This window comes from Actinoplanes awajinensis subsp. mycoplanecinus (assembly GCF_001509495.1).
GTDB classification, from domain to species: Bacteria; Actinomycetota; Actinomycetes; order Mycobacteriales; family Micromonosporaceae; genus Actinoplanes; species Actinoplanes palleronii.
This window is the reverse complement of record NZ_LLZH01000282.1, coordinates 1-56737: the sequence shown is the minus strand read 5'-3', so window position 1 is coordinate 56737 and position 56737 is coordinate 1. Positions and strand designations below refer to the sequence as shown.

General features: G+C 71.5%; 51 protein-coding genes, 1 tRNA gene and 1 pseudogene (1 of these 53 cut by a window edge). 27 read left to right on the top strand and 26 right to left on the bottom strand.

All coding sequences use genetic code 11. From position 1 onward, the window contains the following. From ADL15_RS29890 to ADL15_RS29880, 3 genes and pseudogenes are all read right to left on the bottom strand, one after another. Positions 1–791, bottom strand: the 5' portion of a protein-coding gene (locus tag ADL15_RS29890; protein ID WP_067698145.1) for a TldD/PmbA family protein. 637 nt of this gene lie to the left of the window's left edge; 791 of the gene's 1428 nt are visible here — the first part of the coding sequence; it begins with the start codon at positions 789–791; its stop codon lies beyond the left edge, outside the window. A gap of 42 nt (positions 792–833) precedes the next feature. Beyond that, the gene (locus ADL15_RS29885) at positions 834–1388 is read right to left on the bottom strand and encodes a Uma2 family endonuclease (RefSeq protein WP_067698143.1); all 555 of its coding nucleotides are present in this window, start codon (positions 1386–1388) and stop codon (positions 834–836) included. 65 nt (positions 1389–1453) lie between these two features. Continuing rightward, positions 1454–3212 (bottom strand): annotated as a pseudogene (locus tag ADL15_RS29880) (prolyl oligopeptidase family serine peptidase). A 180-nt stretch (positions 3213–3392) separates the two neighbouring features. On the opposite strand from ADL15_RS29880, the gene mshB reads away from it, so the two are divergent. The 3 genes from mshB (at position 3393) to ADL15_RS29865 (ending at position 5370) form a co-directional block, all read left to right on the top strand. Further along, on the top strand, positions 3393–4289 hold the full coding sequence (mshB, locus tag ADL15_RS29875) for an N-acetyl-1-D-myo-inositol-2-amino-2-deoxy-alpha-D-glucopyranoside deacetylase (RefSeq protein ID WP_198171073.1): 897 nt from the start codon (positions 3393–3395) through the stop codon (positions 4287–4289). Further along, on the top strand, positions 4286–4771 hold the full coding sequence (locus tag ADL15_RS29870) for a hypothetical protein (RefSeq protein WP_067698139.1): 486 nt from the start codon (positions 4286–4288) through the stop codon (positions 4769–4771). The genes mshB and ADL15_RS29870 overlap by 4 nt, the downstream gene beginning before the upstream one ends. A 131-nt stretch (positions 4772–4902) precedes the next feature. After that, complete coding sequence (locus ADL15_RS29865; RefSeq protein ID WP_067698137.1) at positions 4903–5370, top strand: hypothetical protein; 468 nt, start codon at positions 4903–4905, stop codon at positions 5368–5370. Here the strand turns inward: ADL15_RS29865 and ADL15_RS29860 are convergent. Beyond that, entirely contained in the window at positions 5367–6329 is a 963-nt protein-coding gene (locus ADL15_RS29860) for a GNAT family N-acetyltransferase (protein WP_067698135.1), read from the bottom strand. The genes ADL15_RS29865 and ADL15_RS29860 overlap by 4 nt on opposite strands. An 82-nt stretch (positions 6330–6411) precedes the next feature. Between ADL15_RS29860 and fdxA the strand changes: the two genes are divergently transcribed. Genes fdxA through ADL15_RS29840 form a run of 4 tightly spaced genes read left to right on the top strand, consistent with a single transcriptional unit; the run spans position 6412 to position 9830 of the window. Beyond that, positions 6412–6738: a ferredoxin gene (fdxA, locus tag ADL15_RS55735; protein ID WP_067698133.1), complete on the top strand. Its 327-nt coding sequence runs from the start codon at positions 6412–6414 to the stop codon at positions 6736–6738. Beyond that, complete coding sequence (gene dapC / locus ADL15_RS29850) at positions 6735–7832, top strand: succinyldiaminopimelate transaminase (protein WP_067698189.1); 1098 nt, start codon at positions 6735–6737, stop codon at positions 7830–7832. Before fdxA ends, dapC begins: the two co-directional genes overlap by 4 nt. Positions 7833–7875: 43 nt before the next feature. Next, positions 7876–8532: an SIMPL domain-containing protein gene (locus ADL15_RS29845; RefSeq protein WP_394326959.1), complete on the top strand. Its 657-nt coding sequence runs from the start codon at positions 7876–7878 to the stop codon at positions 8530–8532. 50 nt (positions 8533–8582) lie between these two features. After that, positions 8583–9830, top strand: a complete 1248-nt coding sequence (locus ADL15_RS29840; protein ID WP_067698130.1) for a DUF4407 domain-containing protein — start codon at positions 8583–8585, stop codon at positions 9828–9830. Positions 9831–10138: 308 nt separating this feature from the next. Here ADL15_RS29840 and ADL15_RS29835 read toward each other — a convergent pair whose 3' ends face one another. From ADL15_RS29835 to ADL15_RS29800, 8 genes are all read right to left on the bottom strand, one after another. Then, the gene (locus tag ADL15_RS29835; RefSeq protein WP_067698128.1) at positions 10139–11140 is read right to left on the bottom strand and encodes an SDR family oxidoreductase; all 1002 of its coding nucleotides are present in this window, start codon (positions 11138–11140) and stop codon (positions 10139–10141) included. A 36-nt stretch (positions 11141–11176) separates the two neighbouring features. Then, positions 11177–11794 (bottom strand): hypothetical protein, encoded by a 618-nt coding sequence (locus ADL15_RS29830; RefSeq protein WP_157441687.1) that lies wholly within the window; start codon positions 11792–11794, stop codon positions 11177–11179. A gap of 382 nt (positions 11795–12176) precedes the next feature. Further along, complete coding sequence (locus tag ADL15_RS29825; RefSeq protein ID WP_157441686.1) at positions 12177–12887, bottom strand: hypothetical protein; 711 nt, start codon at positions 12885–12887, stop codon at positions 12177–12179. After that, positions 12884–13360 carry a hypothetical protein gene (locus ADL15_RS29820; RefSeq protein ID WP_067698124.1) on the bottom strand — a complete coding sequence of 159 codons (477 nt, stop codon included), beginning with the start codon at positions 13358–13360 and terminating at the stop codon, positions 12884–12886. Before ADL15_RS29820 ends, ADL15_RS29825 begins: the two co-directional genes overlap by 4 nt. Before the next feature lie 62 nt (positions 13361–13422). Next, complete coding sequence (locus tag ADL15_RS29815; RefSeq protein ID WP_067698122.1) at positions 13423–13908, bottom strand: hypothetical protein; 486 nt, start codon at positions 13906–13908, stop codon at positions 13423–13425. Positions 13909–14390: 482 nt separating this feature from the next. Further along, positions 14391–15140, bottom strand: a complete 750-nt coding sequence (locus ADL15_RS29810) for a class I SAM-dependent methyltransferase (protein ID WP_083971907.1) — start codon at positions 15138–15140, stop codon at positions 14391–14393. A 137-nt stretch (positions 15141–15277) separates the two neighbouring features. Then, the gene (locus ADL15_RS29805; protein WP_067698120.1) at positions 15278–16327 is read right to left on the bottom strand and encodes a DNA polymerase III subunit beta family protein; all 1050 of its coding nucleotides are present in this window, start codon (positions 16325–16327) and stop codon (positions 15278–15280) included. Positions 16328–16395: 68 nt separating this feature from the next. Further along, positions 16396–16998, bottom strand: coding sequence for a LysE/ArgO family amino acid transporter (locus ADL15_RS29800; RefSeq protein WP_067698118.1), 603 nt, complete (start codon positions 16996–16998; stop codon positions 16396–16398). Positions 16999–17071: 73 nt separating this feature from the next. Between ADL15_RS29800 and ADL15_RS29795 the strand changes: the two genes are divergently transcribed. Next, the gene (locus ADL15_RS29795; protein ID WP_067698116.1) at positions 17072–17896 is read left to right on the top strand and encodes a LysR family transcriptional regulator ArgP; all 825 of its coding nucleotides are present in this window, start codon (positions 17072–17074) and stop codon (positions 17894–17896) included. Between the two features lie 80 nt (positions 17897–17976). Here ADL15_RS29795 and dapD read toward each other — a convergent pair whose 3' ends face one another. Next, positions 17977–18921 carry a 2,3,4,5-tetrahydropyridine-2,6-dicarboxylate N-succinyltransferase gene (dapD, locus tag ADL15_RS29790; RefSeq protein ID WP_198171072.1) on the bottom strand — a complete coding sequence of 315 codons (945 nt, stop codon included), beginning with the start codon at positions 18919–18921 and terminating at the stop codon, positions 17977–17979. A gap of 76 nt (positions 18922–18997) precedes the next feature. On the opposite strand from dapD, the gene dapE reads away from it, so the two are divergent. Then, complete coding sequence (dapE, locus tag ADL15_RS29785) at positions 18998–20068, top strand: succinyl-diaminopimelate desuccinylase (RefSeq protein WP_067698114.1); 1071 nt, start codon at positions 18998–19000, stop codon at positions 20066–20068. A 110-nt stretch (positions 20069–20178) separates the two neighbouring features. On the opposite strand, the gene ADL15_RS29780 is transcribed toward dapE, so the two are convergent. Continuing rightward, positions 20179–20385, bottom strand: a complete 207-nt coding sequence (locus tag ADL15_RS29780; protein ID WP_067698112.1) for a hypothetical protein — start codon at positions 20383–20385, stop codon at positions 20179–20181. Between the two features lie 198 nt (positions 20386–20583). On the opposite strand from ADL15_RS29780, the gene ADL15_RS29775 reads away from it, so the two are divergent. From ADL15_RS29775 to ADL15_RS29760, 4 genes are all read left to right on the top strand, one after another. Next, a complete protein-coding gene (locus ADL15_RS29775; protein WP_067698110.1) occupies positions 20584–21351 on the top strand; it encodes an LOG family protein in 768 nt (255 codons plus the stop codon). A gap of 52 nt (positions 21352–21403) precedes the next feature. Further along, complete coding sequence (locus ADL15_RS29770; protein ID WP_067698108.1) at positions 21404–21952, top strand: LOG family protein; 549 nt, start codon at positions 21404–21406, stop codon at positions 21950–21952. A gap of 420 nt (positions 21953–22372) precedes the next feature. Continuing rightward, the gene (locus ADL15_RS29765) at positions 22373–26230 is read left to right on the top strand and encodes an ATP-dependent helicase (protein WP_067698106.1); all 3858 of its coding nucleotides are present in this window, start codon (positions 22373–22375) and stop codon (positions 26228–26230) included. Continuing rightward, complete coding sequence (locus tag ADL15_RS29760; RefSeq protein WP_067698104.1) at positions 26227–29811, top strand: UvrD-helicase domain-containing protein; 3585 nt, start codon at positions 26227–26229, stop codon at positions 29809–29811. The genes ADL15_RS29765 and ADL15_RS29760 overlap by 4 nt, the downstream gene beginning before the upstream one ends. On the opposite strand, the gene ADL15_RS29755 is transcribed toward ADL15_RS29760, so the two are convergent. Continuing rightward, the gene (locus tag ADL15_RS29755; protein ID WP_067698102.1) at positions 29808–30212 is read right to left on the bottom strand and encodes a pilus assembly protein CpaE; all 405 of its coding nucleotides are present in this window, start codon (positions 30210–30212) and stop codon (positions 29808–29810) included. The two genes, ADL15_RS29760 and ADL15_RS29755, sit on opposite strands and share 4 nt — an antisense overlap. A gap of 222 nt (positions 30213–30434) precedes the next feature. Here ADL15_RS29755 and cspE point away from each other — a divergent pair, with 222 nt between their 5' ends. Continuing rightward, positions 30435–30638, top strand: a complete 204-nt coding sequence (cspE, locus tag ADL15_RS29750; RefSeq protein WP_014447450.1) for a transcription antiterminator/RNA stability regulator CspE — start codon at positions 30435–30437, stop codon at positions 30636–30638. A gap of 152 nt (positions 30639–30790) precedes the next feature. Here cspE and ADL15_RS29745 read toward each other — a convergent pair whose 3' ends face one another. Next, a complete protein-coding gene (locus tag ADL15_RS29745) occupies positions 30791–31372 on the bottom strand; it encodes an O-methyltransferase (RefSeq protein WP_083971906.1) in 582 nt (193 codons plus the stop codon). 104 nt (positions 31373–31476) lie between these two features. Further along, positions 31477–32193 carry a lysophospholipid acyltransferase family protein gene (locus ADL15_RS29740; RefSeq protein ID WP_067698100.1) on the bottom strand — a complete coding sequence of 239 codons (717 nt, stop codon included), beginning with the start codon at positions 32191–32193 and terminating at the stop codon, positions 31477–31479. A gap of 117 nt (positions 32194–32310) precedes the next feature. Between ADL15_RS29740 and ADL15_RS29735 the strand changes: the two genes are divergently transcribed. Continuing rightward, positions 32311–33198, top strand: coding sequence for a hypothetical protein (locus ADL15_RS29735; RefSeq protein ID WP_067698098.1), 888 nt, complete (start codon positions 32311–32313; stop codon positions 33196–33198). Here the strand turns inward: ADL15_RS29735 and ADL15_RS29730 are convergent. From ADL15_RS29730 to ADL15_RS29715, 4 genes are read right to left on the bottom strand one after another with little or no spacing between them, the layout of a single operon-like run. Further along, positions 33195–34109 carry an ABC transporter permease gene (locus tag ADL15_RS29730; RefSeq protein WP_067698096.1) on the bottom strand — a complete coding sequence of 305 codons (915 nt, stop codon included), beginning with the start codon at positions 34107–34109 and terminating at the stop codon, positions 33195–33197. The two genes, ADL15_RS29735 and ADL15_RS29730, sit on opposite strands and share 4 nt — an antisense overlap. Further along, a complete protein-coding gene (locus tag ADL15_RS29725) occupies positions 34099–34875 on the bottom strand; it encodes an ABC transporter ATP-binding protein (protein WP_067698094.1) in 777 nt (258 codons plus the stop codon). The genes ADL15_RS29730 and ADL15_RS29725 overlap by 11 nt, the downstream gene beginning before the upstream one ends. 27 nt (positions 34876–34902) lie before the next feature. After that, a complete protein-coding gene (locus tag ADL15_RS29720; protein WP_067698092.1) occupies positions 34903–35982 on the bottom strand; it encodes an ABC transporter substrate-binding protein in 1080 nt (359 codons plus the stop codon). Positions 35983–35993: 11 nt separating this feature from the next. Continuing rightward, positions 35994–36407: an RrF2 family transcriptional regulator gene (locus tag ADL15_RS29715; RefSeq protein WP_067698090.1), complete on the bottom strand. Its 414-nt coding sequence runs from the start codon at positions 36405–36407 to the stop codon at positions 35994–35996. A gap of 179 nt (positions 36408–36586) precedes the next feature. Between ADL15_RS29715 and ADL15_RS29710 the strand changes: the two genes are divergently transcribed. The 4 genes from ADL15_RS29710 to ADL15_RS29695 all read left to right on the top strand — a co-directional run bounded on the left by ADL15_RS29710 (position 36587) and on the right by ADL15_RS29695 (position 41184). After that, complete coding sequence (locus ADL15_RS29710; RefSeq protein ID WP_067698088.1) at positions 36587–37894, top strand: M16 family metallopeptidase; 1308 nt, start codon at positions 36587–36589, stop codon at positions 37892–37894. Then, positions 37891–39210 (top strand): M16 family metallopeptidase, encoded by a 1320-nt coding sequence (locus tag ADL15_RS29705; protein ID WP_067698086.1) that lies wholly within the window; start codon positions 37891–37893, stop codon positions 39208–39210. The genes ADL15_RS29710 and ADL15_RS29705 overlap by 4 nt, the downstream gene beginning before the upstream one ends. 68 nt (positions 39211–39278) lie before the next feature. After that, entirely contained in the window at positions 39279–40196 is a 918-nt protein-coding gene (gene nudC / locus ADL15_RS29700) for an NAD(+) diphosphatase (protein ID WP_067698180.1), read from the top strand. 106 nt (positions 40197–40302) lie between these two features. After that, entirely contained in the window at positions 40303–41184 is an 882-nt protein-coding gene (locus ADL15_RS29695) for a phytanoyl-CoA dioxygenase family protein (protein WP_067698084.1), read from the top strand. A 54-nt stretch (positions 41185–41238) separates the two neighbouring features. Here ADL15_RS29695 and ADL15_RS29690 read toward each other — a convergent pair whose 3' ends face one another. Then, positions 41239–41481, bottom strand: coding sequence for a mycoredoxin (locus tag ADL15_RS29690; RefSeq protein WP_067698082.1), 243 nt, complete (start codon positions 41479–41481; stop codon positions 41239–41241). Between the two features lie 83 nt (positions 41482–41564). On the opposite strand from ADL15_RS29690, the gene ADL15_RS29685 reads away from it, so the two are divergent. From ADL15_RS29685 to ADL15_RS29675, 3 genes are all read left to right on the top strand, one after another. Further along, positions 41565–43724, top strand: coding sequence for an ATP-dependent DNA helicase UvrD2 (locus ADL15_RS29685; RefSeq protein WP_067698080.1), 2160 nt, complete (start codon positions 41565–41567; stop codon positions 43722–43724). A 121-nt stretch (positions 43725–43845) separates the two neighbouring features. After that, positions 43846–44172, top strand: coding sequence for a hypothetical protein (locus ADL15_RS29680; RefSeq protein ID WP_157441685.1), 327 nt, complete (start codon positions 43846–43848; stop codon positions 44170–44172). Positions 44173–44317: 145 nt separating this feature from the next. Then, positions 44318–44680, top strand: a complete 363-nt coding sequence (locus ADL15_RS29675) for a WhiB family transcriptional regulator (protein ID WP_067698076.1) — start codon at positions 44318–44320, stop codon at positions 44678–44680. A 305-nt stretch (positions 44681–44985) separates the two neighbouring features. On the opposite strand, the gene ADL15_RS29670 is transcribed toward ADL15_RS29675, so the two are convergent. The 3 genes from ADL15_RS29670 to ADL15_RS54510 form a co-directional block, all read right to left on the bottom strand. Continuing rightward, positions 44986–46332 (bottom strand): ABC1 kinase family protein, encoded by a 1347-nt coding sequence (locus tag ADL15_RS29670; RefSeq protein ID WP_067698075.1) that lies wholly within the window; start codon positions 46330–46332, stop codon positions 44986–44988. Positions 46333–46410: 78 nt separating this feature from the next. Further along, positions 46411–47538, bottom strand: coding sequence for a hypothetical protein (locus tag ADL15_RS29665; RefSeq protein WP_067698073.1), 1128 nt, complete (start codon positions 47536–47538; stop codon positions 46411–46413). 204 nt (positions 47539–47742) lie between these two features. Beyond that, the gene (locus tag ADL15_RS54510) at positions 47743–47907 is read right to left on the bottom strand and encodes a DUF5679 domain-containing protein (protein WP_198171071.1); all 165 of its coding nucleotides are present in this window, start codon (positions 47905–47907) and stop codon (positions 47743–47745) included. Between the two features lie 509 nt (positions 47908–48416). Between ADL15_RS54510 and ADL15_RS29660 the strand changes: the two genes are divergently transcribed. Together ADL15_RS29660 and ADL15_RS29655 are read left to right on the top strand one after the other, a co-directional pair. After that, entirely contained in the window at positions 48417–48950 is a 534-nt protein-coding gene (locus ADL15_RS29660) for a M48 metallopeptidase family protein (protein ID WP_067698071.1), read from the top strand. Positions 48951–49016: 66 nt separating this feature from the next. After that, positions 49017–49613 carry a hypothetical protein gene (locus tag ADL15_RS29655; RefSeq protein WP_067698069.1) on the top strand — a complete coding sequence of 199 codons (597 nt, stop codon included), beginning with the start codon at positions 49017–49019 and terminating at the stop codon, positions 49611–49613. A 126-nt stretch (positions 49614–49739) separates the two neighbouring features. Here the strand turns inward: ADL15_RS29655 and ADL15_RS29650 are convergent, their stop codons facing one another. Further along, entirely contained in the window at positions 49740–51011 is a 1272-nt protein-coding gene (locus tag ADL15_RS29650; RefSeq protein WP_067698067.1) for a zinc-dependent metalloprotease, read from the bottom strand. Between the two features lie 90 nt (positions 51012–51101). On the opposite strand from ADL15_RS29650, the gene ADL15_RS29645 reads away from it, so the two are divergent. From ADL15_RS29645 to ADL15_RS29635, 3 genes are all read left to right on the top strand, one after another. After that, positions 51102–52130, top strand: coding sequence for a YlbL family protein (locus ADL15_RS29645; RefSeq protein WP_067698065.1), 1029 nt, complete (start codon positions 51102–51104; stop codon positions 52128–52130). 122 nt (positions 52131–52252) lie between these two features. Then, positions 52253–55222: a UPF0182 family membrane protein gene (locus tag ADL15_RS29640; RefSeq protein ID WP_067698063.1), complete on the top strand. Its 2970-nt coding sequence runs from the start codon at positions 52253–52255 to the stop codon at positions 55220–55222. Positions 55223–55296: 74 nt separating this feature from the next. After that, a tRNA-Met gene (locus ADL15_RS29635) sits at positions 55297–55370 on the top strand. The last annotated feature ends 1367 nt before the right edge of the window (positions 55371–56737 follow it).

Genomic DNA, 56737 nt, shown 5'->3' with positions numbered 1-56737 from the left:
GCCTCCCAGCCGAGGATCCGGTCCAGCTCGATGGCGTGCCCGACCGACTCGTGGATCTGCAGGGCGAGCTGCGAGCCGCCGAGGATCAGCGAGGTCTCGCCGGCCGGGCAGAGCGGCGCGGTGAGCAGCGCCCGCGCCTGTTCAGCCATCTGCGCCGCGTTGCCGACCAGGTCGAGCTCGTCGACCAGCTCCCAGCCGCGGGTGCCGTACTGCCCGGGCAGTGAGCGGCGCTGGACCTCGCCCTCGCCGATCGCGGTGGCGGTCACCCCGCCGCCGCACTCCCGGATGTGCTGGTCGATGCGGTGGCCCTCGCTGGAGACGAACCACTTGTGGGTGTCCCAGACCGCGTAGTGCGCCTGTGCCAGGTCGGCGCCCGCCTCCTTGGCCACCGTGGTCGCCCGGACCAGCAGGTCACCCTTGTCGGAGAGCGGCACCGACAGCGGGTCGACCTTGCAGTCGCTGGCCCAGCTCGCCACCACCGGCGCGGACGGCACCAGCTCGACCGGGGGACCGGCCACCTGGGCGCTGGCCGCGGCGATCTGCGCGGCGCGGCGCCCGGCCGCGCGCGCGGAGGGTTCGGACAGATCCGGGACGGCGTAGAAGCCCCAACTCGAACCGACCAGGGCGCGCACGCCCAGGCCGGCACTCTCGTCGGAGCCGAGATCCTCGACGGCGCCGTTGCGTGCCGTCATCGACTCGGTGCGGCAGACCATGACGCGGGCGTCCGCATAGCGGGCCCCGGCGTCGAGCGCGGCCTGCACCGCCGCGCCCGCCTCATCGAAGTGGCTCATGCTCCTGACCCTAGGCGGACCGGGCGACAATTTTCATCCACCTCACCCAGGCGGCAGCAACTCCGCCGGGTCGATCGTCACGGCCACCGGGTCGGTCAGCCGCAGCAACTCGCCGGGTTCGGCACTCGCGTACTCGGTGTACCGGCCGCCGGCGAGGGTGTGCAGCCACAGCGTGCCGGTGTCCGGTTCGGCCAGCAGGTACCAGGGGATACCGGCCGCCGCGTAGTAGTGGGCCTTGAGGACCCGGTCGATCGTGGCGCTCGCCGGCGAGAGGACCTCGCCGACCAGGCGCACCGCCGCCGAGTCGACGACGAGCTCGCCGAAGTCGAGCCCGGTCGTGACGACCAGGTCGGGGACGGTGATGCGACCGGGCCGGAGCCGGACGTTGACCGCGCCGAGCACGTGGTGACCGGCCTGCCCCGCGCCGCGGTGCAGCGCGAGTTTCAGCTCGCCGGTCACGTGCTGGTGCAGGACGCCGGGCGCCACTGTCACGTGCAGGCCGCCGTCGAAGAGCTCGACGCGCTCGGGCGTCTCGCCGAGGGCCAGGAACTCGGACTCGGTCAGGGGACGGGCGGCGGGGAAGAGGGCGGATGTCATGGCACCTCCGGGCAGTCGGAAGCCGGCTCACCCGCATTCTAGTCCCGTGACAGCCTGTCCGGTGACTACCTTTCGGGCGATCCGGCGTCCCGCAGGAAGGCCAGCTCCTCGTCGAGCGACGCGGCCGCCACCGAGGACAGTCCCGGCAGCTCCGCGCCGACCAGCAGCACCGGCCCGTGCCCGGAGGACTCCGCCACCGCCTCGCCCAGCCGGTGGTTGCGGTACACGTGCGCCGAGTCCGCCGGGTCGCCGAGATACCGCTCGGCCGTCGCCCGGGGCAGGTCGGCCCAGTCCAGCACCGGTTCCCGGGCCACCGCACACCGGAAGATCTCCGGCCGGCGCAGCACCGCGAGCGCGGCCAGCCAGCCGCCCAGCCGCCGCCCGCACCGCGACCCGGGTCAGGTCCAGGTCGGGGTGTTTGCCGGTGAGCGCCCGCAGCGCGTCCACCAGGTCGGTCAGGGTGAGGTCGGCGAGCCGCCGGTGCACCGCCTTCTCGAAGCTCGGCGCGACGCCGGGCGTGCCCCGGGAATCCACGCTGACCACGGCGAACCCGGCGTCGGCCCACCACTGCCGCTCCTGCCAGGCGGCCGGGTCGGCCCGCACCTGCTGATGCCCCGGCCCGTCGCCGAGCGCGACCAGGACCGGCAGGCCGCCGCCGACGAACCCGGACGGATAGAGCACGGCGGCCGGCAACCGCCGGTCGGTGACCCGTTCCAGCACCGGCGCCGGCGCGTACGGCAGCGCCGCCGCCACCGACCGCAGCGTCCCGGCCGGCCGGTCCCCGCGCCACACCCGCGCCCCGGCGACCAGCACGTCCCCGCCGGTGGCGAGCTCGTCGGCGGCCCCGGCCAGCCGGGTCACCTCGGGCCCGCCCCCGCCCAGCGAGGTACGCACCCGGAAGATCTCGCGCAGTGCCGGATCACCGAGGCTGCCCTCCACGATCAGGTCGGGTGCCCCGGCCGCGCCGCCCGGGCGGGGCAGCGTGCCGGCCACCCGGCGTACGTAGAGGCCGGGCGGGGTGAGCAGGCTGCCGTCGGCGAACAGGCACCGCGCGTCGAACCCGTCGTGTGCCAGCTCCCCGCCGACCAGCACCCGCCCGTCCGGCAGGTGCCGCGGCGTCCCCGGGATCGGTTCCACCCAGCGGGCGTCGGCGAGCTCCGCGTGCACCTGGCTCTCCCCGGTGCGCGGGTCGACCGAGAGCACCAGGCCGTGCTGCTGCATCCGGCGCAGCACGGTGATCAGCGGCCCGCCGCCGTCCCAGCGCACCTGGGCCAGGTGCGGGTACGTCTCCCGGTCCCAGTGCACGTCCACCCAGCCGTCGGTCAGGTCGAGCAGGTGCAGGCTGGTCGCCGCGGCGCTCCGGACGGCCAGCACCTGGCCGCCGTCCGGGGCCCACCACCAGCCCCGGGTCCGGCCGAAGCCGCCCGCGGTGGCGCCGGGCACGCCCCAGGCGATGCTGCCGCCGCGCTCGCGCCAGGCGTATCCGGGCTCGCCGGCCAGCAGCCGGTCGCCGTCCGGGCCGCTGACCCGCAGGGTCGCCGACCCGCCGGCGTCGGTGACGTATCCGATCCGGACACCCAGCGGGTCGGGCCGTGGGTCGGACACCGGCCCGGCGGTCGCGATCGCGGTGACCGCGCCGGTGGTCAGGTCGGCGCGGAACAGCTCGCCGCCGCGGGTGAAGGCCGCGGTCCGGGCGTCCCGGTCCATCGCGTACGCCTCGATCGGCCCCGGCGCGACGAGCCGTTCGGCGCCGTCGCCGGCCAGGTCGAGCAGCCAGAGGCCGGCCTCCGGGTCGGCCGGGCCGGACGAGCGCAGGAAGGTCACCCGCGCTCCGTCGGCGCCGACCTTGACGGCGTGCGGGGCGCCGTGGCGGAAGCCGCCGGTGCGCCCGGCGAGTCCGGGGTAGTCCACGACCTCAGCATCGCTGATCAAGGTGTGCCCTCGCGGGGTAAACCGTGGGCTCGTCGGGCGAACCGGTCGGTGGTCGCGCGTACAGTATCGGCCGTGACGCTCGACCGGACCGCTTCCGATTCGCTGCCCGCCCGCCGCCTGCTGCTGGTGCACGCCCACCCCGACGACGAGGTCATCGGGACCGGCGCGACCATGGCGCACTACGTCTCGACCGGCGCCCACGTGACGCTGGTGACCTGCACCCTCGGCGAGGAGGGCGAGATCCACGTCCCGGCGCTGTCGCAGCTCGCCGCGGCCGAGGCCGACCAGCTCGGGGGGTACCGCCTCGTCGAGTGGGAGCGCGCCTGTGCCGCGCTGGGCGTCACCGATCACCGCATGCTCGGCGGCCCGGGGCGCTACCGCGACTCCGGCATGATGGGCCTGCCCACCAACCAGCACCCGCGCGCCTTCTGGGGCGCCGACCTGGACGAGGCCGCCGCGCACCTGGTCGAGATCATGCGCGAGCTGCGCCCGCAGGTGATGATCACCTATGACGCGAACGGCTTCTACGGTCACCCGGACCACATTCAGGCGCACCGGGTCGCGATGCGCGCCGCCGAGCTGGCCGGCCCGGACGCCCCGGAGAAGATCTACTGGACCGCGATGCCGCTGAGCGTGCTGCGCGACGGCATGGAGGCGTTCAAGGAGTCGGAGAACAACCCGTTCGCCGACGTGGAGAGCGTCGACGAGATGCCGTTCGGCACGCCGGACGACGAGATCGCGGCCCGCATGGACGGCACCGACCACCACGCGAAGAAGACCGCGGCGATGCGCGCGCACGCCAGCCAGATCCCGGACAACTCCTGGCTCTACGGCATGGCCGGCGACTTCGGCGGCGAGTTCATGGGCGTGGAGTACTACACGCTGGTCAAGGGCGAGCGCGGCCCGGGCGAGGGCCCGCACAAGTGGGAGACCGACCTGTTCGCCGGTCTGGACCTGGACGGGTCATGACCGTGTCGGAGGCGCCCGGGCAGCAGGTCGAGGCCACCCCCGCCGCCGGCCGGCCGGTCTGGGACGTCGCGCTGCGCACCGCCGGCGTGCTGATCAGCGTGGTCGCCACGCTGGTCACCACGCTGCTCGAGGTCGAGCTGAGCGTGCTGCGGGTGGGCGGCGTGACCGGGCTGTTCCACGGTGACGCCGCGATCTGGACCGGCGGCGGCGCGCTGACCGGCCTGGCCGTCCCGCTCACCGTCGGCGCCAACCTGGGGCTGGCCTGGCTGGCGGTCACCACGATCGGGCGCAGCTGGGGGATCGGCGTGCCGTGGGCACTCTGGACCCTGCTGATGCTGGGCGCGGCCGGCACCCGGACCGCCGAGGGCGACTATCTGCTCGGCGGCGACAACTGGGTGGCGCTGGTGATGATCCTGGCCGGCAGCCTGTCGTTCGCGTTCTACGCGTACAAAATGATCATGAAGCCGATCAGGCAGGGCTGATTTCTCAGACGACTCTCAGCCCGCCTCTAGGAACTCCCGCGCACCATCCGCGAAGATGACCGGGAGATCGAGCGCCGCGGGTTCGTCCGGCGCTACGATCCCGGCCACGATTCGTTCCCCGGGAGGACTTGATGACGCAGCAGCGCTGGTTCCGGATCACGGTGCTGGCGGTCGCCCTGTTCGTGATCAACGCGGTGACCAGACTGGTCGTCCGCATCGGATTCGACAGTACGGACACCGCTCAGAGCCGTGGTTCCATCGTCATGTTCGGTCTGGTCGCGGTCTTGCTGGGCACCCTGACCTTCGTCTGGTCGCAGAGCCGGCGGTCCGCCGACTGGCTGCCCGACGTCGGCGGCGGCGCGCTCGGCGGGATGCTGCTGACCGTCCTGCTGGGACCGTTCATCAGCGGCAGCGAGCCGTTCGCGAACGGCGGCGGCGACTTCTTCGCGCAGATCTGGCTCTACGCCGCGTGCGCCGTCGCCGGCTCGGCGATCGGGTACGGGATCGCGGTCATGCTGGGCCGCGACTTCCGCTCCCGTTCGCTGCAGGCCTACAGCCGGGCCCGGACCGCGCGGCCCCGCCGGGTCGTCCGCCGCTAGCTGATCGGGGCTTCCCGGGTCAGGTAGGTGTGGTGGGTGCTGAAGCCCATCCGGCCGTAGAGCGCGACCGCCGCCGTGTTCCGCTCCTCCACCTGGAGGTAGGCGCGCGACGACCCGTGCTGTGCGGCCCACTGCGCCAGCCCGCGGACCACGTGCCGGCCCAGGCCGCGCCGGCGCGCGGCCGGTGCGGTCTGCAGCAGCGCCACGCCCAGCCAGCGGTCCGGTCCGGTGATCGCGCCGCGGGCGACCGCGAGCAGGTCACCGTCCGCGTCCCGGACGTGCGCGAAGACCTTTTCCGGTACGCCGTTGAGGATCCGGATCGCGGAGGCCGGCAGGGTGCCCTTGTGCTCGGCGACCATCGCGTACCAGTCGTCGCCGGGGGAGTCGGCCAGGTCGACGGGTGGCAGGTCGGTGCGGGCCGGCGCGGCCAGGATCGGGGCCAGCGGGCTGGTCTGCACCAGGGTGAGCGGCCGGGCCGACCAGCCGCGCGCGTCGAGTGTCGCGTTGACCGGCGCGGCCAGCGGCATCGGCGCGTTGATCAGCGGGCGCTGGCCGTGGTCGTGGTACCAGCGTTCGACAGCGTCGATCGCCGCGTCGAGGGGCCGGTCCGGGTCGCCGACCGCGAGCGCCGAGTTCGCCCGGCCGGTCCAGTTGTCCGCGGCGCGCAGCAGCCAGTTGCCCAGCTTGGCGCGGACCGGCGCGGGCCAGGCCTGGTCGGCGGCGAGCTCGAGGGCGATCACCGCGGCGGCGTGCGGGCGGCTGGCCGGCGGGACCCGCTTGGCCCGGTGCACCTCGCGCAGCGGCACCCGCAGGGTTCCCTTGTCGGTCGCTATGGTGAGATCGGTCTCCGTGAGGTCGACGAGCTCGCCCAGCGCATCCGTGAAGAGCGGTCGATCATTGGATACGCCTACAATTCGCCGTACCACCACACGGTGTCCCACATCCTGCTGTCGGAGCACGCATTACCTCCCTCGGCGGGAATACTAGGCTCTGCATTTGTCGTCGGCGGTCCCCGCGGCGTGGCTTTGAAGGGAAAGACCCGTGACCTACATCATCGCTGAGCCCTGCCTCGATGTTCTCGACAAGGCGTGCATCGAAGAGTGCCCGGTCGACTGCATTTACGAGGGCAACCGGATGCTCTACATCCACCCCGATGAGTGCGTCGACTGCGGGGCCTGTGAGCCGGTCTGCCCGGTCGAGGCGATCTTCTACGAGGACGACGTCCCGGAGCAGTGGAAGGACTACACGAACGCGAACTACGAGTTCTTCGAGGACCTCGGCTCGCCCGGTGGCGCCTCCAAGGTCGGCAAGATCGACAAGGACACGCCGTTCATCCTGGCCCAGCCGCCGCGCGGGGACGCACACTGAGCGCTCTGTCGTCGGCCCTGCCGGATTTCCCCTGGGACCTGCTGGAGCCGGCCAAGACTCTCGCCGCGTCCCACCCGGACGGCATCGTCGACCTCTCGGTCGGCACGCCGGTCGACTCGGTCCCCGCGGTCATCCGGCAGGCCCTCGTCGAGGCGGTCGACTCGCCGGGCTATCCGCTGACCGCGGGCACGCCGAAGCTGCGTGCCGCCATCGCGGGCTGGCTGGCCCGGTCCTGTCACGCCTCCGGTGAGCTGGGCGTGCTGCCCACCATCGGTTCCAAGGAACTTGTCGCCTGGCTGCCGACGCTGCTCGGCGTCGGCCCCGGCGACGCGGTGGTGATCCCGCAGGTCTGCTACCCGACGTACGAGGTCGGTGTCCGCCTGGCCGGCGCCGAGGTGATCCGTTCCGACGCGCTCACCGCGGCCGGCCCGGCCCGGGTCAAGCTGGTCTGGATCAACTCGCCGTCCAACCCGACCGGCCGGGTGCTGCCCGCCGAGCACCTGCGCAAGGTGGTCGCCTGGGCCCGCGAGCGCGGCGCCGTGGTGGCCAGCGACGAGTGCTACCTGTCGCTGGGCTGGGAGTCCGAGCCGGTGTCGGTGCTCTCCGACGAGGTGACCGGCGGCGACTACACCAGCGTGCTGGCCGTCCACTCGCTCTCCAAGCGGTCCAACCTGGCCGGTTACCGGGCCGGTTTCGTCGGTGGCGATCCGGCCCTGATCGCCGAGCTGCTCGCGGTGCGCAAGCACGCCGGCATGATCCCGCCGGCCCCGGTGCAGGCGGCCATGGTCGCCGCGCTGGGCGACGAGGAGCACGTGGTCGTGCAGCGCGCGCGGTATGCGGCTCGCCGCGAGACCCTGCGTGCCGCGCTGACCGAGGCCGGTTTCGCGATCAGCCACTCGGAGGCCGGGCTGTACCTCTGGGCGACCCGGGGCGAGGACTGCTGGCAGACCGTCGACCGGCTGGCCAAACGCGGGATCCTGGCCGCGCCGGGCGCGTTCTACGGCCCGGCCGCCGCGCAGCACGTCCGGATCGCGCTGACCGCCACCGACGAGCGGGTGGCCGCGGCCGCCGACCGTCTCGCCGAACCGTTCTGACCCGCCGTCTCTGATCCGCCGTCGTGGGAGAACAGGAGTGCTCGTGGACCAGCCGGTCGTCGTCGTCCGTGGTGAGGCCGTTCACGAGGTGCCGCCGGACGAGGCCACCTTCCAGGTGACGGTGTCCGCGGCCGACCGTGACCGGCCGCTGGTGGTCCGCCGGTTGACCGAGCGCTCGGCCGGCATCGACACGCTGCTGGACTCCTACGACCAGGCCGGTCTGCGCCGGGAGACCTCCGGGATGAACGTCTATCCCGAGTTCCGGCGCGGCGAGAAGGTGACCCGGTACCACGGCCAGATCAGCACCACGGTGACGGTGACCGATTTTGCCATCCTCGGTGAGCTGATGACCCGGCTCGCCGGTGACGGCCTGGTGTCGCTGTCCGGCCCGTGGTGGCGGTTGCGGCCGGGCAGCCCGGCCGGTGCCGCGGTGCGCCGCGCGGCGATCGGCGACGCGCTGAGCCGGGCCCGTGACTACGCCGCCGCGGTCGGCGCCCGGCTGGACCGGCTCGTCGAGATCTCCGACACCGACGGTGGCGGCGGCGCGGTCTATGCCGCCCGGTCCATGCAGGTCACGAACCTCTCCGGCGGCGCGGCGGACGGCGCCGAGCCGGCTCTGGACGTGACCCCGCAGCTGCAGACGCTCTCGGCACAGGTTCTGCTCCGGGCACTGATCACGAACCCGGAGAGCCTGGGCTGATCTGAGCGTTCCGGGTCCGCGCGGCGGCCGGGTCCACCAGACTCGACCGCATGCGCACGGGCCTCGGGCACCTGCTCCTGCGGGTGGCGAACGTGAATCCGCGCAGCGTGGCGACGCACTCGGATCGCGTGTTGTACCGCTCGATCGGCGTCTTCATCCTGCTCTACTTCGGCTACGCCACGATCGGTGGCGCCGCCTTCATCGACGCCAGCAGCGGCTACCGGCATCCCTGGTACCAGTGGCTGTTCGGCCCGCTGGTCGCGATCGGCGTGGTCGCCTACGACCGGGCCGTGGTCGGCCGGGTCCAGATCAACTACGACCGGCTCGACTCGACCGATCCGGATCAGTTGCTGCGCCCGCCGACCCTGGGCCTCTATCTGGGCCGGATCGGACTGGCGCTGCTCTTCGCGCTGGTGGTCACGGAGCCGCTGATGCTGGCCCGGTACCGCGGTGAGCTCGACGCCCGGCTCGCCGTCACGCACAGCTCCGACCTCAGCCGGCTGGACGCGAGCGGGGCGGTGGCCGGCTATCAGGCCCGGCTCGCCGAGCTGCGGCGGCAGACGACCGGCGACGACGCGGCGGTGCGTGCGCTGAGTGACCGGGCGGCCGGAAAACGCCGCGATGCTCGCACGCTGTATCGGCAGGCGCTGGCCGACTCGGCCGGTTCCGGCGTCACGCACAGTCCCGGTTGCCCGCGCGGCGGCTACTGCTACGACCTGGTGCGCCGCTCCCGGTCCCTGGACGTGCAGGCCACCGCGCTCGACCGGCAGGCCGCCGAGCTGCAGCGCGACCAGCGGCCGGAGCGGGTCGCCCGGGCCGCCGAGCAGTCCAGGCTGTCGGCTCTGGCGGCGACCGAGCGGGCCGGCAACGCCGCCGCGGTGCGCGGGGATTCCGGTTTCGGCGCGCGGACCGCCGCGATGTGGCACCTGGTCACCGCGGACTTCTGGGGCGTCGGCATCCACTATCTGGGCATCGCGTTGCTGCTGATGGCCCTGGACTGCGCCGCGATCGGGCTCAAGTTCGTCTCCCGGGGCAACGCCTACGAGCGCAACGAGGCACGGTCGGCGCGACTGCGCGAGCACGAGGCCGCGTTGATCCACGAGCGTGAGGTCCACGACGCCCGCACGTATGGCGACGTGACCGCCAAGGTCGTCGCCGACGGTATCGAGGCAGCGAGTCACGACGTCCAGCTGGCGTTTGCCGCTACCGAGCGTGCTCGCGCGGTGTTACACACCGCAGTGGTCTCGGACCCGGCGGAGATCGAGCGCCGCTACTGGGACGACCGCATCAACGCCTGATCGCCTTCCCAAGATCAAGATCAAATTCCAGATGTCGTGCGTCCGCCGGGGTTCAGATCGTCGCTCCCGCCGGGACCCCTGCGGGCTCCGCAGGCCGCTGGCGCGTCCCGAACGCGAAGCCCTCCGGGGCGACGTCCGTGGGTGGTAGCGGTCAACCCCAACCCATGCGGCGGGCCGGAAGTCGCGACGGCGGCGGGTGACTGGCTGGCTCTCAGGGGTGCCTCCGCCACGCGGAGGCACCCCTGAGAGTGAGCCGGAGCCGGGACCGCGCCGCGGGGTCGTGCACAGGTGGCGGGGTGTCGCTGAGCTCAGCGCCGGTTGAACGCCCACGCGGCACCGGCCGCGAGCAGGCCGCCGCCGACCGCGGCCAGGAAGCCGTGGTGCTGCGACGCCCACAGCTGGAGACTCCGGTCGGTGGCCTTGTCGTCGAACGCGCCGTGCGCGCCGGCGTCCGGCTGACCCGCCCCGTCGGCCGGCTCCCACAGGTTGGCCGGCTGGCTCGCCGGCCGGGTCTCGTCGGTCTGCTGCCCCTTGAACCCGGTCAGGGCCAGGTACCGGTCCAGCACCCCGGGTGCCACCGCGTTCGCGGCCAGGGTCAGCGCGGTCGACCCGCCGACCCAGTACTCGCGGCGTTTCGGGTGGTCGGCGGCGTACTCGACGGCGCGGGCGGCCACCTCGGGCTGGTAGATCGGCGCCACCGGCTGGGCCTTCTTCGGCAGCTTGGACAGCACCCAGCCGAACTGCGGGGTGTTCACCGCCGGCATCTGCACCATCGTCACGTGCACGTTGCTCTTCTCGTGCAGCAGCTCGACCCGCAGCGACTCGGTGAAGCCCTGGATCGCGTGCTTGGCCCCGCAGTACGCGCTCTGCAGCGGGATCCCCCGATAGGCCAGCGCCGACCCGACCTGCACGATCGTGCCGGAGTCCCGGGTGCGCATCCGGGACAGCGCGGCCTTGGTGCCGAAGACGTACCCCAGGTAGCTGACCTCGGTGGTGCGGACGAACTCCGGCATCTCGATCTCGACGAACGGGGCGAAGACGCTGCTGAACGCGTTGTTGACCCAGAGCCCGATCGGGCCGAGCTCCTTCTCCACCCGTTCCGCCGCGGCGTCCACCGCCTCGTGGTCGGCCATGTCCACCTCGATCGGCAGCGCGGTGCCACCGGCCCGGCGTACGTCCTCAGCCGCCCCGGCCAGGCCGTCCTCGCCGCGAGCCAGCAGGGCCACCGTGTCGCCCCGGGCCGCCAGACGGCGGGCGACCGCCCGGCCGATGCCGCCACTCGCGCCGGTCACTACCGAAATCCTGGTCATGACCGGAGTGTGACCCGGATCCGGGCGGCGGAAACCTCAGCGCTGCACGCCCTGCGCCCGCAGCGGCACGGTGAACGTCGCGCCCACGCACGCCGCCGGCACCCCGCGCGGCATGGTCAGGGCGCCGTCCACGGTGAACGCACCCACCGTGTTGCCGGCGACCTCCCAGGAGACCGGGTACGCGGGCCGGCGCAACCGCAGGTCCGGATCGACGCACCCGGCCTCGCGGTGCTCCGGGTCGGCCAGCACGGTGCCGGGCCCCATCCGGATCGTGGTGATCCGGATCGGCAGCTTCTTCTCGTTGGAGACCGTCACCAGCAGGTCGCCGGTGCCACCCGGCCGCAGCGTCCGGTTCAGGTCGTTGCGCCCGCGCAGCACCAGGTCGAGCGCCACCGCACCGGGCGCGGCGGCCGGCTGCGGCTCGGTGATCCGCCAGTACGCCCAGGCAGCTCCGGCGTTGGCGAGCATCGCGGCGAGCGCGGCCACCCCCAGGATGGTCCGGGACCGCCGGTCGAACCGGCTCTTGCGGGGACTGCGGACGTCCCAGGTCGGCTCTTCGTGATCCGCGGTGCTCAGTTCGATCCGTACGTCCTCGTCCCGTCCTCGTCCCGGCCCGGCGTCCTTGCCCGCCTTCGACAGGACGTCACGCCGCATCACGAGTGCACCCCCGGGGCGGTGGCCGCGGGCGGATCGCTCAGATGTGGCATGCGGCTCGTTCCTCCTCGGACGCCGGAACAGGCTGAGCTGGCGTTCATACAACGTTCCCTGATAGAGATGTCCGATGTGATCGGTTTTCCGTCCGCCGTAGTAGACGCATAAATCGGAACGATCTACCCACACGGTTTACCCCGGGCGAGGGATCGCTCTGCCTCAAGGGTCCCTACCGAACCGTCCACGTTGCTGCTGGACACGCCCATAACCTGCAGGGATGCACCCCTAGCGAGCGCCGGTCGCGCACTCAAATCCGGATTCGTCGAGGCGACGGGGTCGAGCCCCGGTGGAAACCACCGAGGGCTCGAACGGGTGGAGCACGCGCCTACGGCGCGACCGGGCTCGTCGGTCCCTCCGGTGAGGCCGAGACCGACGGGTCGGGCTCCAGGTCCGGCTCATCCTCGACGGGTGTGCTGCTCTGCGGCGGGGCTGGGACGTTCTCCGGTTCGCGGGCGGGCGAGGTCCGGACGTCCGGGACCGGCGCCGTCGAGGTGTCCCCGGCTTCGGGTGTCGGTGCGGAGACCGACGGGGAGGCCGGCGGCACCGCCGGCGCGGCGATCACCGCCGGATCGGCGGGCGCCGCTGGTGCAGCCGGTGCGGCGGGGAAGGCCAGCCGCGGGCTGAGCTTGCTCTGTTCGCCGGTCCACTCCCGGTACTGCGGCGTGATGGTCCAGCGCCACTTCCCGCCGGCCATCTCACCGGTGCCGAACGTGACCGACTCGGTGGTGCTGCCACCGGCGGCCACCGCGCGCGTGACATCCGGTTGCGGCGGCTCGGCCACGCTGTGCGCGACGACCAGGTAGTGGTCCATCCGGACGCCCGGAGCGATCTCCTGGGCGCTCCAGCTGACCACGGCCTGGCCGCTCTGCTTGGTGACGCTGGGTTCGACGCCGCGCGGCATCTTGACGACCTTCGCGGTGAACCGGGTCGGCGCGCTGGTCACGGTCCAGCCGCCGGCGTAGGCGTAGACCGTCCCGGCCACGCCGAGCGACAGCGCCACCGCGCCGACCAGCAACAACCTTCCGGTACGCCTCACCGCGGCACCCGCTGGCCGACCCCGGAGATCGCGATGGTGAACCGCGCGCCGGCGCACTTGCGGGTCGCCCCGATCGGCATGCTGACCGGGATGGCGCCGCCGAGCTCGGTGCGCCCGGACGCCGCCACGGTGACCGGCAGTTGCCCGCTGTACGAGCGGACCTGCAGGTTTGCCGCGGTGGCCGAGCAGCCACGCCGATCAGTGTCGGACACCTTGGCGGTCAACCGGTGCACGGTGATCCGGTACCCGAGCGGGTTGACCACGCTGATCTTCATCTGCTTGACCGCGCCCGGGACGAGCCCGCGCACCGGCTTGCCCTTCAGCTCGAAGTAGAGCGGACCGCCCCGGTGGTGGCTGTCGCCGACCAGCACGATGGTCTCGTCGGGAGTGTCCGGCGAGCCAACGGCAACGATCAGCGCGGCGGCGGCCAGAGTTGCCGCCGAGGCTGCCGCGATCCACCAGCGCTTCGACATGGGAAGTCCTCGAGGTCGAATGGGAAACGGGAGCGACCTCAGCCGCTCCCATCCGAAGGCGATCAGGCGCCGGCGCTCACACCGGGGACCGAGTAGCTGATCTTGATCGTCTTGCTGGCGCATGCTTCCGGGAGGCTGCCGATCTTCACCGTCGCCGCCACGGTGGTGTCGGTGTTCGCCTCGAGCTTCGGCGATCCCGGGAAGCTGGTCTCAAACATGCCCGCGTCGTCCAGGGCGGCAGCGCAGGTGGTCGCGTTGGCGTCAGCGGGCGTGACCACTGCACCGGTGATACTGATCGCGCCGGTGAGGATGACCGCGAACTCGTTCGGGTTACTGAACTTGGTACTGAAGTTGATATTCGCGTCCGGGAAGATGTTCGAAGCGAACGTCGACGTTGCCGTCACCGGCTTGATCGTTGCGGCGGAGGCGTTCGCCGTGCCCGTGCCGGGGATGGTCCAGCCGGTAGCGGCCCAGGCGGCACCCCCGCCGATGACGACAACAGCGACGCCGGCGACAACAGCGGTGGAACGCTTGGAGAGCTTGCGCATGGAAAGTTCCTCCTGGAACGGTCTTATCGAGCGCTTCCCCGAAGCCGCGGAGCGACGGAATTGGGAGCGCGTCGTTTATCGGGTGTGGCCGGAGCCCGAAGGCTTCCCGGCGCTGCGACAAAGATGGCTGACCCGCCCCACCGGGACGATAGGTATTCCAGCCCCCTGAGTCGGAATGATCCGCCCGCGTCACCAGACTGTTCCGCGTAACCCATAAGTGCGCATCAAGCACCATAAATCGACCGCACGGCACGCCCGAATGATCGCTTCCAGCCGGTCTGACCTGCGTCGATACGTGAAGACAGACCTCGGCCGCTTTCTCAAGCACGAGTCCGGTTCACGGGGTCGCTGCAGGCCGCCGGAGCACCGGAAACATGAGTCCGGGGACGTATTCAGCGTCTTCTCAGGAATGTTTTTCCGGCCCGCGGACCCGAACGGGGTAGTGCATTTCGGCAGCCGTTCCCCTGAAAGAGGCTTCCGGTCTATGCCTCTGTCGGCCGCACGGCCTGGAGCAGGAAGCGATGCGCCCGCACGGTGAACTCCCCGCGAGCCCGGATGATGGCGGTGAGCCGCGCCAGCTCCCGTTCGTACCGTTGCGGGGTGAAGTCGCGGACCTGCCACGGCACCGTCCGCAGGTGGTGCACCACGGCCCGGATGTCGCGGAAGGCGAGCGCCGGATGCTCCTCGCGCACGTCGGTCACGTGCAGACCGGCGGCGGTCAGGGCGGCCGCCGCGACCTCGGCGTCCCACCGGCGCGGGTGCGGGGGCGGTGCGCCGAGCGCGTCGTTCAGCTCGGCCAGGTCGTCGCTGCCGACCTGCTGGGTGAGCAGCACCCCGCCGGGCCGGAGCAGCCGGGCGATGTCGGCGGCCGGCAGGCGGCCGTGCCGGCTGAGCACCACGTCGTACTCGTTCTCGCCGGCCGGGAGCTCGGTGAGCACCTCGACGCCGAACGGGGCGAGCCGCTCCCGGGCGATCGGGGTGTTGCGGGCCCAGCTCTCCACCGCGACGGTGTGCGGCGGCAGCGGGACGAACTCGGCGAGCAGCTCGCCACCGCCGGTGTCCAGGTCGAGCACGCTGGTCGCGAAGCGCAGCAGCGGCCGGGCGATCTCCGGGTACGACCAGGACGGCTCGGACGCCACGGCCAGCCCGTCCAGCCAGGCGAATTCCCACCCGGTCATGGACGCGCCGGCCGCCGCGGTGTTGAGATCGTCATCCGGCCGGCTGCTGCGCACACGCCGACGGTAGCCAGACCGTGCGCTCAAAGTCGCGGTGGTCTCACCGGAGAGGGAAGTCGTGGCTGAACCGTGTTCAATCCGCGACTCGGCGCACGCCGGTGCGGCCGGCCGCCAAGGGCCCGGAGAAGCGTCAGTCAGGCCCGGACCGGCATCAGCAGGGAGAAACGGGAGTCGTCCCCGGCGATCCGGATGGTCAGCGGCTGGACCGGCCCGTCCAGGTCGAGCTGCAGCTGACCGGGCCCGCCCGCGTCCACCGCCTGGAGCAGGAACTCCCGGTTCACCGCGACGTGCGTGCCGGCGTCGGCCGCCCACTCGTCCTCGGCGGCCAGCCGCAGGCCACCGTCCGGGTCGAGAGCGAGGATCGCGACCGGGTAGACCGCGCCGTCGTGCTCGCGCCGCACCTCGGGCGCGCCGGTGAGCATCCGCCGCACCTGGTCGGGAGTGACCGTGACCCGGCGGGTGCCGTCACCGGACGGGCCGATCAGCCGTCGGTAGTCGGGGAACTCCACGTCGAGCGGCTCGGCGCGGAGCTCGTGGCCGGCGCTCTCCGTCCGTACCAAATCGGGGGTGACATCGAGGGTCAGCGGACCGGAACCGATCAGGCGGAGCTCGTCGACGAAGGCCAGCGGCAGGTACTGCCGGGCCGGCGGGCCCTCGACGGTCGCAGGCGCTGCGGCCACCGCGAGCCGGTAGCGGTCCGTGGCGACCAGGGTCAGCACGCCGTCGCCGGTCTCGAACAGCACCCCGCCGGGGAACGGCGCGCCGGCGATCGGATCGGTGGCGGCGAAGCGGACCGCGGCCAGCGCGGCGGTCAGATCAGTTCCGGACAGGGTCACGCGGGTCATCAGGTTCTCCTCCAGATCGAGCAGGGTGTGCAGGCGGAGGAGCTCGCGGCGGGCGTCGACGATTCCGGCTTCCAGCCGGTCGCGGTGGGCGTCGATCCTTTTCCGTACGAGGCCGGGGCGCCCCAGGTCGCGCACCGCCTCGGCGATCTCGGCCACCGGCATGCCGACCCGGCGCAGCCCGGCGATCAAGCGGGCCGCCCGGATCTGCTCGGCGGTGTACCGCCGGTATCCGGTCACCGGGTCGACCGCGGCCGGGACCAGCACGCCCGCGCCGTCATACCAGCGCAGCGCGCTGACCGTCAGACCACTGGCCCGGGCCGCCTCGCCGATGTTCCGCATCTCGCTCCTCACAGGTGTAGACCCTGAAGCCTCGACCTGGTGGAGGGTCAAGCCCGAAGCGGCTGTGGTTACGCCGGGATCAACAATGCCCCGCCGAGAACCGCCATGACCAGGGCTATCCCGCCGTCCAGCACCCGCCAGGCGTTCGGCCGGGCGAAGAGCGGGCCGAGCCGCCGGGCGCCGAGGCCGAGCGCGGTGAACCAGGACAGGCTGGCCGCCGCGGCGCCCAGGCCGAACATCCAGCGGTGCGCGTGCTGCTGCGCGACCGAGCCGAGCAGCAGCACGGTGTCCAGGTAGACGTGCGGGTTCAGGTAGGTCAGCGCCAGGCAGGTGAGCAGGGTGGCGCGCAGAGTCGCCGGGGCCTGGCCGGCCGGGTCGAGGCTGCCGGCCGGTCGCAGCGCCCGGCGGGCGGCGAGGATCGCGTAGCCGATCAGGAACGCCGCGCCGACCCAGCGGATCACGGTGACCAGGCGCGGCTGCGCGCTCACCACCGCGCCGAGACCGGCGATGCCGGCCGAGATCAGCGCCAGGTCGGAGAGTGCGCAGGTGAGGACGACCACGAGGACGTGTTCCCGGCGCAGCCCCTGGCGCAGGACAAACGCGTTCTGGGCGCCGATCGCGATGATCAGGACGGCGGAAGCGGCAAAACCGGCTAAAGCGGAGGCGAGCACGAAGCCGACGCTAGGGTTCTTTCGCGGTGCAGACCAGCTAAAGATTTTCAGGGTTGATTAGCAATACTTAACTGTGGACCAGGTACAGCTGGCGACCTTCCAGGCCGTCGTGGAGCAGGGCAGTTTCGAGGCCGCGGCGCGGGCGCTGCACGTCACCCCGTCGGCGGTCAGCCAACGGATCAAGGCACTCGAACGAGCGGTCGGGCAGGTGCTGGTGCGCCGGGCCAAGCCGTGCGTCGCGACCACGGCCGGTGAGGCGCTGGTCCGGTTCGCCGGGCAGGTGGCGCTGCTGGAGAAGGAAGCACTGGCACAGGCCCGGGGCGGCACCCGGGTCTCGATCGTGGTCAACGCCGACTCGCTGAACACCTGGTTCATGCCGGTGCTGACCCAGGTGCCGGGCGTGACCTTCGACCTGCACACCGACGACCAGGACTACACCGCCGACCTGCTGCGCTCCGGCACCGTGATGGCCGCCGTGACCGGGGACGACGTGGCGGTGCAGGGCTGCCGGGTGGAACGGCTGGGCGCGATGCGCTACCTGGCGGTCGCCGCGCCGGGCCTGGACTTCGCGTCCGCGCCGATGATCGTCTACAACCGCAAGGACCAGCTGCAACACCGGTTCCTCGGGTTGGTGGGGGAGCCCGCGGCCGCCCGTTTGATCCACTACGTGCCGGCCGCGGCGGCGTTCAACGAGGCGATCCGGCTGGGGCTGGGCTGGGGCACGGTTCCCGAGCAGAACGCGGGGCCGCTGCTCGCCTCTGGCGAATACGTCCGCATATTTCCGGAAAAATATCTGGACATCCCGCTCTACTGGCAATACTGGCGGATCGAGTCGGAGCTGCTGAACACCCTGACGGCCGCCGTGCACACGGCGGCCGCCTCAGCCTTGCATCGTTAGCTCACGCATTGCGCCCTTCGGTGCCCTCGACATCGGCCCCGAAGGGCGCAATGCCGCCGAGCGAAGCGAGGCCAGTTAGCTCAGTTGGCGTGCAGGGCGCTGTTCAGCTCGATGCCGGTGCCCTTGCGGGGGCGGGCCTCCAGCGCGCCGGAGACCGAGTTGCGCCAGAACAGGAGATTGTTCACACCGGACAGCGCGATGGCCTTCACCACACGGCCGTCGGGCAGCGAGATCTTCGACGACGCGGTGATGTAGACGCCCGCCTCGACCACGCAGTCGTCACCGAGCGAGATGCCCACCCCGGCGTTCGCCCCGAGCAGGCTGCGCTCGCCGATCCGGACCTTCTCCTTGCCGCCGCCGGAGAGCGTCCCCATGATCGACGAACCGCCGCCGATGTCGGAGCCGTCGCCGACCACCACGCCCTGCACGATCCGGCCCTCGACCATCGAGGTGCCCAGCGTGCCGGCGTTGAAGTTGACGAATCCCTCCTGCATGATCGTCGTCCCGGGCGCCAGGTGGGCGCCGAGCCGGACCCGGTCCGCGTCGGCGATCCGGACACCGGACGGCGACACGTAGTCGGTCAGGCGGGGGAACTTGTCGATGCCGTGCACGGACAGGTGCCGGCCCGCGGCGCGCTCCAGGAAGCGCAGCTCGTCGACCCGGTCCGGCGGGCACGGGCCGGCCGAGGTCCAGGCGACGTTGGTCAGCTGACCGAAGATGCCGTCCAGGTTCAGCTCGTTCGGCCGGACCAGGCGGTGCGAGAGCAGGTGCAGCCGGAGGAACGCCTCGGCGGTGCCGTCGATCGGCTCCGCCAGCGACTTGATCGAGGTGCGGACCTCGACCGTCGAGAGGCCGGGAAGCAGCTTCGGGCCGGTCAGGCCGGCCGGGAGGACCGGGAGGTCGGCCGGCTCGTCGCCAAGACCCAGGAAACCGGCCGGGTACCAGGTGTCCAGCACCTGCCCCTCGGTGGTGACGGTGGCGAGGCCGACGCCCCACGCGGGCGAGGTCGAGATCGCGGTATGCACGGCCTGAACCCTACTAGCCCGACGGTGCGCGGATCGCGTGCGTCCGATGCTCGGGACAGCCTTGTAGGGTGCGGGCATGGCCAACCCGCTTACCCCGGACGTGCTGGTCGACCCGGTCGAACTGACCCGAGCACTGGTCGACATCGAGTCCGTGTCCCGCGACGAGAAGGTGATCGCCGACTGTGTGGAGGACGTGCTCCGCAGCGTCGGTCACCTGAGCGTCGGGCGAGTGGGCAACACCGTGATGGGCCGTACCGATCTGGGTCGCGGGCAGCGGGTGATCATGGCCGGCCACTTGGACACCGTGCCGATCAACAACAACTGGCCGTCCACTGTCGTCGACGACCTGATCTACGGCTGCGGCACCTCGGACATGAAATCCGGGGTGGCCATCGCGCTCCACCTGGCGGCCACCCTGCCCGACCCGGCGTACGACGTGACCTACCTGTTCTACGAGGCCGAGGAGATCGAGTCCGAGCACAACGGGCTCAACCTGGTCGCGGCCGCGCACCCGGAATGGCTGCGCGCGGACTTCGCGGTGCTGCTCGAGCCGACGTACGGGAAGATCGAAGCCGGCTGCCAGGGGACCGTGCGGGTGTCGGTGCGCACCCACGGGCGCCGTGCGCACACCGCCCGGGCCTGGCGCGGGGTGAACGCCATCCACGCGGCCGGCGAGGTGCTGCGCCGGCTCGCCGACTACCAGGCGCGGACCGTGACGATCGACGGGTGCACGTACCGGGAGGGGCTGAGCGCCGTACGGATCTCCGGTGGTGTGGCCGGCAACGTGGTCCCGGACGAGTGCTCGGTCGAGGTCAACCTCCGGTTCGCCCCGGACCGTTCCGAGCAGCAGGCCTTCGAGCACCTGCAGGAGGTGTTCGCCGGGTTCGACCTGGAGGTCACCGACTCGGCGCCCGGCGCGCTGCCCGGCCTGGACGCCCCGGCGGCCCGGGAGTTCCTGATCGCGGTCGGCGCCGAGCCGGCCGCCAAGCTCGGCTGGACCGACGTGGCCCGGTTCGCGGCGCTGGGCATCCCGGCGCTCAACTACGGCCCGGGCGACCCGTCGCTGGCGCACGCCCAGGACGAGCACGTGGAGATCGGCCAGATCCGCGACGGAGCGGCCACCCTGCACCGCTGGCTGGCCGGCTGACCCCGGCTTGGTGTCGGCCCGGCTTGTTTCTTGTGCCGGGCTTGTTGTCGGCCTGGCCTGTTTTTGTGCCGGGCTTGTCGTCGGTCCGGCTTGTTGTCGGTCCGGCCTGCTCAGACCCGGGGCAGTGCCACCCGGCCGATCGCTCGTTGGGGCACCACGATCGGCAGGTCCGGGGGCGGGATCTCGATGGTCGCCTCGGGGTCGCTGGCCGGCTCGGGGTGTTGTGCCGCGAACGCGAGGCGACGCTCCTCGACCACCATCTGGATCCGTCGCTGCATGCGACGGTGCATCTTCAGCCGCTCGTATCGGTTGGTCACGGTGGCCGCCCTTTCACCGGGACACCCGGGAACCGGGCGCCGTGCCTGCCGTGTGGACGCGGTTCGGTAACTGTATAGACGTACCAGAGCTACCGTCCGTTGCTTCAATCTGGCAAAAAGGTCTCCGAGTCGCAATCCTCTTACCGAAACGCAGCCGGTTATTCACCGGGTACTGACCGTCCGCACTACCTTGGACGCATGACCGAGAGCACCAACGGGCGACCGCCGGCCGCGCCGCAGCGTCATCGCGGTGCAGTTACGCTACGTCGTGACGCTCTGCCGAAAGGCACAGCTGACGAGAAACTTCTGGATTCAGAGCATCGCGGAGAGTGGAAGACCAAGGACGCCTGGCGCGCCCTGCGGATACTCTCCGAGTTCGTCGAGGGCTTCGACACCCTGGCTGATCTGCCACCGGCGGTCAGCGTTTTCGGGTCAGCCCGGAGCAAACCGGACAGCGCCGAGTGCGAACTCGCCCGGAATCTGGGCGCCGCGCTCGCCGAAGCCGGGTACGCGGTGATCACCGGCGGCGGACCCGGCGTGATGGAGGCCGCGAACCAGGGCGCCACCGAGGCCGGCGGGATGTCCGTCGGGCTCGGCATCGAGCTCCCGTTCGAGCAGGGCCTCAACGACTGGGTCGACATCGGCATCGACTTCCGGTATTTCTTCGTCCGCAAGACCATGTTCCTCAAGTACGCGCAGGCGTTCGTGGTGCTCCCCGGCGGCTTCGGCACCCTCGACGAGCTGTTCGAGGCGATCACCCTGGTCCAGACGAAGAAGGTGACCCGCTTCCCGGTGATCCTGATGGGCGTCGACTACTGGGGCGGCCTGCTCGACTGGATCAAGGGCCGGATGCTCGACGACGGCAAGATCAGCCCGGCCGACCTGGACCTGATGCAGGTCACCGACGACGTCGCCGAGGCCGTCCGGATCATCAAGGACGCCGGCACCGCCCAGGAGTCCGCCTGATGGCCGTGATCAACGTCTTCTGCGCCACCGCTAGCACGAAGGAGTCCGCCTGATGGCCGCCATCTGCGTCTTCTGCGCCTCCTCGGACACCGTCGAGCAGCGCTGGCTGGACCTGGCCGCCGAGACCGGCCGGGCGCTCGGCGCCCGCGGGCACAGCCTGGTCTCCGGCGGCGGCTGCGTCGGCATGATGGGCACGGTCGCCGACGGGGCCCGGGCCGGCGGCGCGCACACCCTCGGGATCATCCCGCAGTGCCTGATCGACATGGAGGTGGCCGACACCGCCTCGGACGAGCTGATCGTCACCGACGACATGGGCGAGCGGAAGAACGTGATGATCGACCGATCGGACGCGTTCCTCACCCTGCCCGGCGGCCTCGGCACCCTCGACGAGCTGTTCGAGGTGTGGACCACGGCCACGCTCGGCGTGCACCGCAAACCGATCGTGCTGCTCGACCCGGACGGCTTCTACGACGGCCTGCTCAGCTGGCTCAACGGGCTGGTAGCCACGAAGTTCGTCCGCGCCGGGGCGATGGAGACCGTGCTGGTGGCCCGCTCGGTGCCGGACGCACTGGACACGATCGAGGCCGCGCTAGCGTCCTGACCGAGGCGGCCCCGCCCGGCCAGGTCGCTGCCAGCTGCTGTCGGCCCGCCGGCTGCCGACCAGCTATCGGCCTGCCGGCCACTGTCGGCCTGCCAGCCTCCAGCCACTGTCGGCCCGGCGGCTTCTGACCGCTGTCGGCCCGGCGGCTGGCGGCTGTTGTGCTGGCCCTCGCAGGGGCGGTAGGAGCACGCGATCGATGACTGCGTGCCTCTGCCGCCCCGGGGTGGGCGGTGGGTGCCCGCGTTGCGGGATTGCGTCCTGCTAGCGCCCCTGAAGACAGCCGATCGCGTGTTCCTGCCGCCCCCTCGGCGCTGATCGCGTGTTCCTGCCGCCCTCGGCTGGTGTGGCCGGCCTGACTCGGGTGGGTTCAGGTGGACCTCGCCTCGGAATAACGTCGTACCGGCGTGCTCTGATAGATCCGTGAGCACGCCGGCCCCTCCCTCCCCGGTGCGCCGGCCCGACTACCGCCTGGTCCGGCGTCCCCGCCCGGCCGTGCCCGAGCTGCGCGACGATCCCGTGCAGGCCCGGGTGGCCGCGCACACCCGTGGCCCGCTGCTGGTCGTCGGCGGTCCCGGCACCGGCAAGACCACCGTGCTGGTCGAGGCGGTCGCCGCCCGGATCGCCGAGGGCGTCGACCCGGAGCGGATCCTGGTGCTCACGTTCGGCCGCCGTGGCGCGGCGTCGCTCCGCGACCGGATCGAGGCGAGGATCGCCGGGGACGCCGGGCGCATCGTCCACGAGCCGTTGGTCCGGACCTTCCATGCGTACGCGTTCGGCCTTCTCCGCCGGGCCGCCGCCGAGCGCGGAGAGCCCGCCCCGCGGCTGCTCACCGGCCCCGAGCAGGACTTGATCATCCGTGAGCTGCTCGCCGTGGTGGAGGATCCCGAGGCGGCCGACACGATCGGCTGGCCGGAAGGGCTCCGCCCGGCCCTGCCCACCCGGGCCTTCGCCCAGCAGCTGCGTGACCTGATGCAGCGTGCCGCCGAGCGCGGGATCGGCCCGGTCGGGCTGGCCCGGCTCGCCACCGACCTGGGCCGCGACGACTGGTCCGCCGCCGCCCGCTTCCTCCGGGAGTATGTCGAGGTCCTCGCCCTGCGCGACGCCACCACCCGCGGTTCGGTCGCCTATGACCCGGCCGAGCTGGTCCGGGCCGCCTCCGGGCTGCTCGCCGACGAGCCCGGCCTGCTGGCGGCCGAGCGCCACCGGCTGGCGTTCGTGTTCGTCGACGAGCTCGCCGAGACCGACCCGGCCCAGGTCGACCTGCTGGCCCAGGTGGCCGGCGGCGGCAAGCCACTGGTCGCGTTCGCCGACCCGGACTCCTCGATCTTCGGTTTCCGCGGCGCCGAGCCGGCCGTGGTCAGCGCGTTCCCGGCCCGGTTCCGCTCCCCGTCCGGCGCCCCGGCCGAGACCATCGCCCTGCACACCAACCACCGCGCCGCACCGTCCCTGCTCACCGCGACGTCCGGCGTGGCCCGCCGGATGCGCGGCCCGATCGCCCACCGCCCGATGTTCCCTCCGCCGTCAGCCGAGGCCCCACCTTCCCGCGAGCCGGCAGCCCTTCCACCCGACCGCGACCCGCCCGCTGCGCCGGTTTCCCCCGCGGGGCCTGATCCGTCCGTGGTGCCGGTTTCCTCCGCGAGGTCCGATCCGTCTGATCCGCCGGCTTCCTCCGCGGGGGATGCTTCGGTTCTGCCTGGCCGTGGTGTGGCCGGGTGGCCGTCGGGCGGTGGCGATCGGGTCGGGGCGCGCAGCTCGGCCGAGGCGGGCCGGGGGCTGGTCACCGGGGAGGAGATCTCGGCGAGCGGGCCGATGGCCGGGGCCGTCGTGCGGACGTTCCGCTCGTCGGCCGCGGAGACCGCCTTCATCGCGCACGCGCTGCGGGAGGCCCACCTGCTCTACGGCGTTCCCTGGTCCCGGATGGCCGTGGTGATGCGCTCCGCGACCCTGCAGCAGCCTTCGGTCCAGCGCGCTCTCGCCGCCTCCGGCGTGCCGACCGTGGTGCACGCCGAGGATCTGCCGCTGCACCTGCAGCCCGCGGTCGCCCCGTTCCTGCTGTTGCTGCGGTGCGCGCTGAGCCCGGAGTCGCTCGACGAGGAGGCCGCCGTCGCGCTGCTGCACTCGTCGCTGGGTGGCGCCGACCCGCTCGCCGAGCGGCGGCTGCGGCAGGGCCTGCGGGCGCTGGCGCTGGCCGCCGGCGATCGGCGTCCGTCCGGGGAGCTGCTCGTCGACGCGGTCCGGGACCCGGCCGGCCTGGCCCTGGTGGAGCGCCGCTGGGCACGCCCGGCGCAGACCATCGCCCGCCTGCTCACGGTCGCCAGGGCGGCGGCCGCCGAGCCGGGCGCCTCGGCCGAGGACGTGCTCTGGACGCTCTGGCGGGCCAGCGGCCTGGCCGACCGGTGGTATGCGATGAGCACCGGCAACCTTCGGGTCACTGACGCGGCGCAGGCCGCCCGGGCCCGGCAGTGGCGCGCCGAGGCCGCCGACCGTGACCTGGACGCCATGGTCGTGCTCTTCGACGCGGCCGCCCGGTTCGTCGACCGGCTGCCCGGCGCCGGGGTCGGCGTGTTCCTCGACCACGTGCTGGGCCAGGACCTGCCGGCCGACACGATCGCACCCAGCGCCGACCGTGGCGAGGCGGTCCGGCTGCTCACCGCGCACGCCGCGAAGGGCCTGGAGTGGGACGTCGTGGTGCTGGCCGGGGTGCAGGAGGGCATCTGGCCCGACCTGCGCCTGCGCGGCAGCCTGCTGGGGTCGGAACGCCTGGTCGACGCGGTGGCCGGCCGTCCCGCGTCCGGGTCGGAGGCGATCGTCGCCGAGACCTCCGCGCTGCTCGACGAGGAGCGCCGGCTCTTCTACGTGGCCACCACCCGCGCCCGCCGCCGCCTGGTGGCGACCGCGGTGGCCTCGGCCAGCACCGGCGGCGCGGCGATCGAGGAGCAGCCCAGCCGCTTCCTCACCGAGCTGGCCGCGCGCGGCACCCGCCCGCCCGCACCCGGCCCCGACGGCGACGACCCGGGCCCGGACGCCCCACTCCCACCCGAGCCCACCGACCCGGACGACCCCGGCCCGCTCCCGGAGGACGAGCCCGAGCCCACCGACCCGGACGCTCCCGGCCCGCTCCCGGAAGACGAGCCCGCCGACCCGGAGGCCCCCGGCCCACCCCCGGGGAGCGGCACCGAGCCGGAAGACGAGCCGGGCGAGCCGGATGAGCCCGTCGAGCCGGATGAGCCGGGCGAGCCGGAGGACGAGTCCGGCGGCGAGATGGCGGGCGAGCCAGGGGACGCCGAGCTGACCGTCGGGCGGGCGCCTCGTGCCCTCACGCTCTCCGCGCTGGTAGCTGAACTCCGTACCGTCGTGGTCTCCGCGACCGAGACGCCCAGCCGGCGGCGCGCCGCGGCCGCGGAACTCGCCCGCCTCGCGTCGGCCGGCGTGGCGGGTGCGCATCCGGACGAGTGGTGGGGCCTGCGCCCGCTCTCCGACGACCGCCCGCTCGTCGACGACGGCGTCCCGGTCAAGGTCACCCCGTCGGCGATGGAGAGCGCGCTCCGCTGCAGCCTGCGCTGGCTGCTGGAACGCCACGGCGGCGCGGCACCGTCCGGTCCCGCGCAGGGCATCGGCAACCTGGTGCACGCGGCCGCGATGCTGGCCGAGGACGCGCACGCCGACCGGGAGAAACTCGTCGAGTACGTCTCGGCCCGGTTCGACACGATCGAGCTGGCCGCCCGCTGGATGGCCGGTCCGGAGCAGGAGCGCGCACAGGCCATGGTGGACAAACTGCTGCGCTGGCTGGCCGCGAACCCGCGCCGGCTGCTGGCGATCGAGCACGAGTTCACCGTCCGGCTGGAGGACGAGCACCGCCCGATCCAGCTCACCGGCCGGGTCGACCGGCTGGAGATCGACGAGGCCGGCCGGCTCGTGGTGATCGACCTGAAGACCGGCAAGTCGACAGCGCTCTCCGCCGACGTGGCCGAGAACCCGCAGCTGGCCGGCTATCAGGCCGCGGTCGACGCGGGCGCGTTCGGCGACTACGGCATGGACAGCGGCGGGGCGGCCCTGGTCCAGCTCGGCCCGGGCAAGGAGGCCCGCGAACAGATGCAGGTCCCGATCACCGAGGCGATCGATCCGCAGTGGGCGTACGCGATGGTCCGCCGCACCGCCGACACGATGGCCGCCGCGACGTTCTCCGCGGTGGCGAACAGCCGCTGCCGGGTCTGCCCGGTGCGGTCCAGCTGCCCGATCTCCGGCAAGGGCCGCCAGGTGGTGGAGCCCCCGCGATGAGGAACGCCCGAGTCGGCCCCCGTTACACGCCGCTGGAGCTGGCCCGCCTGCTCCACCTGCCGCCACCCACCGACGAGCAGGCCGCGATCATCGCGCACCCGGTGAAGCCGCTGCTGGTCGTCGCGGGCGCGGGCTCCGGCAAGACCGAGACGATGGCGTCCCGGGTGGTCTGGCTGGTCGCCAACGGGTACGCGCACCCCGGCGAGATCCTCGGCCTGACCTTCACCCGGAAGGCGGCCGGCGAGCTGGCCCACCGGGTCCGCGCCCGGCTCAGTCAGCTGGTCCGCAGCCTGGGTGGCCGGGACGAGGCGCTGGCCGGCGAGGCGACCATCTCCACCTACCACTCGTACGCGGCCCGGGTGGTCACCGAGCACGGCCTGCGCGGCGGTTTCGAGCCGTCCGCCCGGCTGCTCACCGAGGCGGCCCGCTGGCAGATCGTGGATTCGCTGGTCCGGGCGTACACCGGTGAGATGACCGGGCTGAACCGGGCGCCCGGCACGGTCACCGACGACGTGCTGGCGCTCTCCGCCGAGCTCGCCGAGCACCTGCTCACCCCGGACGACCTGGCCGCCTGGACCGGCCGGTTCTTCGCCGAGCTGCAGTCGTTCCCGGGCCGGATGTACAAAGACGTCAGCGAGTCCCTGCGCCGGCAGCAGAACCGGCTCACCCTGCTGCCCCTGGTCCGCCTCTACGAGCAGCGCAAACTCGGCATCGAGGCGATGGACTTCGGTGATCAGATGGCCCGCGCCGCGCTCGTCGCCCGGGACCATCCGGAGGTGGGCCGGGTCGAGCGGGGCCGGTTCCGGGTGGTGCTGCTGGATGAATATCAGGACACCAGCCACGCCCAGGTGGTCATGCTGAACAACCTGTTCGGCGGCGGGCACCCGGTGACCGCGGTGGGTGACCCGTGCCAGTCGATCTACGGCTGGCGGGGCGCGTCGGCCGGCACGCTGGAGCGGTTCCCGGACGAGTTCCCGGACGCCGAGGGGCATCCGGCCTGGGTGCGCAGCCTGACCCGGAGCTGGCGCAACCGCCCGGAGATCCTGAAGGTGGCGAACGTGGTGTCCGCGCCGCTGCGCGCGCAGGTGGGCGTGCTGAAGCCGGCGGAGCGGGTGGCCGAGTCGGTGGGCGGGCGCACGGTCAGTTGTGCGCTGCTGCCGTCGTACGCGGAAGAGGCGTCCTGGATCGCGGACTCGATGCTGACCGCCTGGCGTCTGGTGGCCGGCATGCCGAAGGCGTTGCCGGAGGAGATCCCGCTGGAGCGGCGGCCGACCAGCGCGGTCCTGGTCCGGGTGCGCAGCCAGATCCCGGTGATCGAGGAGGCGTTGCGGGCCCGCGGCCTGCCGGTCGAGGTGGTCGGGCTGGGCGGGCTGCTGGACACCCCGGAGGTCCGGGACGTGGTGTGCACGCTGCGGGTGCTGGCCGACCCGACCGACGGCGCCTCGCTGTTGCGCCTGCTCACCGGCGCGCGCTGGCGGATCGGCCCGCGTGACCTGGTGGCCCTGCACCGGCGGGCGCGCACGATCGCCGGCGCCCGCGCGCCGAAACCGGAGGATCCGGAGTCGGAGGCGCCGGCCGAGGTGACGGCCGACCGGCTGGACGACGCCACCCTGATCGAGGCGATGGCCGACCTGGGCGCCCCGGCGCAGTACGCCCCGGACGGGTACGCCCGGCTCGCCGCGTTCAGCCGGGAGCTCGGCGCTCTCCGGCAGCGCCTGGACCAGCCGCTGCCCGACCTGCTCGCGGACATCGAGCGGACCATCGGCCTGGACGTCGAGGTCGCGGTGCGTGGCTGGGCGGCCGGTGACGCCGGTCTGGCCCGCGCGCACCTGGACACGCTCGGCGAGGCCGCCACCCGGTTCGGCAGCGAGAACGAGTCCGGCACGATCGCCGGTTTCCTGGCGTTCCTGACCGCGGCCGAGGAGGAGGAGCGCGGCCTCGAACCGGGCCAGGTCGACGTGGTCGAGGGCGCCGTGCAGATCCTTACCGCGCACGCCGCGAAGGGCCTGGAGTGGGACGTGGTCTCGGCGGCCGGCCTGTGCCGGGGGGTCTGGCCGGGCCTGGTCCGCGGCTCCGACCACTATCTCGGCGGGATCGGCGTGCTGCCGTTCCCGCTGCGCGGCGACGCGTCCGGTCTGCCGGTGCTGGATCTCGAGGACGCCACCGACCAGAAGGACGTGGCCGGCGCGCTGTCCGATTTCGCCCGCGCCTGGCGGGAGCACGACGAGCGGGAGGAGCGCCGCCTCGCGTACGTCGCGGTGACCCGGCCCCGCCGCCTGCTGCTCTGCTCCGGCTACTGGTGGGGCGACGGCGTGAAGCGCCCGCGCGGCCCGTCGGTCTTCCTCGACGAGATCCGCGCGACCTGCGAGGCGGGCGCCGGCGTGGTGGCGGTCTGGACGCCGGAGCCGGCGCCGGGCGAGACCAACCCGAGCGAGGAGGTGGTGGCGACCGCCGAGTGGCCGTCCGATCCGCTGGGCCTGCGCCGTCCGGCGATGGCCGCGGCCGCCGACCTGATCCGCCGGATGGTCGCCGACCCGGACGCTTCCGCGGCCGAGGCGTTCGCCGATCTCGCCGCGGCGCATCCGGAGGTCGCGGCCCGCGCCGGCCTCGCGGCCGATCTCGTCGGCCTGGCCGGCCCGGGCTGGTCCGTAGGGGTCGCTGCCGACCCGGGAGACACCCCTGAGGACCAGCCGGGACCGCACGCCGGTGCGCTTGCGGCCGATGCCTCTTCCGACCGCCCTTTTCCGGTACGACCAGAGCCGTCGGAAACCGCACCCGCGGCGACCGGACCGGCCGACCCGGTGCACCCGGGGGCGGCTCCCGCGCTCGATCGGGCCAGCCTGCTCGCGGCGGCCTCGGCCGTGGACCGGGTGGCCGCCGAGGTCGACCCGGACATCGCCCGCTGGCGTCGCGAGGCCCGGCTGCTGCTCGCCGAGCGGGCCGAACGCGCCCACCGGGACGGCCCGATCGAGGTGGCGCTGCCCCCGCACCTCTCGGTCTCCCAGCTCGTGGTGCTGCGCCGTGACCCGCAGGCGCTGGCCCGCTCGCTGCGCCGGCCGCTGCCGCAGCGCCCGGCGCCGCACGCCCGCCGGGGCACCGCGTTCCACGTCTGGCTGGAGCAGCGGTTCGGCGCGGGCCGGCTGATCGACATCGACGAGTTGCCCGGCGCCGCCGACGAGCACGCGGCCGGCGACGAGGAGCTGCTCGCGTTGCAGGAGGCGTTCCTGACCGGGGAGTGGGCCGACCGCACCCCGCTCGACGTGGAGGTCCCGTTCGCGACGACTGTCGCCGGGGTGGTGGTGCGGGGCCGGATGGACGCGGTCTTCGCCGACCCGGACGGCCGGTTCGACGTGATCGACTGGAAGACCGGCCGCCGCCCGACCGGCGCCGAGGCCGAGGCCGCCGCGGTGCAGCTCTCCGCGTACCGGATCGCCTGGGCCACCCTGGCCGGTGTCCCGATCACCCGGGTCCGTGCCGGTTTCCACTATGTCCGTGAGCAGGTCACCGTCCGCCCGGCCGACCTGATGGACGTGTCCGCGCTGGCGGCGCTGATCACCGAGATCCCCGAGGAGTCGCTTTAGGTCACCGCGGCCAGCAGCCGGAGCAGGGCTGCGGCGTACGCCTCGTCGGCGGTGGGCGCCGTGAAGGTGAGCGTCTCGCCGAGCAGCTCCATGCGTACCCGGAAAGCAGCGGCCTCGTGGTCCAGCGACCGGAACGTGCCGCCGAGCAGCTCCCGCAACTGGTCCTCGCGGGGCAGCCAGACGGTCTCGTCGATCTCCACATCGTCGAGTGCCCACTCGGTCGTGCCGTTGAATCCGATGACCCGGCCCTCCGGCCGATCGTGGACCTGAACGGTCATGTTGCTGAGCACGAACACCTCGTCGTCGAGGTCCCGATCGGGTATCCCGAAGCGGTCTCCGAGCCGTGGTTTCCAGGTCACTCCAGCGGCTTTGAGCTGCCGCGCGACGTGTATGCCGAGCACTTCCGGGCCTCCGTCATCATGCTAGGCTGCGAGCGTTGTCAGTTTGGTTCCCAAGTACTCAGGAGCGCCTGTGGTGAACGTTGCCTCGGGCGCTTTTTGTCGTAACCCGGGTTTCTCCGGTCGGGCGATCAGTACGGCGACACGAGTCCCGCACAAAGCGGGTCTTACTACCTCGTCCCCGTCCACCATGGGCGGGGGCGATCGACCGTCGAGGAGACGATCATGGTTACCGGCGTTGTGAAGTGGTTCAACGCGGACAAGGGCTTCGGGTTCATCACCCCCGACGACGGCGGCGCCGACGTCTTCGCCCACTTCTCCGCTATCCAGATGTCGGGCTACCGCAGCCTGGAGGAGAACCAGCGGGTCGAGTTCGAGGTCACCCAGGGCCAGAAGGGCCCGCAGGCCGCGAACATTCGTTCCGTCTGATCCATGTCTGACCTTCGACTGCTCTCCGGCGGTCGGTGACAGCATGTGAATTCGGCGTCGTACCCGGCAGGGTGCGGCGCCGATGCCACTTCTCCGGCCGCCTTTCAGTGTGCCCGCCGGGCCGGCTTTCAGTGTGCCCGCCGGGCCGGCTTTCAGTGCGCGCGCCAGGCCAGGTGGAGTCCTTTGCCGACCGGGACGGTCCACCCGCTCAGGCTGCTCTCCCCGGCGAGCAGCTCCAGGAACGCGGCGACCTCGTCCGGGTGCGACAGCACGTTGTCGATCACCAGCAGGCCGCCCGGCCGCAGGACCCGCACCGGGTGCGGCCACCAGCGTGGGTACTCGGTCCGCTCGGCGTCCAGGAACAACAGGTCGACACACGCGTCGGAGAGTCCCTCCAGATAGGCCCCGCCGTCCCCGCGGTGCAGGTTGACCCGCTCCCGCAGACCGGCTCGGCTCAGGTTCTCCGCCGCGGCCGGATCGGTGTCCACGTCGACGCTGACCAGGCGGCCGCCGGTCGCGCTGAGCGCGTCGGCCAGCCAGATCGCCGAGTACCCGTTGGACGTCCCGATCTCGACCGCCCGGCGGGCGCCGACGATCCCGGCCAGTGACCACAGCAGTCCGGCGCTGGCCGGCTCCAGGTTGCGACGGGTGTGCACCCGCTCGGTCTGCGCCGCGTCGAACGCGGCGCCCTCGGCGTACAGGTCGGCCAGCTGCTTCTCGAGACCTTCATTCATATGACCGAGGGTCCGCCCGAACCGCGGCGAGGGGAAGGAGCCGCGGTGCTCCGGAAACGACGACGGCTCCGGGCACGCCCGGAGCCGTCACTGATCAGACTCGGTCAGACGGCGGCCGCGGGCCGCGGCAGCGGCGCGGTGCCGCCGAGGTGCGCCGGGAGCCACCAGCGGTCGTCGTCACCGGCGGGCTGCTCCGGGTACGCCTTCTGCACCGCGTCCAGCAGCCCGGTGAGCCGCTGCTTGAGCAGCACCGTGGCGGACTCCGGGGTGGCGCCCTCGGGCAGCTCGATCGGCTCGCCGATCTTGATGATCACCGGCACGTGCCGCTTGGTGAGCTCTTTCTTCCGGCCCTTGGTCCACAGTCGGTGCGGACCCCAGACGGCCATCGGGATCAGCGGCACCGAGGCCTCCTCGGCCATCCGCGCGGCGCCGGTCTTGAGCTCCTTGACGGTGAACGACTCGCTGATCGTGGCCTCCGGGAAGACGCCGACGATCTCACCGCCCCGCAGCGCGGTGATGGCCTCGCGGAACGCCGCGGTGCCGGCCTTGCGATCGACCGGGATGTGCCGCATGCCGCGCATCAGCGGACCACTGACCTTGTGGTCGAAGACCTGCTTCTTGGCCATGAAGCGCACCAGCCGCTTGGCCGGCTGCGCGCCGAACCCGCAGAAGATGAAATCGAGATAGCTCGAATGGTTGCTGGCCAGGACCGCACCCCCGGTGGTGGGGATGTGTTCGCCGCCCTCGATCACGATCTTCATGTCGAGGACGCGGAACATCGTCTTGGCCAAGCCGACGACCGGGGGATACACCAGTTCCATGGCAGCACGGTAGCGGACAAAACTGAAAACACACTGGGCCGGGTGGCATTTGCCCGGGTGCGTCACGGACCCACGTCGGCGCCGCACGGTACGGCCCCGTGGTGTTCACTTGTGAGCATGTCCGAGCCGCACCCGCACGAGTCCGCCTGGCCCCGGCCGGACAGTTCGTGGTCGTCCGGCACGGTGACCGCTTCCGGTGTGCCGCCGCTGGTCCCGCCGCCGCCGGACCCGCCGCCGGCAGCTGAGCCGACCGGCCCGGAGCGCCGCCGCCGGCAGTTGATGATCTTCGGCGGGGTGGCCGGGCTGATCCTGGCCGGCGGCCTGATCGTGCTGCTGGTGATCCTGTTCGGCAGCGAGAGCAACCCGTTCCGGGAGCGGGCGTCCGCGCCCACCGACGTCCGCCCGCCGCTGGCGCAGGCCTGCCCGGCGCCGACCTCGTCGGCGAGCGCCCCGGCCACCGAGGCGCCCGTCGTGCCGCCGCCGGCCACCGGCGCCCGGACCGTCGACGAGGAGGCCGGCATCTCCTACCGGAAGTACCCGGCTCCGTGGCTGACCTGGACCGACGTCTGGCGGGCCGGCACTCTGCAGGTGCCCTACCGGGTCGGCCAGCACTTCGTGACCGAGACCTACAGCGGCGGCGAGTACCACGCCTCGATCCTGTCCGCGGCGATCCCGGCCGCCGACAACGACGCGGTCTCGCTGGACCTGGAGTGCGTGGGCCGGCAGATCGCGGCGGACGTCCGCGCCGAGTACTACCCGCAGCCGAACACCATGGAGCCGATCCGGGACGAGGTCACCACGCTGGGCGGGCGACCGGCCTGGGTGAGCGAGTTCCGGCTGCGCTTCCGGGCGGACGGACTGACCGCCACCGAGGAGTACTCCGCGGTGGCGGTCATCGACGTCGGCAAACCGAGCGCGGCGATCCTCTACGTCTCGATCCCCGGCACCCACAAGCAGTTCGACTACGTGGTCCGCGACGTCCTCAACTCGGTGCGGCCGCTTTAATTGCCGGTGAGGCCCCAGCGCTTGCGCAGGGCGTTGTCGGCGAAGTTGAAGAGCTGGTCGATCAGGATGCCGATCACCAGCACCACCATGATGTAGCTGATCACCAGGCCGGCGTCGGACAGGTCCCGGGCGTTCTGCATGCGCACGCCGATGGACACCGCGCCGGGCACCATCACCAGCAGCTCACCGGCCATCAGGCTGCGCCAGGAGAACGCCCAGCCCTGCTTGAGACCGGACACGAAGGACGGCAGCGACGCCGGCAGGATCAGGTGCCGGTACTTGGCCAGACCGGACATGCCCATCACCTGGCCGACCCGCAGCCAGGTCCGCGGCACGTAGTCGATGCCGCTGATCAGGCCGTTCGCCACCGACGGCGCGGCGCCGATGACGACCACGAACAGGATCGCCTTCTCGCCGAGCTGGAACAGCAGGATGGCGAGCGGGAACCACATGATCGACGGCATCGTCTGCAGGCCGGTGATCAGCGAGCCGATCGCGGCCCGCAGCGGCGCGAAGCGGGAGACCGCCGCGCCGATGACGGTGCCGATCGCGACCGCGAGCGAGAAACCGGTGATCGCCCGGATCATGGTCAGGCGTACGCCGTTCCAGAAGTCGGCCGTGGTGACCAGGCCCCAGAGCTGCGGGAAGACCTCGGTGGGCGCCGGCAGCACGTACGCCGGTTTCCACTCGGCCAGGAACGCGGCCTCCCAGATCCCGACCACGATCGCGATGGCCAGCAGCTTCGGCCAGGCGCTGGCCCAGATCCGCAGGCCGAGCCGGCCCTTGTCGCGTTGCGGGGCGGTCTCCAGCGCGTCCAGGCCACTGACCTCGTTGGCGGCCCGGCCCTTCGTCAGGGTCACCGCGTTCGCGGCGGCGGTGGTGCTGTCGGTTACGGCGGTTTCAGCTGGCATGACGGGCGACCTCCGCACGGAGCCGGTCGGTGATCTCGGCGGCCTGGCCGGAGACCTCGGGGGAGTCGATGCGCCGGGGGCGCGCGTGCTGGATCGGGAAGTCCTCGATCACCCGGCCGGGGCGGCTGCTCAGCAGGATCACCCGGTCACCGAGGCGGACCGCCTCGCGCACGTTGTGCGTCACGAAGAGCACTGTCAGGTTCTGCTCACGCCAGACCCGCTCCAGCTCGTCGTGCAGGATGTCGCGGGTCATCGCGTCCAGCGCGCCGAACGGCTCGTCCATCAGCAGCACGTCGGCGTTCTGGGCGAGGGCCCGGGCCAGGGCGACCCGCTGGCGCATGCCGCCGGAGAGCTCGTGCGGCCGCTTGTCGGCGAAGCCGTTCAGCCGGACCACCTCCAGCAGCTCCTCGGCCCGCTTGCGGCGTTCGGCCTTGCCGAGGCCCTGCAGGCGCAGCGGCAGCTCGACGTTGCCGGCCACCGAGAGCCAGGGGAAGAGGGCGGCCTCCTGGAACATCAGCGCGACCTTGCGGCCGCCGATCTCCAGGGTGCCGCTGCTGATCTGGTCGAGACCGGCGACCAGCGAGAGCAGCGTGCTCTTGCCGCAGCCGGAGGCGCCCAGCAGGCAGACGAACTCGCCCTTCTGGACGTCGAGGGAGACACGGTCGAGGGCGAGCAGAGCATTGCTCCCCGATCCGTACGTCTTGGAGACGTTCTCGATGCGCACGACCGCGTCGGTACGCACACCGGTGGTGTCGAGGATGCTCATGCCGTACTCGCCCTTCCCGTCAGTCCGTCAGGATGCCGCGGCGTCGCTGACCTCGGGCTGCCCGGCAGCCTTGAGCAGCTCGTTCAGCGGACCCAGGTCGTAGATGCCCTTGAGGTCGACCGCGTCGAGAAGCTTGACCTCCTCGGCGTGCTTGGCGCTGGTGTAGAGCGAGGACGCGATCGGGTCGGCGGTGAACTTCAGGTTCTTGAACGCCGCCGTCAGGATCTCCGGCTTGAGCGCCTTGCCGGTCAGCGACTCGATCTGCGCGTTCGCGGCCGTCTGGGCGTCCGCGTTGTTGTCGGCGATGTACTTGACCGCCGCGAGGTGGCCCTGCAGCAGCTTCTTGACCGTGCCCGGGTAGTCCTTGAGGAACTTCTGGCTGACGATCAGGTGGGTGGTGACGAACTCCTGGTTCGGCCACAGGGTCTTCTCGTCGACCAGCAGCTTGCCCTTGGACTCCAGCAGCAGCTTGCTCAGGTTGGGCTCCGGCACCCAGGCGCCGTCGATCGCGCCCTGGGCGAAGGCCTGCACCGCTGTCGCGTTGTCCTGCGGGAGGATCGAGACGTCGCCGCCGCCGTTGGTGTCGGCGTTGAGGCCGTTCTCCTTCAGGTAGGCGCGCAGCGCCACGTCCTGGGTGTTGCCCAGCTGCGGCGTCGCGATCTTCTTGCCCTTGAGGTCCGCGACGGTGTTGATGCCCTCCTTGACGACCAGGCCGGCGCCACCGGAGGTGCTGCCCGCGATGATCTTCAGCGCGGTGCCCTTGGACTTGGCCCAGCCGTTGATCGCCGGGTTCGGGCCGATGTAGGTGGCGTCGATCGCGCCGGAGAGCAGTGCCTCGATCGCGGCCGGGCCGGCGTTGAAGGTCTGCGTCTGCAGGTCGGTGCCGCTCAGGGCGTCCTTGAAGAGGCCCTTGTTCACGCCGACCAGCGCCGGGGCGTGGGTGATGTTCGGGAAGTAACCGAGCTTGATGGTCTTCGCCTCGGCCGGGGCACCGGCGGCGGTGTCGGCCTTCGTGTTGTCGTCGTCGGATCCGCAGGCGGCCAGGGCGGACGTGGCCGCGAGGGCGGCGGTGGCAAGGGCGAGCGCACGGAGGGTGCGGGAGCTCATGCTCAAAACTCCTAGTTCTGCTTTATCGAAATAAGGGAAAGCTCGGCCAGGGTGCGGTGGTCGACAACGCCCTCGATGGCCGCTTCGACGTCGATCCACACGTCGTGCAGTGCGGTCGCCGCGCCGTGATAGGTCGCCGTGGCGGTGGGGAGACCGCGGACCGTGGTGAGCGCGCCGCCGACGGCGCGGACCACGTCGCCGACGGTGATCTCCTCGGCTCCGCGGGCCAGGGCGTACCCGCCGTCGACGCCGCGGTGGCTGTGCAACAGCCCGGCGCGGCGCAGGTCGAGCAGGATGCCCTGCAGGAAGCTCAGCGGGATGTCCTGCGCGGCCGCCAGACCGGCGGCCTTGACCAGACGCGGGTGCTCCGCGGTGACGGCGAGCATGGCGCGGACGGCGTAGTCCGTGCGTGCCGAGACGTACACGGCGGGGGCCCCCTCCCAGCGGATCAAACTTTGCTTAATCTACCTGTTGGATGGGAATACTGGATCAGATGGGTTTGGTGCGTCAAGCACCCGACCGCATGACGGGACCGAGACGTCCGTCTCTGTGCCCCGCCACAGGTAGTGGCGCGGGTGGTCACACAGCGCGCTAATGTCACCTGGTGGCGTCCAGAATCCAGATTCCCGCGACGAAATATCCGGTCGAGCGGTTCACCCTCGCCAACGGTCTGCGCGTGGTCCTCTCGCCGGACCGCAGCGCTCCGGTCGTCGGCGTGGCCGTCGTCTACGACGTCGGCATCCGCAGCGAACCCGAGGGGCGGACCGGCTTCGCGCACCTCTTCGAGCACCTGATGTTCCAGGGCTCGGAAAACCTCGAGAAGCTCGCGCACTTCCGGCACGTGCAGGGCGCCGGTGGCAGCTTCAACGGCTCCACCCACCTGGACTACACCGACTACTTCGAGGTGCTGCCGTCCGGCGCCCTGGAGCGTGCGCTGTTCCTCGAGGCCGACCGGATGCGCGGTCCCCGGCTCACCGAGGAGAACCTGCGCAACCAGGTCGACGTGGTCAAGGAGGAGATCCGGGTCAACGTCCTGAACCGGCCGTACGGCGGGTTCCCCTGGCTGAAGCTGCCCCCGGTGATGTTCCGGACCTTCGCCAACGCCCACGACGGGTACGGATCGTTCGAGGACCTCGAGAGCGCCACCGTCGAGGACGCTCAGGGCTTCTTCGACCGCTACTACGCCTGCGGCAACGCGGTGCTGTCGGTGGCCGGCGACTTCGACGTGGCCGAGGCGACCGCGATGATCGAGCGGCACTTCGGCGATGTCCCGGCCCGCCCGGCCCCGGTCCTGCCGGACTTCGCCGAGCCGGGTCTGGACGGCGAGCGCCGCGAGACGTACGTGGACCGCATCGCCCCGCTGCCCGCCGTCGCCGCGGGATACCGCGTGCCCGACCCGATCGGGTCCTTCGACACCTATCTCCCGTTCTCGGTGCTGGCCGAGGTGCTCACCGACGGCGACGCCTCCCGGCTGGTCGAGCGCCTGGTCCAGCGGGACCGCTCGGTCACCAGCATCGGCGGCTACCTCGGCTTCATGGGCGACGAGTACCAGGTGCGCAACCCGACCGCCCTGCTGCTGCAGGCGCACATGCCGCCCGGCGGCGACGCCGGCAAGGTGCTGCGCACCGTCGACGAGGAGCTGGACCGGCTGGTCGCCGACGGACTGCAGCCGGGCGAGCTGGAGCGCACCCAGGCGCGGATGAGCGCCCGTCTGCTGCAGGGCACCGACGAGGTGCTCGGCCGGGCCCTGCCGATGGCCGTGCTGGAGCTGCAGCGCGGCCGCCCGGGTCTGCTCAACGAGCTGCCCCGGCTGCTCGGCGAGGTCACCGCGGAGCAGATCGTCACCGCCGCGGCCACCCTGCGGCCGGAGAGCCGCGCCACCGTCGAAGTCATCCCCGGAGCCGCAGCATGAGCAGCAGGACCCTGCCGGACCTGATTCCGAACGCCGAGTTGACCCTGCCCCCGCAGGCCGAGCGCACGCTGCCGAACGGGCTGACCGTGATCGCCATCCGCCGCGCCGCGGTGCCGCTGGCCGAGGTGCGCCTGCGCATCCCGTTCGGCCGGGCCCCGCTGGCCGCGGCGACGCTGCTCTCCCAGGCGCTGTTCACCGGCACCGGCACCATGTCGATGCTCGACATCGCCGCCGAGCTGCAGGCGGTCGGCGGCGGTCTGGCCGCCGGCCTCGACCCGGACCGGCTGCAGATCAGCGGCAACACACTGGCCGGTGGCCTGGGCCGGCTCCTGGAGATCCTGGCCGGGGTGCTCACCGACGCCACCTACCCGGGCGAGGAGGTGGTGACCGAGCGGGAACGCCTCGTCGACCACATCCAGGTCGCCCTCAGCCAGCCCTCGCACCTGGCCCGGGTCGCGCTGCTGAAGCGGATGTTCCTGACACATCCGTACGCGGTGCAGACCCCGGAGGCCGACGAGGTCCGCGCGGTCGAGCCGGAGGCGCTGCGCGAGCTGCACGCCGCCCGGGTCCGCCCGGACGGCGCGATCCTGGTCCTGGTCGGCGACATCGACCCGGATCAGGTCATCGACCTGGCCGAGAAGGCGCTCGGCGGCTGGACCGGCACGGCCCCGGAGGGCGAGATCCCGCCCACCCCGGCGCTGCGGCCGGGCCCGCTGCTGCTCGTCGACCGGCCCGGCTCGGTGCAGTCGTCGCTGCGGATCGCGCTGCCCGCGCTGACCCGCACCGACCCCGACTACGCCGCGCTGTCGCTGGCCAACATGGTCTTCGGCGGCTATTTCTCGTCCCGCTGGGTGGAGAACATCCGCGAGGACAAGGGCTACACGTACGGCTCGCACTCGGTGGTCGAGCACTTCGCGTCCGGCTCGGCGCTGATCGCCGCGGCCGACGTGGCCACCGAGGTGACCGGCCCGTCCCTGCTGGAGACCACGTACGAGCTGGGCCGCATCGCCAGCCTCCCGCCCGGCGAGGAGGAGCTGGAGCAGGCCCGGCGCTACGCGCTCGGCACCCTGCGGCTCGGCATGTCCACCCAGTCCGGCCTGGCCGCCCTGGCCAGCGTGTACGCCGGTTTCGGCCTGCGCCTCGACCACCTGCGGGACCACTCGGCCGCGCTCGCCGCCGCCACCCGGGAGCAGGTCGCCGCGGTCGCGGCGCGCCACCTGGCCCCGGCGCTCGCGGTGACCGTGGTGCTCGGCGACGCCGAGAAGATCGAGCCGCAGCTGGCCGCCCTGACCGCGGTGGAGCGCGACGTACCGTGACCGGCGCCGACCACCCGGACCAACCGGAGCAACCCGATCTCGGTGCCGAGCAGCCGGGCACCCCACCGCTGGCGCGGACCACGCTGGACCGCGCCGCCCACCGCCGCAAGGACGACGCCTGGCTGGCCGACGCCTGGACCCGCGGTCAGGTCCTGGTGATCGACCTGGCCAAGGGCGGCCGGGCGCTGGTCACCGACCGTTCCGACGGCGGGGCCGCGCTGGTCCTGGTCGGGTCGGCGGACGCGCCCGAGGCGGAGCGCTGGTTCCTCGGCGAGGACACCGACGGCACCCCGCTCTGGACCATGGACACCACGCCGCCACCGGCCGAGGGCACCCGGGCGGTGACGTTGCGCGAGGTCGGGCACCTGCTCGACGCCCGGGACACCGGCCTGCTCACGGCGGCCGCCGCGCTGGCCAACTGGCACGCCAGCCACAAGTTCTCCCCGCGGTCGGGCAAGCCGACGGTCGCGGTGGAGGCGGGCTGGGCCCGGACCGACGACGAGGGCCAGCTGATGTGGCCGCGGACCGACCCGGCGATGATCGTGGTGGTGCACGACGACGTGGCCGGTCCGGCCGGTCGCTGCCTGCTCGGCCACAACTCGGCCTGGGGACGCGGTGAGAACGGGCTGACCCGGTTCTCCTGCCTGGCCGGGTACGTCGAGCCGGGCGAGTCCGCCGAGGCCGCCGTGCTGCGGGAGGTCCGCGAAGAGGTCGGCGTGGGGCTGACCGCGATGCGGTACGAGGGCAGCCAGTCATGGCCGTACCCCGGCTCCTTGATGTTGGGTTTCCTGGCCACCGCGGACCCGGAGCAACCGCTGCGCCTCGACCCGGAGGAGATCGACGAGGCGCACTGGTTCTCCCGGGACGACATCGCCAAGATGATCGCCGGTGACTACGTTCACCCGGAGACCGGTGTACCGATGAGTTTGCCGATGCGATCGTCGATCGCGTTCTACCTGATCGAGAAGTGGTTGCACGCCTCGTGATCACGATCACGACCGGGGGGTATGTGATCAGAAAGTTTCTCGTTTCGACAGGCAACCTGAGTACGGTCCCGGTGCGTCATGCTTACAAAAGACGAGAGGGGATCCGATGACCCAGGTGGAAGCGCCGGCGTGGACGCCGATGTCCGCGGAGGAGCGGGAGGCGTTCGACCGCGATGGTTACATCGTCGTGCCGTCGGTGCTCAGTGAGAGCGAGATCGAGGTCGGGCGGGCCGCGATCCTGGGGTATTACGAGAAGGCGAAGGCCGAGGGCAAGCTGAGCGCGACCGGCGCTCTGCACCAGCTCTCCCCGATCGCCTACGTTCCCGAGCTGGCTTTCCTGCTCGATCACCCCAAGGCTTTCAAGTACATCTGGTCGTTGCTCGGGTGGAACATCCACGTGTACCACTCACACATCGATGTGCACCCGCAGCTGCACGACAAGCAGAAGGAATGGTGGCACTGGCACCAGGACGGCGGACGGCAGAACCGGGAGATCGAGACCGACCCGCGTCCGATGCTGTCGGTGAAGCTCGCCTACTGGTTCTCCGATGTCAGCGAGACCGGCCGGGGCAACTTCACCGTCCTGCCCGGCAGCCACAAGACCAACTGGCTGCCCGGCCCGCCGAGCCGTGGCGTTCCGTGGCCGGCCCCCGAGGGCGCCGTCCAGATCACCGCGAACGCGGGTGACCTGGTCGTCTTCGACCGCCGCATCTGGCACGCCCGGTCGGACAACTACTCCGACATCACCCGTGTCGGGGCGTTCTTCGGTTACACCCCGCGCTGGATCGCGATCCGCGACGAGGTCGCCGACCTGCCGGCCCAGCCGGAGTGGGACAGCAAGACCGAGGTGGAGAAGCAGCTGCTCGGCGGCTTCGGCAAGGGCGACGGCGACCACCAGTGGGGTCACTACCCGGAGTCCACGCCGCTCTACGGCGCGCTCAAAGAGCGGGGCCTGCTCGACTCGAGCATCCCGGCCCTGATCCCGTAAGGTTCACGGACACGAAAAAGGGGCCGTCCCACAGGACGGCCCCTTTTCATGTGCTCAGGCCGCGATCGACTCGAGGTGCTTCTTCACCTGGACGATCGACGGGTTGGTCAGCGCCGAGCCGTCGTCGAACTTCAGGGTCGGCACGGTCTGGTTGCCGCCGTTGACCTTCCGTACGAAGGCCGCCGAGGTCTCGTCCTGCTCGATGTCGACCACCTCGTAGGCGATGCCTTCCCGGTCGAGCTGCGACTTGAGGCGGTGGCAGTACCCACACCAGGACGTCGAGTACATGGTCAGCATCGGACAGGGCTCCTTCGGATACGGGTCACACGGCACTACGCCTTACAGCACAACACCCCGCGGGGGTGTCATGATTCCCTACCGTGCGGACTGAAGCGGTGCTGGCCGGGCTCGACCCGGACCAGCGGACGGCGGTGACGGCTCCGGCCGGTCCGGTCTGCATCCTCGCCGGTGCGGGTACCGGCAAGACCAGGGCGATCACCCATCGGATCGCGCATCGGACGCTGTCCGGCGAGATCAACCCGCGGCATGTGCTCGCGGTCACCTTCACCGCGCGGGCCGCCGCCGAGATGCGCTCGCGGCTCACCGCGCTCGGCGCCGGCGGGGTGCAGGCCCGGACGTTCCACGCGGCCGCGCTGCGCCAGGTGCGCTACTTCGCGTCGCGCCTGCTCGAGGGCCGGGGCATGCCCGAGCTGATCGAGAGCAAGATCCGGGTGGTCGGCCTGGCCGCCGCCCGCGCCGGGGTGCGCGCCGATCGGGCGATCTCCCGCGACCTGGCCAGCGAGATCGAGTGGGCCAAGTCCTCGCTGGTCGAGCCGTCCGAGTACGCCGTGGCCGCCGCCAAGGCGCTGCGGGAGCCGCCGTTCGAGCCGGCCCGGGTGGCCGAGGTGTTCGCCGCGTACGAGTCGCTCAAACGCCGCCAGGGCGTGATCGACTTCGAGGACCTGCTGCGCGCCGCGGTCTGGGGCATCGAGGAGCACCCGGACGTCGCCGAGCAGATCCGGGCGCAGTACCGGCACTTCGTGGTCGACGAGTACCAGGACGTCAACCCGCTGCAGCAGCGCCTGCTCGAGGCGTGGCTGGGTGGCCGGGACGACCTCACCGTGGTGGGCGACGCCAGCCAGACGATCTACTCGTTCACCGGCGCCAGCGCGGCCCACCTGATCGACTTCCCGCGCAAGTGGCGCGACGCCGTGGTGGTCCGCCTGGTCCGCGACTACCGGTCCACCCCGCAGGTGGTCGGGCTGGCCAACGCGGTGATCCGGCAGGCCCGCGGCACCGAGGCGAAACTGCGCCTGGAACTGGTGGGCCAGCGGCCGCCCGGCCCGGAACCGGCCCTCAAGATCTTCCCGGACGAGCCGGGGGAGGCCGCCGCGGTGGCCCGGCGCTGCCGGGAACTGATCACGGCCGGCACGCCGGCCAGCGAGATCGCGATCCTTTTCCGTACGAACGCGCAGTCCGAGGCGTACGAGGAGGCGCTCGCCGAGGCCGAGGTGCCCTACGTGGTCCGTGGCGGCGAGCGGTTCTTCGAGCGTTCCGAGGTCCGGCAGGCGATGGTCGCCCTGCGCGCCGCGGTGCGCTCGATCCCCGGCGAGACCCCGCTCGTCGACGCGGTCGTCGAGGGACTGTCCCGGACCGGGTGGAACCGCGCGAAGCCGCCGCCCGGCGGAGCGGCCCGCGAGCAGTGGGAGGCGCTCGCTGCGCTGGCCGCGCTCGCCGAGGAGTACGCCGCCGAGCCGGCGATCCTGCCGATCGGCGAGGGCGCCCGGGTGCAGCGGGAGATCACCCTCACCGCCTTCAACGACGAGCTCGCCCGCCGGGCCGAGCAGCAGCACGCGCCGACCATGGCCGGGGTCACGCTGGCCTCGCTGCACGCCGCCAAGGGGCTGGAGTGGGATGCGGTGTTCCTGGTCGGGCTCGCTGACGGGACGCTGCCCACCACGTACGCGAAGACCGCCGAGCAGCTGGAGGAGGAGCGCCGCCTGCTCTACGTCGGGGTGACCCGGGCCCGGCAGGTGCTGTGGCTCTCGCTCGGCCAGTCCCGGGCGCCGGGCGGCCGGACCCGCCGGCCCTGCCGGTTCCTGCCGCAGCTGGGCCAGTTCGGCGGCGGTGAGCGGGCCGGTGCGGCGTCCTCCGGGCCGTCCGGTGACCGGAGTCGGAAAACCGACCGCCGGGTGCCCAAGGTGTCGTCCTGCCGGGTCTGCGGCACCACGCTGCTGGCCGGCGCCGACCGGAAACTGGGCCGCTGCGCGAGCTGCCCGTCCGACATGGACGAGGACCTTTTCGAGCGGCTGACCCGATGGCGGGCGAGCACCGCGGCGGAGCAGAAAGTCCCTGCGTACGTCGTGTTCACCGACGCCACCCTGGTGGCCATCGCGGAACGCCGCCCGTCCGATCCGGCCCAGTTGCTGGCGATCGCCGGAATCGGGGCCCGCAAGCTGGGCCAGTACGGCGAGTCGGTCTTCGCTCTGGTGGGTGGCGCGAGCGCCGAAGATGATGGCCGAAAAAACTTTGAAAACTAGTGCGTTAATTCGTTTGCCCTCTCCTGTAGGGCAGGCATAGCCTCAGAACACAACTTGCCGGGGAACCTTCCCGGGCAAGATCGAGCTACGAGTGCAAGTTGATGGAGAGGAGGTGGCCGTGATGAGGATTCACACCGTGCTGATGCGTTCGTCGCTGCTGCCGTCTCCTGCTTGTGCTCTGTCCGTTCTGCTGCCCGCCGGTGCCGTTCCGTCGGCACCGTTGGCCGCTGAGCGGGTCCTGGCTCCGCAGGCGCACCAGGTCTTCAGCCGGCCGCAAGCCGCGCTGGGCCAGTGGGCCGTCGAGCGGGTGCTCGTCGGTGACATCAAGGGCAGCAATGGCAAAGCCAGCGTCAATGGCACCACTGGGTTCGCGGGCGTCGATTCCATCTCCAGCAAGCGCTACACGGATGGTGGCAGCGGCACCCCGCCTCGAGGAAGGCCGGTCTGATAACCCAGACCTCCGGCTCACCTCGAGGCCGCGGAACCCCTAACCGGGATCCGCGGCCTTAATTTTTTTGCCGGCTCACCAGCCGGTGCACTTTCCCGGAACACGATCCAGAAGATCGATAAGAAGAGAGAGGTGACCGGGCTTTATGAGTCTGGCGCTGGCCCCGATCGACATCACCGTCGAGATCGAGGCAAACCTGCCCTGCCGGAAGTTCGACCCGGACCTGTGGTTCTCCGACTCCCCGGCCCAGCTGGAGCTGGCCAAGTCGCTCTGCGGGGACTGCCCGCTGCGCGTCGAGTGCCTCGCCGGCGCGGTGGAGCGGAACGAGCCCTGGGGTGTCTGGGGCGGCGAGATCTTCGAGCGTGGCGCTGTCGTGCCGCGCAAGCGGCCGCGTGGCCGGCCCCGGAAGGTCGACGTCGCTCGGGATGCCGAGCTGGCCGTCGAGGTCGAGGAGCGGCTCGCCGCGAACGGTCTCGACACCCGCAACTCCGTCCGTCTGGCGGCTTGAGATGACCGACCTGACCCTCCCCGCGATCGATACCCGAAAGCCCAGCACCGTCCCGGTGCGTTCGAATGGAGTCACCAAAGTGAGACTTATCCAAGCGGCCCTGTCGAGGGCCCGAATGCGTCAGCCTCAGAGTGACCGTGCACCTGAGGCTTACCGCTCCGCCCGTCGTATCGCCATGGAAGGCCGTAAGCAGGCCGCCCGTGAACTCGGCGTCGGCGGCTACTGATTCCGCGTATTAGACCCGCTACCCGGGAAATGGTGAAAAGCCCGTCCGCCGATGCGGACGGGCTTTTCCGTACGGATGGTCATGCGGCCGGCGCGAACCCCGGCAGCCATTCCTCGAGGATCTCGCGATAGGGCGCCTCGGCCTCCAGCTGGCAGAGCACCCCGATCGACCCCAGCGTCACCCGATGGATCAGCAGGTACGACGGCGGCAGGTTGAGCTTGCGCCCGAGCTGGTACGCCGGTGACCGCGGATTGGCGATCCGGGTCGCCTCCCCGCGCAGCCAGCTGCGGGTGAACTGGAACCGCGGCACCGCGACCGGCTCGATCATCGGGCGCAGGAACGCGAGCACCGCCTCCGCGTCGATCGACTCGTTCCGTTTGATGAAGCCCTCGTCGCGCAGGCCGTCCGCGACCCCGTCCGCGTCCGCGGCCAGGGCCAGCCGGACCAGGCGGCCGACCGGTTCCGGGTGGCCGTCGGGGAGGCGGGCCACCGCACCGAAGTCGATCACACCGAGGCGGCCGTCCGGGAGGATCCGGAAGTTGCCCGGGTGCGGGTCGGCGTGCAGCAGCCCGGCCCGGCCGGGCGCGGAGAAGTGCAGGATCGCCATCAGCCGACCGGCCTCGTCCCGCTCGGTCTTGGTGCCGTCGGCGATCACGCTGGACAGCGGCCTGCCGTCGACCCACTCGGTGACCAGCACCCGGGGCGAGGCGGCCACCACCCGGGGCACGAAGATCTCCGGATCGTCGTGGTACGCGGTGGCGAACGCGCGCTGGGTCTCCGCCTCCATCTCGTAGTCGAGTTCCTCGACCACGCGTTCGTGCAGCTCGGCCAGGAGCGGTTTGATGTCCATCCCGGGCTGGATGATCTTGAACATGCCGGCCAGCCGGGAGAGCTGCTTGAGGTCCGAGACCAGGGCCTCGCCGGCCCCCGGGTACTGCACCTTCACGGCGACCGTGAGCAGTTTCGGTTTCGCGTTCTTCCGGGCCGGCGGCAGTTTCCAGACCGCCCGGTGCACCTGGCCGATGCTGGCGGCGGCGGCCGGGCTGTCGTCGAACTCGGCGAACCGGTCCCGCCAGTCCGGCCCGAGCTGCTCGGCGAGCGCCTTGTGCACGCTGGTCACCGGCATCGGCGGGGCGGCTTCCTGCAGCTTGGTCAGTGCCTGCCGATACGGCCCGGCCATCTCCTCGGGCATCGCGGCCTCGAAGACCGACAGTGCCTGGCCGAACTTCATCGCACCGCCCTTGAGCTGGCCCAGCACGCTGAACAGCTGCTCGGCGGTGCGCTGCTGGATGTCCGCGGAAATGACGTCGGCAGCTATCCCGACGGCCCGTTTGCCCAACCCCAGTGCAGCACGGCCGGCGAAGCCGAGGGGCAGTGCGGCCAGCTTGGCGGTCCGGGAGGCCGCTCGCCTCGGTATGTCGGTCACCCGATCATTGTGACCGACGCGCGGCCCTTCCTCTGCCCGTCGTCCATCGGTTTGCCAGCTTATGCGACAAAGGTTCGATCAGGGACGCGGAAATCGGTACCTCCGGCGGTGACAGGAGCAACCCGGATGCGGCGGCCAGGCGCGGCGGCGGGTCCGGCCCGGCGCGGTGATCTCGATGGCCGCGCCCAGCGTCGCCGGGGTGCCGCCGTCCAGGAACTCCAGCACCTCGGCGGTTGCCTGACCGGTAGCGCTCAGCACGGTGGCCACCGTGCAGGGCTCGGCCGCGTCCGGGCCGGGTGGTGCGGGTGAACCCGGCCAATCCGGATCCCGCTCGCGTCTGTGCAGCTCCAGGCAGTTCATGCAGGGTCCGCCGGTGGCCGGCACGAACGGTCCGACGATCGCCGCGCCGTCCCGGATCCGCACCGCGAGGTGCGGCTGACGACGGTTCGCATGTCCGGCGGCGATCAGGGCGGCGGGCTGCTCGTGGGCGAGCTGGACGACCAGGTCCACCGCGGTGCCGCGCCGGATCTCGCCGACCTGGGTGCCGGGCGCGGCCCGGACGATCGCGGCAGCCACCGCGCTGTGCAGCGGGCTGCCCAGATCCCCGGTGCGCAGGGCACTCCCGGCCAGGTCACCCGGCCCGACCATGCCGGAGAGGTCCGGGCGCACGTGACCGACCCCGGCCTCGGCCAGGGCGACCGCGATGGTGGCGCCGAGCCGTCCCCGGCCGGTCAGGACCACCCGGGCCGCGCGCCGGCGGCGCAGGGTGCGGGCCGGCGAGGGGTGCGCGGCAGCGGGTGGCTCAGTTCCGGCGCCGAGTCGCGCACCTCGGGCGCCGGGAGAAAGGGCGCCAAGCGCCAGGGCGGCGGCCTCACCGGTCAGGCGGCGTCGGTCGGCGCTGGGCAGGGTGGCCGGCAGCAGGGCCGTGGCGGGGAGCACCAGGCCGGCTCGGTGCAGCGCGTCGAGCAGTTCACAGGCCTGGTCGGGGGAGACGCCGAGCTCGGCCGCGTGCTGCAGGATCTGGCGTTCCGCCCGGTTGCCGTCGAGCAGGTCGAGGACCCGGGCCAGGCGCGGGTCGGGCAACTCCACCCGTACGGCGTGGGCTGGGTCCAAGCCCAGCTGCAACTCGACCGGCCCGCGCCAGACCCGGGCGAGCCCCGGGATCAGGGTGGGCCGGGCCAGCGCGGGGCGGGGTGCGGGGGTCATGAGTGACAGGTTGTCACTGCAGGGCTGCGGAGTGAGTTGGTTATCCACAGCCCGGCGACGCACTCCGCTGGGTTATCCACAAGCGGAGTCGAGTTATCCACAGCTGGGCGCAGGAAGTCCCGGATAACTCAACGTGGTGGGCCGGATACGGTTACGGCCCGCCGGGGAGGACGACCAGTCGGCCGGCCTCCCCGGAAGCGCACCTCAAGAAGCCTTCGCCTTGCCCAGAATCCGGTTCATCGTGGTCCCACAGACCGGGCACTTGCCCTTGGCCATGTTCATGCCGGTCTTGGAGACCGCCACTTCGCCCTGGAAGTCACGCTTCTCCTTGCACTTCACGCAGTAGCCGTTGTACGTGGTCTCGGCCACGGTTCCTCCTCGTTCGTGTCGTCGGCCGCTGGTCCCCGTGCCTGTTTCGCGGCGACGGGCGCGAACCTGTCTGCGGCGCCGGCCCGGTCAGCCGCCACCCGCGAGATCCGCGGGACGGCGTCTGTGTGGCCACGTGGGTGTGGCCATCCCGTCCGGGGCGTGGACTTACCCAGGTCAGGCCGGTTCCATGTCAGCGCAGCGTCGGCGGTGTCACCGACGACGTGAGTGTGCCGGGAGGAAGTGCCCTTTTCGTACACGTTTGCCGGGACACGCCGACGATTAGCTTCATAACGGCCCTAACGGGACGTGTAGGCCGAGTAGGCACCTGAGTCGACGATGGTCTAGGTTGACGGCTGTCTCAGATGTTGCGGCTGGGGAAAATTTTTTCGGGTATTTGCGGACGTAACGTGCATATCTCGTGACAGAGCTTCGGCGTACTCTTGCGGTGACCAGGGTCTCGCGGTTTAGCGTCTCAACGTGAACCCGAATCTGGGCCGCGCGAGCCGGTAATGGCCCGCGTGCGCAAACCTGTCGTGGAAGTGCGGCGCAGTCAGCGTCGGCGCAGGACGGTGTCCGCGTATCGCGACGGGGAGCGCGTGGTCGTGCTCATCCCGGACCGGTTCTCGCGCGCCGAGGAGACCGAGTGGGTCGAGCGCATGCTCGCCCGCCTGGCCACCCGCGAGGAGCGCCTTCGGCACACCGACGCCGAGCTGCTCGCCCGCGCCCGCCGGCTCACCGCGCGGTACTACGCGGATTACGTCGACCTGGTCGCGCCGGCCAGCGTGCGCTGGGTGACGAACCAGAACGGCCGCTGGGGCTCCTGCACCCCGGACGACGCCTCCATCCGGATCTCGCACCGGATCCAGGAGATGCCCGACTGGGTGGTCGACTACGTTCTCCTGCACGAGCTGGCCCACCTGATCGTGCCCAGCCACAACGCGCGTTTCTGGGAGCTGGTCAACCGCTTCCCCAAGGCCGAGCGCGCCCGCGGCTATCTCGAGGGCGTCTCCGCTGCCGGATCGGCGATGGTGCTGGCCGAATAACCCCCACTGCCTTTTCCGGTACGCCGTGAGCGCGGCCGGTCGCACCGAGGTGCGTACTGTGACGCTGTGACGCGGCGTGTAGTGGTGATGATGCTGGTCCCGGTGCCGTGGAGCCCGCCAGGAGTCGCCCTGCCCGCGTGGCGTGCCGCGCTGGCCGAGGACCTGGCCGACCTGCTCGCCCGCCTGGCACAGGCCGAGGCCGCGATCGCCGCCACCCCGGCCGACCGGGAGCTGGCCGAAGAGATCGCCTGGCCGGGCATGCGGATCTACGAGATTCCGCAGCTCACCGTGCTGCCGGTACTGCGTGCCGCCGCCGCGGACGGGTTCGAGCAGGCCGCCGTGATCGCCGCGGACGCGCCGGACGTGCCCGGCATGATCCTGGGCAAGCTGCTGAGCCCGCTGGAGAACAAAGCCGTCGCGGTCGCACCGGGTGGCCCCGGCGGCGGACTGCTGGGCATGGCCACCAGCCTGCCCGCGCCGGACTGGCTCGCCGACCACGACCTGGACACCGGCTCGGCGCAGCTGCTGCGCCGGACCGCCCCGGCGCCCGGGGAGGTCACCTCGACCCCGATGTGGCGCCGGATGCGCGGCCCGGGCGACCTGGCGACACTTGACGTCGCCCTGGAGGGCTGGGACAACACCCGCGCCCTGCTGGGCGGCTAGCCCCTTTTTAGCGGCTAGCCCCTTTTCATTGTTCGGCCCGTCACGTGCTCGGTCCCGTCACGTGCTCGGTCCCGGGCACGGCTCGGCCCCGCCACCGGGGTCGGTGGCAGGGCCGAGGTCGTCACGTCACTTCTTGTCGGTGTCCTCCGGGCCGGGCTCGTCCGCGCCGGGCTCGGGGTTGCTCTCCAGGCCCTCGAGCTCGCTGATGTCCCAGTCCGACTGACCGCGGGCGAAGACCTCCGGGTTGGCGAAGTCCTCGTCGGTGGGCAGCAGGTCGGGGTGGTCCCAGAGGCCGTCCCGGCCCTGGAAGCCACGCTGCTCGGTGACCGCCGTCCACAGGGCGCCGGCCTCGCGCAGCCGGCGTGGCCGCAGCTCCAGCCCGACCAGGGCGGCGAACGTCTGCTCGGCCGGACCACCGGCGGCCCGGCGACGGCGGAACGCCTCGCCCAGCGCGGCCACCGACGGCAGCCGGTCACCGGCCGCGTCGTCGACCACGTGCCCGACCCAGCCCTCGACCAGGGCCAGCGCCGTCTCCAGACGGGCCAGGCCGGCCTTCTGCTGCGGGGTGTCCTCGGGCGTGAAGATGCCCTCGAGCGCCATCGCCTGCATCGACTCCGGGTCGGTCGGGTCGACGCGGCTCATCGCCTCCTCGATCGCCTCCCGGTTCACCGTGATGCCGTTCGCATACGCCTCGACGGCGTTCAGCACGTGCGCCCGCAACCACGGGACGTGCCCGAAGAGCCGCTGGTGAGCCGCCTCGCGCAGGGCCACGTACAGCCGGACCTGGTCCTCGGGGAGTTCGAGGCCCTCGCCGTACGCCTTGATGTTGGCCGGAACCAGTGCGGCAGTGCCGGCCGGGCCGAGTGGGAGGCCGATGTCGCCGGCCGAGAGCACCTCGGCGGCGAGCTGGCCGAAGGCCTGACCGAGCTGCCCGCCGAAGAGCGCGCCGCCGAGCGTGGCGACCATCGACTGCATCGGGCCGAGCTGGGCTCGGGCCTCCTCGGGGACCAGGTCGCCCATGGCGCCCACCATGCGGCCGGCGATCGGCTCGCACAGTTTCTTCCAGACGTCCAGAGTGTTGTAGATCCACTCGTTGCGGTTCCAGGCGACCGCCTTGTGGATGCCACTGGGGAGCGCGCAGACCGGGTCGAGCCACAGGTCAGCCAGCCGGAGCGCCTCCTCGACCTGGTGGCGCTCATGCATGTTCACCGCCGGATCGCCACTCGCCGAGAGCTGGCTGGCGGCGACCTGGCGGGCCAGGTCCCAGTTGACCGGGCCGCTGCCGGGGGCAGCGAACATCTGCTGCAGCTGAGCCATGAACTGCTGCATCTGCTGCGGGTCGGAGGGGTCGGGCGGCTGCGCGCCCGGCAGGGAGAAGCCGAACGGGATATCAGGCACGTCCCCAACGGTACGCGCGAAACGCTCGTGGCGGACTGATGGAGGTGTCAGCTCAGAGAGAACTCAGACAGGGTGGGTAGTCTCACGCGCATGAGACGTCGCGGTGTCACCGTCATCCTGGGCGCCCTGGTAACCGCCCTGCTGGCCGCCGGTGTCATGATCGCGCCCCTGCCGTACGTGGCACTCAAGCCCGGCCCGACGGTGAACACGCTGGGCTCCGCCCAGGGCACCGAGGTGATCAAGGTGACCGGGGCGAAGACCTCCGAGTCGGCCGGCCAGCTCCGGCTCACCACGGTCAACGTGCAGTCGAAGGTCGAGCTGGTCCAGGCGATCCAGGGCTGGCTCAGCGGTGACGACGCGGTCGTGCCCCGCGAGCTGATCTACCCGCCGGACCGCAGCGAGGCGCAGGTCCAGGAGCAGAACGCGCAGGAGTGGAAACAGTCGCAGACCAGCGCCGAGACGGTCGCGCTGCGCGAGCTGGGCTATCCCGTGCAGACGTACGTGCGGAAGGTCACCGCCGGTGGCGCGGCCGTGGGCGTGCTCGAGGAGAACGACGTGATCACCTCGGTGAACGGCACCGCGGTCACCGGCCCGACCCAGCTCACCCAGCTGGTCCGGGCCAAGCCGGTGGGCACCGCGCTGAGCGTCGGCTACACCCGGGCCGGCAAGAAGACGACCGCGAAGGTCACCACGAAGGCCGGCGAGGGCAGCAGCACCCCGCGGCTGGGCATCGAGATCGACACCAAGCAACCGCACCCGTTCACCATCAAGATCGACCTCGACAAGATCGGTGGACCGAGCGCCGGGCTGATGTTCAGCCTCGGGATCATCGACAAGCTCCGCGACGAGGACCTCACCGGCGGCAAGGTGATCGCCGGCACCGGCACCATCGACGACGACGGCAATGTGGGCCCGATCGGTGGCATCCCGCAGAAGCTCGTCGGCGCGAAGGAGGCCGGGGCGAAACTCTTCCTGGTCCCGAAGGACAACTGCGCTGAGGCCCTGCGCAACGCGGTGGCCGGCCTGCCGATGGCGAAGGTGGCCACGGTGGACGACGCGCTCACCGCCCTCAAGACGTTCACTGCCGGTGGCAGTCCGACGCCCTGTTCGGCATCGTGATACCGGCCGTAACGGATCCGTTCTACCGCGTATCGAAGCTGGATAGGACATCGTAAGGTGAAACACCGGCCCGACGAAGTGTGGAGCCAACGTTGGTAATGCGTAACAGTCCGCTACCGAGGATGAGCCGGCGCGGTCGCGTCACCGTCGGCGTCCTGGTCGGGGTCTTCATACTATTCACGCTGCTCGGCTGGGGCATCGACGCGTACACCGATTACCTCTGGTTCTCCGAGGTCGGGAAGACGAACGTCTTCTCCGGAGTCCTGCTCACCAAGGGACTGCTGTTCCTGGTGATCGGTGCGGTGATGGCCCTGATCGTGGGCGGCAACCTCTATCTGGCATACCGGCTGCGCCCGCTGCTGCGGCCGCACTCGGCGGAACAGGCCACGCTCGAACGCTACCGGATGATCCTGGCGCCCCGGCTGGGCATCTGGATCAGCGTGCTCAGCGTGATCATCGGCTTCTTTGCGGGACTCTCCGCGCAGGGCCAGTGGAGCAACTGGATGCTGTTCCGCAACTCCCAGCCGTTCGGCAAGACCGACCCGCTGTTCAACGTGGACATCGGGTTCTACATCTTCGAGTACCCGCTGCTGCGCTACCTGCTCGGCGTCGGCTTCACCGCGGTGGTGCTGTCCGTGCTCGGCGCACTGGCCGTGCACTACATCTTCGGCGGCGTCCGCCTGCAGGGCGTCGGCGACCGGATGACCACTGCCGCACGCGCGCACCTGACCACCCTGGTCGCGGTCTTCGTGCTGCTCAAGGCGGTGGCGTACGTGCTGGACCGGCGCGCCCTGCTGCTCGAGCAGCACGTCTCCCCGGGCCTGTACGGCGCCGGCTACACCGACGTGAACGCGTTGCTGCCGGCCAAGGAGATCCTGGCGTACATCTCGATCGTGGTCGCGATCGCGATCATCGTGTTCTCCAACGCGGTGATGCGGAACCTGGTCTGGCCCGGCGTCTCGCTGGCGCTGCTGGCCATCTCGGCCGTGGCGATCGGCGGCATCTACCCGCTCGCGGTGCAGAATTTCCAGGTCAAGCCGAGCCTGTACGACAAGGAACAGAAGTACATCGGGTATTCGATCGCGGCCACCCGGGACGCGTTCGGGCTCACCGACACGTCGGTCGAGCAGTACCAGGCCCGCGACGAGGATCCGCCGACAACTCTGGGCGCCGACACCAGCGCGCAGAACGTCCGGCTGATCGACCCGCAGCTGGTCTCGCAGGCGTTCACCCAGTCGCAGCAGTCCCGTGGCTTCTACGACTTCGGCGAGAAGCTGGACGTCGACCGCTACGAGATCGACGGCAAGGTGCAGGACTACGTGGTCGGCGCCCGGGAGATCAACGACGCCAAGCTCTCCCCGCAGCAGCGCAACTGGATCAACCGGCACACGGTCTACACCCACGGGTACGGCATGGTCGCCGCGCCCGCCAACCAGGTGTGCGCCGGCGGTCTGCCGTATTTCGTCTCCGGCTTCCTGGCGACCGCCAACAAGGGCAGCTGCTCGGCGGCGACCGACCAGATCAAGACCGACCAGCCGCGGATCTACTTCGGCGAGCAGTCCACCGAGTACGCCATCGTCGGTCAGTCCAACCCGGCGAACAAGGTCGAGTTCGACCGGCCGAAGGACGCCGACAGCAACGACAACGACCTGTACACCTACGATGGCAAGGGCGGCGTGCCGGTCGGCTCGTTCTTCCGCCGGATGGTGTTCGCGATCAAGAACACCGAGAGCAACTTCCTGCTCTCCGACGCGCTCAACGACAAGTCCCGGCTGATGTACATCCGGACGCCGCGTGAGCGCGTGGAGAAGGTCGCGCCGTTCCTCACCATCGACGGCGACCCGTACCCGGCCGTGGTCGGCGGGAAGATCGTGTGGATCCTCGACGGGTACACCACCGCGAAGACCTACCCGTACGCCCAGAAGATCAACCTGGCCAACGAGACCCGGGACGAACTGACCGGCACCGGCTCGTTCGCGCTGGCCCGTGACGACGTCAACTACATCCGCAACTCGGTGAAGGCGACCGTCGACGCGTACGACGGGACGGTCACGCTCTACCAGTTCGACGACCAGGACCCGGTGCTGAAGGCGTGGAACAAGGCCTTCGGCGGCAACCTGGTGGTGCCCAAGGCGGAGATCCCGGCCGAGCTGGCCGAGCACTTCCGCTACCCGGCCGACATGTTCAAGGTGCAGCGCAACCTGCTCACCAAGTTCCACGTCACCGACAACCGCACGTTCTTCTCCGGCGACGACTTCTGGCAGGTCCCGAACGCGCCGGACGCGCCGCAGACCGGGGACAAGCAGCCACCGTTCTACCTGAACGTGAAGCTGCCCGACCAGGACGAGACCCGGTTCCAGCTCACCTCCGGGGTGACGCCGGCCAACCGGGAGAACATGGCCGCCCTGATCTCCGGGTCGTACGACGCCAAGGGCAACCCGTCACTGGAAGTGCTCGAACTGCCCGACGACACCGCGGTACCCGGGCCGGTGCAGGTCCATCGACTGATGACCAGCAACGCCGGCATCGCCCAGCAGCTCACCCTGCTGAACCGCGGCGGCCAGCAGACCGTCCTCTACGGCAACCTCATCTCGCTGCCGCTGGAGAACGCGATCCTGTACGTCGAACCGGTCTACGTGAAGAACTCCCAGGCGGCCGGAGCGGCGCCACTGCTGCAGAAGGTGCTGATGTCCTACGGCGACGGCGGCCAGTACGTCGTCCTCGAGGACAACCTCACCAAGGGCCTGAAAGCGCTCGCCGACCTCGGCAAGGCCACCGGCAACACCGGGACCGGCACCACGCCGCCGACCACCACCCCACCCGGTGGCACCACACCGCCCAGCCAGCTCACCGGTGAGCTGGCCGCGGCGGCCGCCGACGTGGACAAGGCCATCGACGACCTCAAGAACGCCCAGAAGGCCGGCGACTTCGTCGCCCAGGGCCAGGCGCTCAAGGCGCTCGACGATGCGATGAACCGCTTCAAGGCCGCGCAGACCACGGCGAGCACCCCGGCAACGACGCCCAGCGTCGGCCCGTCGGTCGCCCCGAGCACGGCCACCTCCGCTGTCCCCACCCCGAGTGCGGGCGGCTGACCAGCAAAAACGCTGAAGCCGGGGGCTGCTTTTGCAGCCTCCGGCCCCAGTGCGCTATAGTCTTTAGAAGCCGACGCGGGGTGGAGCAGCTCGGTAGCTCGCTGGGCTCATAACCCAGAGGTCGCAGGTTCAAATCCTGTCCCCGCTACGAGTGGCTGAGGGGCCTTTGTTCGCAAACACCGCGAACGAAGGTCCCTCTTCGCGTTGCTAGCTCCGGGGCCGAGCCCCGGAAACCCGCGTGACGGCGGGGCGCGGTCGGCGGGCCGGTCGCGGTGGGTCGGGTGAGGTCCCTGCGGGTCTGGGACGTTGCGGTTGTCGGCCACGTCACCGATCGGTTGTCGGCCACTTCACCGACCGGGTCAGGGCCGTGGGCGGCGTCATGGCCGTGGACAGCCCGGAGGGCCAGGGGCGCTGGTGCGCCGGGGTGCTGGGGCCGCTCAGCGTGCTCAGGGCCGTTGGGTCTGCCTCGATCGTCCCCTGGCGCGGAACCTCACAAATATGCGCTGAGTCGGCCAATGGGGCGGGTGCGCGGGCCAAGTGGCTCTCGGTTGTTCGCGGAGCAGGCCACATGGGCCGGTCGGGCGACCTCCCGTTGGGGGTGTCGCTCGATCGGTGAAGGGTGTTCGGTCTGTAGGGGCGGTGCGGGTGCGCGTTGTGGGACTGCGGACCGGCGGCGCCCCTGGGTGGGCGGTGAGCGCACGCGCAACCTGATTGCGTGCGGCTGGCGCCTCGGCCTCGGCCGATTGCGGACCCTCGCCGCCCCGTCCCTGCTGAACGAGTACTCCTGCCGCCCTCCATCCGCACTCTTACCTCCTTGCGGCGCTGTGCGAGTGTTCTGACCGCCCTTTCGGCGTCATGCGAGTGCTCTGGCCTGCGGCGTCATGCGGGTGCTCTGGCCGTCCCTCGGGTGCTGGCGGGTGCTCCCGCTGATCGTCGAGGGCCTGATCGTGTGCCGTGATCGCCCCGCCGGGCCCCATGCCCATGGCACGGCTCGAAGTGATAGCTGCATCGGGCCCGGCCAGTAGGGACTCAGCTCGTAGGCACGTTCTCGACCGAGATCAAGGCTCCGAGAGCACCGGACCGCCACCTCGCCACAGCGGCCGCCAGAGCCAGCTCGGCGGTGTCGGCTGGTCGCGGTGGCCCTTCTGCGTGTGTCATAGCGGCCGCCAGAGCCAGCTCGGCGGTCTCGGCTGGTCGTGGTGGCCCTTCTGCGTGTGTCATAGCGGCCGTCAGGGCCAGCTCGGTCGTCTCGGCTGGTCGTGGTGGCCCTTCTGCGTGTGTCATACCGGCCGTCAGAGCCAGCTTGGCGGGCTCGGCTGTCGGTGGTGGCCCTTGTGTGTGTGCCATAGCGGCTGTCAGGGCCAGATCGAGGGCCTCGGCTGGTGGTGGTGGCCCCTTGGGCGGGTGGCCGGGGCGAGCGGGGTGGCCGGCGGGGTCAACCTGACCGGGCTCGGTGCCCTGGCGGCGGGGGTGGATGGGACCGGGCGCGCTGTCCTATTCGGGTGGGGACAGGGA

Bases quoted from the DNA above. Each gene is read 5' to 3' on its own strand.
- ADL15_RS29775 (WP_067698110.1), top strand. From the start codon at position 20,584: ATGACCGAGAGCACCAACGGGCGACCGCCGGCCGCGCCGCAGCGTCAT.
- ADL15_RS29740 (WP_067698100.1), bottom strand. From the start codon at position 32,193: ATGGAACTGGTGTATCCCCCGGTCGTCGGCTTGGCCAAGACGATGTTC.
- ADL15_RS29885 (WP_067698143.1), bottom strand. From the start codon at position 1,388: ATGACATCCGCCCTCTTCCCCGCCGCCCGTCCCCTGACCGAGTCCGAG.
- ADL15_RS29720 (WP_067698092.1), bottom strand. From the start codon at position 35,982: ATGAGCTCCCGCACCCTCCGTGCGCTCGCCCTTGCCACCGCCGCCCTC.
- ADL15_RS29725 (WP_067698094.1), bottom strand. From the start codon at position 34,875: ATGAGCATCCTCGACACCACCGGTGTGCGTACCGACGCGGTCGTGCGC.
- ADL15_RS29870 (WP_067698139.1), top strand. From the start codon at position 4,286: ATGACCGTGTCGGAGGCGCCCGGGCAGCAGGTCGAGGCCACCCCCGCC.
- ADL15_RS29760 (WP_067698104.1), top strand. From the start codon at position 26,227: ATGAGGAACGCCCGAGTCGGCCCCCGTTACACGCCGCTGGAGCTGGCC.
- ADL15_RS29815 (WP_067698122.1), bottom strand. From the start codon at position 13,908: ATGCGCAAGCTCTCCAAGCGTTCCACCGCTGTTGTCGCCGGCGTCGCT.
- ADL15_RS29835 (WP_067698128.1), bottom strand. From the start codon at position 11,140: ATGACCAGGATTTCGGTAGTGACCGGCGCGAGTGGCGGCATCGGCCGG.
- ADL15_RS29665 (WP_067698073.1), bottom strand. From the start codon at position 47,538: ATGACCCCCGCACCCCGCCCCGCGCTGGCCCGGCCCACCCTGATCCCG.
- ADL15_RS29805 (WP_067698120.1), bottom strand. From the start codon at position 16,327: ATGCGGAACATCGGCGAGGCGGCCCGGGCCAGTGGTCTGACGGTCAGC.
- ADL15_RS29705 (WP_067698086.1), top strand. From the start codon at position 37,891: ATGAGCAGCAGGACCCTGCCGGACCTGATTCCGAACGCCGAGTTGACC.
- ADL15_RS29640 (WP_067698063.1), top strand. From the start codon at position 52,253: ATGAGCCGGCGCGGTCGCGTCACCGTCGGCGTCCTGGTCGGGGTCTTC.
- cspE (WP_014447450.1), top strand. From the start codon at position 30,435: ATGGTTACCGGCGTTGTGAAGTGGTTCAACGCGGACAAGGGCTTCGGG.
- ADL15_RS29695 (WP_067698084.1), top strand. From the start codon at position 40,303: ATGACCCAGGTGGAAGCGCCGGCGTGGACGCCGATGTCCGCGGAGGAG.
- ADL15_RS29770 (WP_067698108.1), top strand. From the start codon at position 21,404: ATGGCCGCCATCTGCGTCTTCTGCGCCTCCTCGGACACCGTCGAGCAG.
- ADL15_RS29680 (WP_157441685.1), top strand. From the start codon at position 43,846: ATGAGGATTCACACCGTGCTGATGCGTTCGTCGCTGCTGCCGTCTCCT.
- ADL15_RS29830 (WP_157441687.1), bottom strand. From the start codon at position 11,794: ATGCGGCGTGACGTCCTGTCGAAGGCGGGCAAGGACGCCGGGCCGGGA.
- ADL15_RS29820 (WP_067698124.1), bottom strand. From the start codon at position 13,360: ATGTCGAAGCGCTGGTGGATCGCGGCAGCCTCGGCGGCAACTCTGGCC.
- ADL15_RS29840 (WP_067698130.1), top strand. From the start codon at position 8,583: ATGCGCACGGGCCTCGGGCACCTGCTCCTGCGGGTGGCGAACGTGAAT.
- ADL15_RS29660 (WP_067698071.1), top strand. From the start codon at position 48,417: ATGGCCCGCGTGCGCAAACCTGTCGTGGAAGTGCGGCGCAGTCAGCGT.
- ADL15_RS29865 (WP_067698137.1), top strand. From the start codon at position 4,903: ATGACGCAGCAGCGCTGGTTCCGGATCACGGTGCTGGCGGTCGCCCTG.
- ADL15_RS29690 (WP_067698082.1), bottom strand. From the start codon at position 41,481: ATGCTGACCATGTACTCGACGTCCTGGTGTGGGTACTGCCACCGCCTC.
- ADL15_RS29730 (WP_067698096.1), bottom strand. From the start codon at position 34,109: ATGCCAGCTGAAACCGCCGTAACCGACAGCACCACCGCCGCCGCGAAC.
- ADL15_RS29645 (WP_067698065.1), top strand. From the start codon at position 51,102: ATGAGACGTCGCGGTGTCACCGTCATCCTGGGCGCCCTGGTAACCGCC.
- ADL15_RS29675 (WP_067698076.1), top strand. From the start codon at position 44,318: ATGAGTCTGGCGCTGGCCCCGATCGACATCACCGTCGAGATCGAGGCA.
- dapE (WP_067698114.1), top strand. From the start codon at position 18,998: ATGGCCAACCCGCTTACCCCGGACGTGCTGGTCGACCCGGTCGAACTG.
- ADL15_RS29735 (WP_067698098.1), top strand. From the start codon at position 32,311: ATGTCCGAGCCGCACCCGCACGAGTCCGCCTGGCCCCGGCCGGACAGT.
- ADL15_RS29745 (WP_083971906.1), bottom strand. From the start codon at position 31,372: ATGAATGAAGGTCTCGAGAAGCAGCTGGCCGACCTGTACGCCGAGGGC.